Source organism: Candidatus Zixiibacteriota bacterium (assembly GCA_040752815.1).
GTDB lineage: Bacteria > Zixibacteria > MSB-5A5 > GN15 > FEB-12 > JAGGTI01.
This window is the reverse complement of sequence record JBFMGC010000004.1, coordinates 1-57,671: the sequence shown is the minus strand read 5'-3', so window position 1 is coordinate 57,671 and position 57,671 is coordinate 1. Positions and strand designations below refer to the sequence as shown.

48 protein-coding genes, 1 tRNA gene and 1 pseudogene (1 of these 50 running past the window's edge) are annotated in these 57,671 nt (G+C 58.2%); 42 read left to right on the top strand and 8 right to left on the bottom strand.

Annotation, left to right across the window (positions count from 1 at the left end; all coding sequences use genetic code 11):
- The 10 genes from AB1772_02170 to AB1772_02125 form a co-directional block, all read left to right on the top strand.
- Positions 1-415: the 3' portion of a thioredoxin family protein gene (locus AB1772_02170; GenBank protein ID MEW5795144.1), read on the top strand. 245 nt of this gene lie to the left of the window's left edge; 415 of the gene's 660 nt are visible here — the last part of the coding sequence; the start codon falls outside the window, past its left edge; the stop codon is at positions 413-415.
- Positions 416-419: 4 nt separating this feature from the next.
- Positions 420-1,331, top strand: coding sequence for a protein-disulfide reductase DsbD domain-containing protein (locus AB1772_02165; protein ID MEW5795143.1), 912 nt, complete (start codon positions 420-422; stop codon positions 1,329-1,331).
- Positions 1,332-1,550: 219 nt separating this feature from the next.
- Positions 1,551-2,600 (top strand): phosphoribosylformylglycinamidine cyclo-ligase, encoded by a 1,050-nt coding sequence (gene purM, locus AB1772_02160; protein MEW5795142.1) that lies wholly within the window; start codon positions 1,551-1,553, stop codon positions 2,598-2,600.
- A 46-nt stretch (positions 2,601-2,646) separates the two neighbouring features.
- The gene (gene apgM, locus AB1772_02155) at positions 2,647-3,870 is read left to right on the top strand and encodes a 2,3-bisphosphoglycerate-independent phosphoglycerate mutase (protein MEW5795141.1); all 1,224 of its coding nucleotides are present in this window, start codon (positions 2,647-2,649) and stop codon (positions 3,868-3,870) included.
- A 212-nt stretch (positions 3,871-4,082) separates the two neighbouring features.
- Complete coding sequence (gene lnt / locus AB1772_02150; protein ID MEW5795140.1) at positions 4,083-5,642, top strand: apolipoprotein N-acyltransferase; 1,560 nt, start codon at positions 4,083-4,085, stop codon at positions 5,640-5,642.
- The gene (locus tag AB1772_02145; GenBank protein ID MEW5795139.1) at positions 5,603-7,819 is read left to right on the top strand and encodes a hypothetical protein; all 2,217 of its coding nucleotides are present in this window, start codon (positions 5,603-5,605) and stop codon (positions 7,817-7,819) included. The genes lnt and AB1772_02145 overlap by 40 nt, the downstream gene beginning before the upstream one ends.
- 5 nt (positions 7,820-7,824) lie before the next feature.
- Positions 7,825-8,742 carry a GNAT family N-acetyltransferase gene (locus AB1772_02140; protein MEW5795138.1) on the top strand — a complete coding sequence of 306 codons (918 nt, stop codon included), beginning with the start codon at positions 7,825-7,827 and terminating at the stop codon, positions 8,740-8,742.
- The gene (locus AB1772_02135) at positions 8,721-9,815 is read left to right on the top strand and encodes a glycosyltransferase (protein MEW5795137.1); all 1,095 of its coding nucleotides are present in this window, start codon (positions 8,721-8,723) and stop codon (positions 9,813-9,815) included. The genes AB1772_02140 and AB1772_02135 overlap by 22 nt, the downstream gene beginning before the upstream one ends.
- Entirely contained in the window at positions 9,812-11,053 is a 1,242-nt protein-coding gene (locus AB1772_02130; protein ID MEW5795136.1) for a hypothetical protein, read from the top strand. Before AB1772_02135 ends, AB1772_02130 begins: the two co-directional genes overlap by 4 nt.
- The gene (locus AB1772_02125; GenBank protein MEW5795135.1) at positions 11,050-11,946 is read left to right on the top strand and encodes a glycosyltransferase family 2 protein; all 897 of its coding nucleotides are present in this window, start codon (positions 11,050-11,052) and stop codon (positions 11,944-11,946) included. Before AB1772_02130 ends, AB1772_02125 begins: the two co-directional genes overlap by 4 nt.
- On the opposite strand, the gene AB1772_02120 is transcribed toward AB1772_02125, so the two are convergent.
- Entirely contained in the window at positions 11,921-14,248 is a 2,328-nt protein-coding gene (locus AB1772_02120) for a C25 family cysteine peptidase (GenBank protein ID MEW5795134.1), read from the bottom strand. The genes AB1772_02125 and AB1772_02120 overlap by 26 nt on opposite strands.
- 404 nt (positions 14,249-14,652) lie before the next feature.
- Here AB1772_02120 and mraZ point away from each other — a divergent pair, with 404 nt between their 5' ends.
- The 14 genes and pseudogenes from mraZ (at position 14,653) to ftsZ (ending at position 30,669) form a co-directional block, all read left to right on the top strand.
- Positions 14,653-15,126: a division/cell wall cluster transcriptional repressor MraZ gene (gene mraZ / locus AB1772_02115; GenBank protein ID MEW5795133.1), complete on the top strand. Its 474-nt coding sequence runs from the start codon at positions 14,653-14,655 to the stop codon at positions 15,124-15,126.
- On the top strand, positions 15,107-16,057 hold the full coding sequence (gene rsmH, locus AB1772_02110; GenBank protein ID MEW5795132.1) for a 16S rRNA (cytosine(1402)-N(4))-methyltransferase RsmH: 951 nt from the start codon (positions 15,107-15,109) through the stop codon (positions 16,055-16,057). Before mraZ ends, rsmH begins: the two co-directional genes overlap by 20 nt.
- On the top strand, positions 16,054-16,554 hold the full coding sequence (locus AB1772_02105) for a cell division protein FtsL (protein MEW5795131.1): 501 nt from the start codon (positions 16,054-16,056) through the stop codon (positions 16,552-16,554). The genes rsmH and AB1772_02105 overlap by 4 nt, the downstream gene beginning before the upstream one ends.
- Positions 16,551-18,629: a penicillin-binding transpeptidase domain-containing protein gene (locus AB1772_02100; GenBank protein ID MEW5795130.1), complete on the top strand. Its 2,079-nt coding sequence runs from the start codon at positions 16,551-16,553 to the stop codon at positions 18,627-18,629. Before AB1772_02105 ends, AB1772_02100 begins: the two co-directional genes overlap by 4 nt.
- On the top strand, positions 18,629-20,128 hold the full coding sequence (locus tag AB1772_02095) for a UDP-N-acetylmuramoyl-L-alanyl-D-glutamate--2,6-diaminopimelate ligase (GenBank protein ID MEW5795129.1): 1,500 nt from the start codon (positions 18,629-18,631) through the stop codon (positions 20,126-20,128). Before AB1772_02100 ends, AB1772_02095 begins: the two co-directional genes overlap by 1 nt.
- 5 nt (positions 20,129-20,133) lie before the next feature.
- Entirely contained in the window at positions 20,134-21,516 is a 1,383-nt protein-coding gene (gene murF, locus AB1772_02090) for a UDP-N-acetylmuramoyl-tripeptide--D-alanyl-D-alanine ligase (GenBank protein ID MEW5795128.1), read from the top strand.
- Positions 21,516-22,604, top strand: a complete 1,089-nt coding sequence (gene mraY, locus AB1772_02085; protein ID MEW5795127.1) for a phospho-N-acetylmuramoyl-pentapeptide-transferase — start codon at positions 21,516-21,518, stop codon at positions 22,602-22,604. The genes murF and mraY overlap by 1 nt, the downstream gene beginning before the upstream one ends.
- The gene (gene murD / locus AB1772_02080; GenBank protein MEW5795126.1) at positions 22,601-23,992 is read left to right on the top strand and encodes a UDP-N-acetylmuramoyl-L-alanine--D-glutamate ligase; all 1,392 of its coding nucleotides are present in this window, start codon (positions 22,601-22,603) and stop codon (positions 23,990-23,992) included. Before mraY ends, murD begins: the two co-directional genes overlap by 4 nt.
- Positions 23,973-25,070: a putative lipid II flippase FtsW gene (ftsW, locus tag AB1772_02075; GenBank protein ID MEW5795125.1), complete on the top strand. Its 1,098-nt coding sequence runs from the start codon at positions 23,973-23,975 to the stop codon at positions 25,068-25,070. The genes murD and ftsW overlap by 20 nt, the downstream gene beginning before the upstream one ends.
- Entirely contained in the window at positions 25,067-26,218 is a 1,152-nt protein-coding gene (gene murG / locus AB1772_02070; protein ID MEW5795124.1) for an undecaprenyldiphospho-muramoylpentapeptide beta-N-acetylglucosaminyltransferase, read from the top strand. Before ftsW ends, murG begins: the two co-directional genes overlap by 4 nt.
- The gene (murC, locus tag AB1772_02065; protein MEW5795123.1) at positions 26,208-27,638 is read left to right on the top strand and encodes a UDP-N-acetylmuramate--L-alanine ligase; all 1,431 of its coding nucleotides are present in this window, start codon (positions 26,208-26,210) and stop codon (positions 27,636-27,638) included. Before murG ends, murC begins: the two co-directional genes overlap by 11 nt.
- A complete protein-coding gene (locus AB1772_02060; protein ID MEW5795122.1) occupies positions 27,635-28,414 on the top strand; it encodes a hypothetical protein in 780 nt (259 codons plus the stop codon). Before murC ends, AB1772_02060 begins: the two co-directional genes overlap by 4 nt.
- Positions 28,404-29,627, top strand: a complete 1,224-nt coding sequence (gene ftsA / locus AB1772_02055) for a cell division protein FtsA (protein ID MEW5795121.1) — start codon at positions 28,404-28,406, stop codon at positions 29,625-29,627. The genes AB1772_02060 and ftsA overlap by 11 nt, the downstream gene beginning before the upstream one ends.
- 37 nt (positions 29,628-29,664) lie before the next feature.
- Positions 29,665-30,669: pseudogene (ftsZ, locus tag AB1772_02050) on the top strand (cell division protein FtsZ).
- A gap of 513 nt (positions 30,670-31,182) precedes the next feature.
- On the opposite strand, the gene rpmB reads toward ftsZ, so the two are convergent.
- Positions 31,183-31,404 (bottom strand): 50S ribosomal protein L28, encoded by a 222-nt coding sequence (rpmB, locus tag AB1772_02045; protein ID MEW5795120.1) that lies wholly within the window; start codon positions 31,402-31,404, stop codon positions 31,183-31,185.
- Between the two features lie 208 nt (positions 31,405-31,612).
- On the opposite strand from rpmB, the gene serS reads away from it, so the two are divergent.
- From serS to AB1772_01980, 13 genes are all read left to right on the top strand, one after another.
- A complete protein-coding gene (serS, locus tag AB1772_02040) occupies positions 31,613-32,878 on the top strand; it encodes a serine--tRNA ligase (GenBank protein ID MEW5795119.1) in 1,266 nt (421 codons plus the stop codon).
- Positions 32,878-34,134 (top strand): ATP-binding protein, encoded by a 1,257-nt coding sequence (locus AB1772_02035; GenBank protein ID MEW5795118.1) that lies wholly within the window; start codon positions 32,878-32,880, stop codon positions 34,132-34,134. Before serS ends, AB1772_02035 begins: the two co-directional genes overlap by 1 nt.
- 10 nt (positions 34,135-34,144) lie before the next feature.
- Positions 34,145-35,701 carry a response regulator gene (locus tag AB1772_02030; GenBank protein MEW5795117.1) on the top strand — a complete coding sequence of 519 codons (1,557 nt, stop codon included), beginning with the start codon at positions 34,145-34,147 and terminating at the stop codon, positions 35,699-35,701.
- 4 nt (positions 35,702-35,705) lie between these two features.
- Positions 35,706-36,137, top strand: coding sequence for a tRNA (adenosine(37)-N6)-threonylcarbamoyltransferase complex ATPase subunit type 1 TsaE (tsaE, locus tag AB1772_02025; protein MEW5795116.1), 432 nt, complete (start codon positions 35,706-35,708; stop codon positions 36,135-36,137).
- A 5-nt stretch (positions 36,138-36,142) separates the two neighbouring features.
- Positions 36,143-36,820: a tRNA (adenosine(37)-N6)-threonylcarbamoyltransferase complex dimerization subunit type 1 TsaB gene (gene tsaB, locus AB1772_02020; protein MEW5795115.1), complete on the top strand. Its 678-nt coding sequence runs from the start codon at positions 36,143-36,145 to the stop codon at positions 36,818-36,820.
- The gene (rimI, locus tag AB1772_02015) at positions 36,780-37,283 is read left to right on the top strand and encodes a ribosomal protein S18-alanine N-acetyltransferase (GenBank protein ID MEW5795114.1); all 504 of its coding nucleotides are present in this window, start codon (positions 36,780-36,782) and stop codon (positions 37,281-37,283) included. The genes tsaB and rimI overlap by 41 nt, the downstream gene beginning before the upstream one ends.
- Before the next feature lie 3 nt (positions 37,284-37,286).
- On the top strand, positions 37,287-38,129 hold the full coding sequence (gene accD, locus AB1772_02010) for an acetyl-CoA carboxylase, carboxyltransferase subunit beta (GenBank protein ID MEW5795113.1): 843 nt from the start codon (positions 37,287-37,289) through the stop codon (positions 38,127-38,129).
- Positions 38,117-38,482 carry a hypothetical protein gene (locus AB1772_02005; protein MEW5795112.1) on the top strand — a complete coding sequence of 122 codons (366 nt, stop codon included), beginning with the start codon at positions 38,117-38,119 and terminating at the stop codon, positions 38,480-38,482. Before accD ends, AB1772_02005 begins: the two co-directional genes overlap by 13 nt.
- Before the next feature lie 8 nt (positions 38,483-38,490).
- The gene (locus AB1772_02000; GenBank protein ID MEW5795111.1) at positions 38,491-39,405 is read left to right on the top strand and encodes a Mur ligase family protein; all 915 of its coding nucleotides are present in this window, start codon (positions 38,491-38,493) and stop codon (positions 39,403-39,405) included.
- Complete coding sequence (locus AB1772_01995) at positions 39,405-40,781, top strand: ATP-binding protein (protein MEW5795110.1); 1,377 nt, start codon at positions 39,405-39,407, stop codon at positions 40,779-40,781. Before AB1772_02000 ends, AB1772_01995 begins: the two co-directional genes overlap by 1 nt.
- 4 nt (positions 40,782-40,785) lie before the next feature.
- Positions 40,786-42,927: a GAF domain-containing protein gene (locus AB1772_01990; GenBank protein ID MEW5795109.1), complete on the top strand. Its 2,142-nt coding sequence runs from the start codon at positions 40,786-40,788 to the stop codon at positions 42,925-42,927.
- Positions 42,928-43,026: 99 nt separating this feature from the next.
- Positions 43,027-44,457 carry a sigma-54 dependent transcriptional regulator gene (locus tag AB1772_01985; GenBank protein MEW5795108.1) on the top strand — a complete coding sequence of 477 codons (1,431 nt, stop codon included), beginning with the start codon at positions 43,027-43,029 and terminating at the stop codon, positions 44,455-44,457.
- Between the two features lie 361 nt (positions 44,458-44,818).
- Positions 44,819-45,268 carry a hypothetical protein gene (locus tag AB1772_01980; GenBank protein MEW5795107.1) on the top strand — a complete coding sequence of 150 codons (450 nt, stop codon included), beginning with the start codon at positions 44,819-44,821 and terminating at the stop codon, positions 45,266-45,268.
- 208 nt (positions 45,269-45,476) lie between these two features.
- Here AB1772_01980 and AB1772_01975 read toward each other — a convergent pair whose 3' ends face one another.
- Entirely contained in the window at positions 45,477-48,158 is a 2,682-nt protein-coding gene (locus AB1772_01975) for a valine--tRNA ligase (GenBank protein ID MEW5795106.1), read from the bottom strand.
- Between the two features lie 153 nt (positions 48,159-48,311).
- On the opposite strand from AB1772_01975, the gene mazG reads away from it, so the two are divergent.
- Both mazG and AB1772_01965 read left to right on the top strand, forming a co-directional pair.
- Positions 48,312-49,121 carry a nucleoside triphosphate pyrophosphohydrolase gene (gene mazG / locus AB1772_01970; GenBank protein ID MEW5795105.1) on the top strand — a complete coding sequence of 270 codons (810 nt, stop codon included), beginning with the start codon at positions 48,312-48,314 and terminating at the stop codon, positions 49,119-49,121.
- Positions 49,122-49,453: 332 nt separating this feature from the next.
- A complete protein-coding gene (locus AB1772_01965; protein MEW5795104.1) occupies positions 49,454-50,788 on the top strand; it encodes a hypothetical protein in 1,335 nt (444 codons plus the stop codon).
- A gap of 275 nt (positions 50,789-51,063) precedes the next feature.
- On the opposite strand, the gene AB1772_01960 is transcribed toward AB1772_01965, so the two are convergent.
- Genes AB1772_01960 through AB1772_01940 form a run of 5 tightly spaced genes read right to left on the bottom strand, consistent with a single transcriptional unit; the run spans position 51,064 to position 54,818 of the window.
- Positions 51,064-51,750 carry a type 1 glutamine amidotransferase gene (locus AB1772_01960; protein ID MEW5795103.1) on the bottom strand — a complete coding sequence of 229 codons (687 nt, stop codon included), beginning with the start codon at positions 51,748-51,750 and terminating at the stop codon, positions 51,064-51,066.
- A 3-nt stretch (positions 51,751-51,753) separates the two neighbouring features.
- Positions 51,754-52,650 (bottom strand): polyamine aminopropyltransferase, encoded by an 897-nt coding sequence (speE, locus tag AB1772_01955; protein MEW5795102.1) that lies wholly within the window; start codon positions 52,648-52,650, stop codon positions 51,754-51,756.
- Between the two features lie 9 nt (positions 52,651-52,659).
- Positions 52,660-53,829: a type III PLP-dependent enzyme gene (locus tag AB1772_01950; GenBank protein ID MEW5795101.1), complete on the bottom strand. Its 1,170-nt coding sequence runs from the start codon at positions 53,827-53,829 to the stop codon at positions 52,660-52,662.
- A gap of 13 nt (positions 53,830-53,842) precedes the next feature.
- On the bottom strand, positions 53,843-54,256 hold the full coding sequence (gene speD, locus AB1772_01945) for an adenosylmethionine decarboxylase (protein ID MEW5795100.1): 414 nt from the start codon (positions 54,254-54,256) through the stop codon (positions 53,843-53,845).
- 19 nt (positions 54,257-54,275) lie between these two features.
- Complete coding sequence (locus AB1772_01940) at positions 54,276-54,818, bottom strand: cupin domain-containing protein (GenBank protein ID MEW5795099.1); 543 nt, start codon at positions 54,816-54,818, stop codon at positions 54,276-54,278.
- A 605-nt stretch (positions 54,819-55,423) separates the two neighbouring features.
- Here AB1772_01940 and AB1772_01935 point away from each other — a divergent pair.
- From AB1772_01935 to AB1772_01925, 3 genes are all read left to right on the top strand, one after another.
- On the top strand, positions 55,424-55,981 hold the full coding sequence (locus tag AB1772_01935) for an outer membrane beta-barrel protein (GenBank protein MEW5795098.1): 558 nt from the start codon (positions 55,424-55,426) through the stop codon (positions 55,979-55,981).
- Positions 55,982-55,996: 15 nt separating this feature from the next.
- Entirely contained in the window at positions 55,997-56,557 is a 561-nt protein-coding gene (locus AB1772_01930) for a hypothetical protein (protein ID MEW5795097.1), read from the top strand.
- 605 nt (positions 56,558-57,162) lie between these two features.
- Positions 57,163-57,236 (top strand) — tRNA-Met (locus tag AB1772_01925).
- The last annotated feature ends 435 nt before the right edge of the window (positions 57,237-57,671 follow it).

Genomic DNA, 57,671 nt, shown 5'->3' with positions numbered 1-57,671 from the left:
TCCGGTTGTCATCCGCCACTTTGAAGTCAACCATACGTTCGGCAACCTGTACGCCGCCTACGACAAACGTAATGTTGCATTCATTGCCATCAACTCGACCAACCCCGACCATCCGCAGTTCGGCGGCGATGTCGAGCGCAAGTCCAAGTGGTCGATCCAGCATCCCATCCTGCTTGACCCTACCGGCGCCGTCGGCAAGATGTACGGCGCCAAGACCACGCCGCATGTCTACATTATCACTCCGGATGGCGTTCTCCGCTACGCTGGTGCTGTGGACGATGACCCGCAGAATCAGAAAGATGCCAAGGGCAAGGTCAGTTACGTTAGCCAGGCGCTCGACGACATTTTCGCGGGCAAGCCGGTGACAGTAGCCGAAACCAAACCGTACGGCTGCGGTGTCAAGTACGCCCAGTAGGTTGATGCCGAAACGCATCCGGTTTTTGACGTTATCGCTCGGCCTGGCGGCGTGTGCGTTGCTCGTCTCTGCGGGTTGCGGCGACGAAACGGCTCGCCACCCGGTCTGGGCCGAGTTGGTTGCGTCTACCGATACGGCGCGAATGGGTGAACCGTTCGAGGTTGGTGTCCTGCTCAAAATCGATCCCGAGTGGCACGTGTATTGGAAGTATTCCGGCGACGCCGGTCTGCCGACCGACATACGCTGGACGGTCCCCGATGGCTGGTCAGTAGGCGAACTCCAATGGCCGATACCGACCCGCTTTGTTGAAAACGGTCCTCTGACCACCTACGGATATGTCGATTCGGTGCTGTTGACCGCCGAGGTCAGACCACCCGATAACATCGAACCCGGCGCGGCGGTCCGGCTGGGTGCGCAAGTAAACTGGATGGTCTGCCACGACGAATGCATCCCCGGCAAGGCGACGCTCACGCTCGATCTGCCGATGGCAGGCGTTCACTCATTGTCAGTTCAAACAAGCACACACGCGTTGCGATTTCGTGCGTTGCAGGAACTACTGCCGGTCGCTTCCGATCGTGCCGGATGGTCGGCGCAAGCCGAATTATCGCCCGATTCCACCAACGACAAAGCGATGATTGTCACTCTGTATCTGTCCAGTCCCGAGGTCGCTGCAAAAGATGTGCTGGATTGGTTCCCGTCGCCGTCGCCGAGTCTGCTTGTCAAGCGAGTGAATCGACGAGTGGAAGACGGCGTGTTCGCCGTTTCGTTTTCGCTGCAGTCGATGTTCGGTTCGGCCGGGACGGGAGAGATGTTTGAGTCGCTGCTGGTTTACCGCGACAAGAGTGGCCGTGAGCGCGGGGTGCGTGTGGTGACGCCGCTGGGTGTGGAATCAGTTCCGCAGGCGGCCATCCCGTAATCCTAATGACACACATACATCCAAACTTACCCTGAGCCAGTCGGAGGGTGACACTCAACCGTTTAGCCGACCGTAGTATCCTGCCGCGCAACGGCGGAGTGATTCTGCCATTTAGTCCTTATCACTGGCGGGATTGAAGCGGTCCTGTCCTACAGGAGTCAGCATCCCCATCAGACCAAAAGGTTGACTTCCTACCCACGCTCCAATACCTTCCCGCCCATGGATAAGCCCCCTCGCAGGAAAGGTATCACCTACGCCGAGGCCGGGGTCGATATCAAGGCCGGTGACCAGGCGGTGGAGCGAATCAAGGCGCTGGCGCGCAAGACCTTCAACAGCCAGGTGCTGAGCGAAATCGGCTCATTCGGGGGCTTCTTTCGGCCGGATTTCAAAGGGCTCAAAAGCCCGGTGCTGATTGCGTCGGCCGACGGTGTCGGCACCAAGCTCAAACTCGCCTTCATGACCGGAAAGCATGACACGGTCGGCGAGGATCTGGTCAACCACTGTGTGAATGACATCCTGGTCCACGGCGCCCGGCCGCTGTTTTTTCTCGACTATATCGCTACCGGCAAGTTGAGACCGGACGTAATCGCGGACATTGTCGCTGGCTTCAGTCATGGATGTCAGAAAGTCGGGATGGCGCTTTTGGGCGGTGAGACCGCCGAAATGCCGGATTTCTACGCCCCCGGCGAATACGATCTGGCCGGGTTTATCGTGGGGGCGGTCGATGAGCATCACATCGTCAACGGTTCATCGATTCGGGTGGGTGACATATGTATCGGGCTGGCGTCGAACGGCCTTCATACCAACGGGTATTCCCTGGCGCGAAAAGTAGTTTTTGACATCGCCGGGCTCGAGCCGGGCGACCTGCTTCCCGACAGTAATATGACCATCGAGCATGCCCTCATGCAGGTGCACCGCTGCTATGCCCCCGTGATTCACCCGCTGCTGAAAGACCACCAGATCAAAGGGATGGCGCATATCACCGGCGGCGGAATACCGGGCAATTTGAACCGGATCCTGCCGGACCGGCTGTCGGCGAGAATCCGGCGACATGTCATGCCGATCCCGCCGATATTCGATTTCCTGCAGAAGGAAGGAGAAATCGACGACGAAGAGATGTATCGGGCGTTTAACATGGGGGTGGGGTATATCATTGTGGTGGCTCCCGAGGCGGTCGGCCCGGTGATCGATAGGCTGGCCGAGCAGGGCGAACGGGGGTACGAGATCGGCGAGATTATTAAAGGCGATCATAAGGTCGTCCTGGTCTGAGCGCCATCATGCGCTAACCGATTCACAGGCTTGAAAGGGAAAGCTAATGCTCAAGAAGGTTGTCATCGTGATTTGCGACGGGCTGGGCGACCGTCCGGTGCCGGAGCTGGGCGGACTGACACCGCTCGAGGCTGCCCGGACGCCTAATCTCGACCGTCTCGCGACCGAGAGCGAGTGCGGCATGATGCATACGCTCGGGCGCGGGCACACCCCCGGCAGCGACACCGCTCACCTGACTATTTTCGGCTATGACATCGCCAAATACTATTCCGGCCGCGGACCAATAGAAGTCGCCGGACTTGGTATGAAACTCAAGGGGGGCGATGTCGCCCTGCGCGGCAATATGGGGACCGTTGTGAACGGCATGATTACCGATCGTCGAGCCGGACGAATCCGTGTGGTGGCCCCGCTGTGTGAGGCTCTCGACGGCATGAAAATTGACGATGTGACGTTTATCGTTAGGCCGGGGACAGCCCACCGTGCTGGGGTGATCATGAGAGGAGCGGGACTGTCTGACGCTATCATCGACGCCGATCCGCATAAGGCAGACCTTCCGCTTCGTGACGTAACGCCCACCGTCAACACTCCCGAAGCGAAGAAGACCGCGGACGTTCTCAACCGATTTCTCGCCAAATCATACGACGTACTCAGCGAGCACTCCCTGAACAAAGAGCGGGTCTCCCGTGGGGAATTGCCTGCTAATTACCTGTTGGTGCGCGGAGCGGGGCAGTACAAAGAGGCGCCCGGCTTCCAACAGAAGTACGGCCTCAAGGCCTGCTGTATAGCCGGCGGCGGCTTGTACAAAGGCGTGGGAGCCTATCTCGGTATGGACATTCTCGATGTCCCCGGCGCGACCGCGCTACCCGACACGAATATCGAAAACAAGTTCAAGCTGGCAGTGGACAGTCTGCGGATTTACGATTTCGCGTTCGTGCACGTGAAAGCGGCCGATTCGCTGGGCGAGGATGGCAACTATAACGGTAAGCGTGACTTTATCGAGAAGATCGACCGCGCCGTGCCGATATTGTCCGGTCTCGGCGAGGATACGCTGTTGGTGTGGACCGCCGATCACAGCACGCCGTGTGAGATGAAAGCCCACTCGGCGGACCCGGTGCCGATCATGTTTCATGGCCGGGGCGTGCGGGTGGACAGCGTGAAGGCGTTTTCGGAAAGGGCCTGTACCGGCGGCGGACTTGGGTTTATGACCGGGCTCGACATCATGCCGCAGGTGCAGAATCTGCTCGGCACGCTGCACCTGGTGGGCGCGTGATTGGTCGTTGTTTCGACCGACGTGGTGGACGGGGACGTGCACCACGCACCAAGAGTGCCCGGCAGATGCCCGATATTGGGCCGTTTATGCTACCGTGCCCGGCAGATGTCCACATCTGCCGGCTTGTACGGCAAGCACCGCGCGCCAGGGATGTCTACTATACCAGACTTTGAGGTTCCATTCTGGCTGGATTTCTTAAACGACTCGGTGATTTGATCCTCCCCCGGGACGTGGAGGTCAGAAAGCGACGCCTGGAATTGACGATCTGGGCGTTTCTTCTGTCCCTGGCGTTTTATCCCGACTGGCCCGGCTTTCTCGCGTGGTTCTCGCTCGTGCGGCCGATCATGATCATATCGCGCATGCCGGGACGAGCCGCCTTCAGCTCGGCCTATCTGTTTGCGTTCTGTTTTAATGCCTTCTCGCTTTACTGGGTCGCGCAGGTATCGCCGCCGGGAGTATTCTCGGCCGTGGCAATTGTCTCGCTTTACTTTGCCGCGATCTTCAGCATCTTCAACAAGCTGTACCGGTTCAAACCGATCTACGGAATTGTCGCCCTGCCCTTTCTCTGGGTCGGGCTAGAATACTTTCGCACACTCTCCGAGTTTGCTTTCCCGTGGTCTGATCTCGGTTACACCCAGAGCTACTACCTGTACATTCTGCAGGTAGTGTCTCTGATCGGCGTCCACGGCCTGTCGTTTCTCATTCTGGTGGTCAATATCCTGCTGTGGCAGATACTGAGGCGCGAGGTAGATATCGCCCGCCGGGTCACTGCCGGCTGGGTTTCGCTGGGGATTGTCGTGCTGTTGATCGCCTGCGGCTGGGCGGTCACTCCGCCGATTCAGATACCGGGCAAGTACCCGGTCGCGATCCTGCAGGGCTCGGTGCCGGTCAATGTGAAGTGGGCCGAGGATAACGAGGAATACAGCTTCAAGCTGTATGATTCGCTGGCCCGCTCGCTGGGTGAAAGAGTCAATCTCGTGGTGTGGCCGGAAACCGCCGCCCCCAGCTACGTGTCGCACGACGAGGCCCGTCGCTCCCAACTTGCGAATCTCGCTGCTGATATGTCAACCTGTCACCTGGTCGGAGCCCTGGGGGCCATGCGCCTGGGCGAGAACTGGCGTCACTTCAACTCCGCTTACTTCTTTGATTCGACCGGCAGACAGGGCGGACGATACGACAAGGTCAAGCTGGTGCCGTTTACCGAACAGTCGCCGTACCAGGACCAACTCCCGTTTCTGCGAAAGGAATTCATCACCCGGTATCTGTCCTTCATCGAGACTTACGATGTTCCCTTCTGGTCGGATTTCTATCCGGGCGACTCGGCGATGTTGTTCGAAGCGTCCGGCTCACTGTTCGGCCCGCTGATCTGCTACGAGGTCACGTTCCCGGAGTATGTTCGGAAGCTGATTCTTGACGGCGCCGATTTCATAGTGGAGATCACCAACGATACCTGGTTCGGCCACTCGGTCGGCATCCACATGCACTCCCGGGTGTTTGTCACTCGCGCGGTAGAGAACCGCTGCTGGGGTGTGCGCGCCGCCAACAGCGGTCTCAGTTACGTGGTCGATGCCCACGGCCGCATACGCGAGCAACTGCCGCTCGACGCAGTGTCCCCACTGACGGCGAAGATCAGCCTCCTGGACGGGTTTTCGTTGTTCACTCGCACGGGTGACGTCGCCGGCAAGTTGTCGTTCTTGATCACGCTCGTTCTGGCCGTTATATTGCCCCTGGCATGGGTTCTGAAAAAGGTGAGAGCATCACGCGCAACCTAGCAATCGCGGCAGTTGTCGTACTCGGGATCTCGAGTGCGGTTGCGCGCGCGTACGAGTGGCGAAGCCTGACATCGTTTTCCGATGCCCGCCGCATGGCCGTGATTGACGACACCCTCTATGTGGTTACTTCGGGCGGTTTGCTCGCCATAACCGATGCCGCTCGACCCGGTCGCCAGTACACCAACCTGAGCGATCTCGGCACAGTTGATATCGGCGACATCATTCAGGACGCTGGTGGCTCCACCTGGGTCGCTGGGAAAGGCCGGCTGGTCAGGTGGGACGGGGCCGCCACTATGATGTATCCCGTAGTCGACAACGAGGGCGATCCGTTCCGCCTGGTGCGGGTGGTCGACGACGGCGACGCCCTGTGGGTCGGGTGTGATGTCGGCCTGATCCTCTTTTCCAAAGTTATCGGCGGCGGCCAAATACAAGATGCCTTCCAATTATTCGACGATCTCAACCCCGCGCCGCTGGTGCTTGATATCGCAGTCTCCGGCGACAGCATCTATCTGGCTACCTCGGCTGGTCTGGCGACCGCTAAACGCACCAACCATCTGGCATTGAAATCGCCGGCTAATTGGATTGGTTATCGATACACCGATTATCCCGAGCTGGGTGGGGATACAATTCGCTGTGTCGCTGTGTTCGAGGGTCGTGTCTATGTCGGTACTGATTTCGGCCTGTTTTGGTGGAATGATGCCTTGAATTCGTTCACGCAGATGCCGTTCTCCGTGGGGCGCCCGGTTTACCAGTTGACGGTCCGAAATGACTCGCTATTTACCTTCGCGCGCTTTGTGGTCGGTGTTGTAAAAAGCGGCGCCGTGTCCAGTATCGCCACGCCAGGCATGTCCGGCGGAGCCCGCTGCGGGGCGGTCTTTCAGGGTACGCGGTGGTTCGGGCGAGTTGACGGTGGGCTTTACTACCAGGTCGGCACGGACTATGCCGCATACCCGTACACGGGTCTGCCTGATAATGATGTAGTCGACGTGACCCGTTCGCCTGATAACCGCCTGATGTTTCTCTTTCGCGTCGACGGGCCGTACGAGCAGCAGGGGGACCAATGGGTGCACTGGCCGGTCAACGTCCGTAGCCGGGGACTGGCCATGCAGGCCGACCGTAACGGGAATTTCTACGTGGCGACGTTCGGCGCCGGGATGTCACGGATTGGCGATACCGTAGCGCAGTTCACGGCGTTGAATTCCACTCTGCAGGAGGCCGGCAGCGTTGGATCGAATTATGTCGTGTGCTTTGACCTCAAGATCACTGACAACTATTTCTTCGGTGTCAATTTCGAGCCGCGCGACGACACCCGCCTGGCTATCGCCGCCCTGGACGAAATGGACAGCATCAGCGGGTGGACCACGCTGGGGGTCAGTGACGGTCTCAATGGCGGCCAAATGGTCTCGGTCGATGAGTATAATCACGCCATCGCGGTCGGTTCCGGTCTGGCCGGGGTCTTTTACTATTATTACGGGGCCGACCCGTTCAACAAGGCCGATGACACTCTGAACCACTATTACGAGGCGCATCCGAACTTCCGGTATCGCATCAACTCCGACGTTGTGCGGGTGGTGCGTTTCTCGCCGAAGGGGGAGCTTTGGGTGGGCGCCAGTCTCGGTATATCGCGATTCGATCTCAGCATCGAGAGTTTTGTCGAGGTCACGCTGCCCGCCGGGTTCGGGCCGGACATCACGGCGCTTGAGTTCGACAGCCGCGGCAACGCTTGGATCGGAGCCAAGAACGGGCTGGGGCGAGTTGATTATCTGAACGGCGAAATCACGGTCTACACCGAGCGCAACAGCGGTCTGCTGGCGGATTTTGTCAACAATCTGACCTTTGACAACACTACAGGGAATTTGTACGTGGCAACTTCTTCCGGAGTCTCGGTGGTCTTGTCAACAATAGGTCCGCCGACCGATAAAGTAGCCGAAGCCTACGCTTTTCCCAATCCCTATGTGATAACCTCGGCCGAGGACCTGCTCAATTTCAATTTCTCGGGCAACGCGCGCCTTCGGATTTTCACTGTTGCCGGCGAACTTGTGGCGGAGACGGCCGAGCCGGTGTGGGACGGCCGCAACGATTCAGGCGAACCCGTGGCCTCGGGGGTATACTTGTTCGTGCTCACCGACGAACTAGGCAACGTAGGCCGCGGAAAATTCCTGCTGGTGCGCAAGTGACACACGTGCGCAGACTTCTGACCGAAGAGCTGCCGTCCCACGCGGCGGTCTGGCTGCAACGCCGGACGCTTCTTGGTTCGCCGACGTTTGTGTCACTTTGGGAGACTATGGGTGGTCTCGCCGTGTACTGGGCCTGGTTCGAGCGTGAGAAGCTGATAGCCGTTCTACCGAGCGTGCAGTTTGGGACGGGCCGCCTGGCCAGGCTGCAGGCGATGCCCGACGGGCTTTATACCAGGGCGCACTTTCTTGAGGGAGCAGCCGACAAGGCGGCGATTGTCGGACAATTCGCTGCCTCGATTGCATCGCAGACGTTTAGCAAAGTATACATCCATGACTATTACGGTCAGTTAGGCACAGTCGCCGGCTATGAGCGGATAGAGTGTGAGACCAACCAAGTGGATATTGGATCGGGCAACTGGCTGCCGCCGGACAAGAAGCTCCAGTCTGAAATCCGCAAGGCTCTCCGCGAAGAAGTACCTGTGCGGGATTTCAGCCTGAACCGACATCTCGATCCGTTCCTCGACCTCATGTCCCGTACCGAAAAACGACATGGCCGGGTACCCCGGTACTCGGGCGAGTTCTACCGGGCGTTGGGGCGTCTCGCGATGACCGACATGCGCATTCGCTGGCTCGTGTGCGAGCAGGGCGACGAACTGGCGGCGTCACATATCTACTTTGTCGAGGGCGACATGCTGCTCAACTGGCAGGTGTACTTCGACAAGCGTTTCTCGTCACTGAAGCCGAACCAGCTGATTACGTATTCGCTCGCACGCGAGCTCGCCCTGCGCGGAGTCAGGATACTCAATCTTGGTGCGACACCCGTTGACGCCGAAAGTCTGACCGCCTATAAGATGAAATGGGGTGGAGATGTCTATCGGTATCCCTGCTGGCGGCGATACTCATGGCTGGGCCGCCTGCTATGACCGAGCGGCCATTGCGGGTATTGGTGCTCGCGGACAGCCGAGCCTTCCACACCGAACGATATGCCGCCGAACTGGAGCGCCAGGGCTGCGAAGTGCTGACGGCATCGCTCGAGTCCGGCGCCATGCCGCATCATGCCCTGCGTCGGCGCGGGCCGATCAAGGCGCTACACTATGCTCTGGGAGCGTCGGAGGTACGCGCATTGTTCAGGCGTTCTCGGCCGGATATTGTCAATCCGCACTTCGCCTCCGGCTACGGATTCCTGGCGGCGCTGGCCGACCGGCGGAGTTCGTTGCCGATCGTGCTGCAACTGTGGGGCTCCGACATTTTGATCGGGCCGCACAAGTCGGTATTTCACCGCCACAAGACCAAACTGGCGCTCGAATCGGCCGACTGCGTGTTGGCCGATTCGGACTTCATTCTGGAAGAGGCGAGCAAGATCGGCAAACTGCGTGATTCGAGAACGATTGCCTGGGGGATTGAACGGAATTACTTGGTATATCGACGTGCTAATATGAGCTTGTCGCGCCCGCTGAGGATACTGGCGCCGCGCCCGCATGAAGAGGTGTACAACAACATGTTCATCATTCGTGCATTGGCCGATCTGTGCAATTCCGGCGAAGTGACCTTGACTTTTCCTAACTTCGGGGGACTCCTGATGAGGTTTAAGGATGAGGCAGCGCATCGGGTCAGCCGGGGAGTGGCTTTTTACGAGAAGCTGCCGCGGCCGGAGTATCTCGAGTTCGTCGCGGGGCACGACGTATACCTTTCGGCTGCGATTTCTGATTCATCGCCGGCGTCTCTGCTCGAAGCCATGGGGCTGGGACTGATCCCTGTGATCGGCGATATCCCCGGCGTGCGCGAATGGGTGACGAAAGACTCCGGCTTTCTCTTTGACCTCTCGGACGTACAGAGTTTGTCGTCGGTGATTTCCCGTATTCTGACAGCGGACCAGGATTTTGAGAAAATGCGTCTCCGAAATGCCGAGATGATCGAACAAAGAGGTATCTTCGAGAACAACATCGCCGAGACGATTAACGTCTTCCGCGAAGTTATAGCGAGGCGCTCCGCATGAATCGGCGCGTGCTTCTGGTCTGCTACTATTTTCCGCCGCTCGGTCTGGGTGGAGTGGGGCGGCCACTGAACCTCTTCAAGTGCCTGCCGGCGCATGGTTGGAACTGTGATATCCTCACGGTGAAGCCGGTGCTCTATCGCGCCTATGAACCGGAGCTGCTTGACGGGCTCGATTTGTCTCGCATCCGTCGTTCATGTTCATGCGATCCCCAGCGGCTGCTTTATCTGCTGGGAAAACGGCAGGTGCGGGCGTCGACAATCAGCCGGTCCCGCCCGGTCAGCGAGCGGTTCTTCCCCGATTCGAAAGTCGGCTGGGCACGGCCCGCTGTTCGGCTCGGCCACAAACTCTGCCGCGCGAATCAGTATCACGCGATCATAAGCACGTCGCCGCCGGTTTCGTCGCATTTGATCGGGATGGAGCTTGCGCAAGGCGCTGATGTTCCGTGGATCGCCGATTTCAGAGATTTCTGGACGATCTACAAGGCGGACGAGGTCTTCCGCGATACTCGTCGCCGCCGCAGAGCCGAGCGGCTACTGGCCAGTATCAAACAACGGGCTGCCGCCTTAACCGCAGTGAATCCGTCAATAATCGAGTACCTCGGAGCGGGGGAGACGATTCCGAACGGATTTGATCTCTCGCACGCCGAGCACTGGATATCGCCGCCGTCGGGAGAGCAGTTCACTATTGGACTGATGGGACACCAGCACGATACGCGCGAGGTAGAACCGCTGCTGAAACTGCTTTCGCTCGCCGGGGCGCAGCTCCCCGACCCACCTCGCCGAATTCGCCTGCTTCAGGTGGGACAGATCGATCCGGCCTGGTTCCGCGGCTTGGTCGACAAATACGGCCTGGATATCGCGCTCGACCTGCGCGGACGCCTCAGCCGCGAGGAGACTATTCGCACCCTGGCCAAGGCTCACGTTTTATTTCTCGGCATCTCTGATGCCGATGGCCCCGGTTTCTTGCCGGGGAGAACCTTCGAGTTGATAGCGTCCGGTCGACCGCTGTTTATATATGCGCGACCCGATAGCGAGGTCGCCCGGGTGACTGCGCCTGTCGAGAATGTATGTCGCTTTCATAACGACTCGTTTGACACCGCTGCCGATATGTTGGTCGCAGAAGTGCGAAATGTCGTTAACGGTAACTACTGTTATAATCCCCTGTCATCCTATGCCATGCAATTTTCCGCTGACATGCTGGCGGAACGATTTGCACAGTTGTTGAATCGCCTGATATGACCGACCAGACACCAGAAATCTCTGCTATTGTCATCGTCTTTAACGGCCGTGCTTTTCTGCCCGACCTGATGCGCACGCTCACCGACAACCTTGCCTTTACATCGTATGAGTTACTTCTCGTTGACAATGGATCTAGTGACGGCTCGGTAGAGTTCATCAGGGAGAACTATCCGGGCGCACAGCTTGTGGAAAACAGCGCCAATCTGGGCTTCGCCCGCGCGGCAAATATCGGCCTGAACCGGGCGAGAGGTGCGTTCCTGTACATCCTGAATCAGGATCTTCGCTTCCCCCCGGGAGCCACCAGGGCCCTTCTTGAACGGCTGACGAGCGAACCCGCGCTCGGCATGATCGGGCCGGGGTATGTCTACTTTGACGGCCGCCCGCACAAATCGGCTCGCGCGCTACCAACGTATCGCCACGTCATCTACCGGGCTCTCCTGCTGGATCGGCTCTTTCCGCATCACCGGGAGTTCTCGCACTGGCGTATGGGCTGGTTCGACCACAAGGGCGAAATGTATGTCGACCAGCCGATGGGCGCCGTGATGCTGCTGCCGAGGACGGTGGTCGAGGAGGTAGGTTACCTGGACGAGTCGTTTCCCATTCTCTTTAACGATGTCGACTATTGCCATCGCCTGAAACTGGCGGGGTACCGGCTGCTTTATTATCCGAAGGCGACAGTCGAACATCATGTGGGCGCGTCGACCAGCCTGCGCCCCTACCGCATGAAGATCATCTCGCACACGTCGATGTACCGTTATCTCAGGAAGTACGCCAGGTGGTACGAATTCCCGCTTCTATGGCTGTGCGGGCTTTTGCTTATGGTCGGCCTCGGGATTTCGCTGGCGGTCGGCTTTGCGCGACGTCAGCTCACCGGACGAGGATCATCTTCCTGACCGCGGTGGCTGCTCCCGCCTGCAGACGATAGAAGTAGACACCGCTGGCGACCGGCCGCCCATCTGCTTCGGTTCCATCCCAGACGACAGTATGCCGGCCTGTTTCGAAGTTGCCCTCGGCGAGTGTCTTTACTACTTGGCCGAGCACGTTGTAGACGGTCAGGTGTACCGGGTCGGCACTGGGCAACTCGAACTCGATCATTGTGCTCGGGTTGAACGGGTTTGGATAGTTCTGATGAAGTGCAAATCGGGAGGGCAACCAACCGCCAGGGTCATCATGGACTCCGGTCACTAGCGACGGAATGAAGTCCTCCTGGGTGACACAGGCGCCGCTGACCAGTGCCGTCAGCCGATAGACGCTGGTGCTTTGCATCGGATAATCGACGACGGTGCGCCCTGCCGCGTCAGTGACATATTCCGCCAACTCTTCGCCCTCTTCGGTGAGTACCAGGCGACAGCCTACGGCGGGCGAACCGGTTTCTACCGCCACACCGAGCCCGGCCGGCTCGTCGGTGAAGCTGATGGTGGGTTTCTCCGGTCGCCGCGTATAAATCTTCAGGGCGGGATCGCCGAAGAAGTTCAGGCCGTAAACCAGGTCGCGATAATAGTACATGTTCGCTTTCGATGCGTACAGCGCTTCGACTGCGGTCCGTTCCGGGTGGGCAAAGAGCGAATCGAAAAACGCCGCCTGCAGAAGGTAGCTTGACCCAATCCACCCCCAGCGCGAATAGGCGACTACACCAACCGCGCCACCGCGGTCGACAATCAGCTCCTCGGCAACGCACGGAGCCGCCTGATTCAGCGGCGGCTGGTCCAGATCGAAACCACCGTTGTTGCAGGCAAGGGAATAATAGAAAGTGGGCCTTTCATTAGCCGAGAACATCGAAAGCGCTGCATGTCCGGAACCGCCGCTGTCGGCAAGCACGTAAGTCTTCGGCCATTCGTTGTAACCGGACGATTTGAGCACAAAGCCATCGCTCCGCCCATGCGCGATTACGTTGATTATCCCCATCCCGCTGCGGATGATCGGCGCCAGTTCGTTTGGGGCGAGGTTGGTGGGATTGGCGTCATCACCGGTGACCAACTCCACCGCTGAAGCGGTATCGATGACAAACCGGTCCGGAAAGGCGCTCGCGATTTCACCGTGTTGACCGCGGTCGCCGAAGTCGCGCATCTGATCCGACGAGAAAAACAGCGCCCGCTCGAGGTACTCGCGGTCGCCCGCGCCGGGATCGGTTTCGTATTGAATCAACTTCGCGATATAATTAGCAGCATCAACAGAACTGCTGACGGGCAGCCGGCCCACCAGAAGCTCCGGCACCAGGTCGGGAGAGTCGCCGTACTTCTCGCCCCAGACACCGTCGCCGTCGGCGTCCCATTCGCCGTTGACGTCGGCAAAGTAGAGATCGCAAACCTGGAGTTGATCGAGCGGTACCGGAGAGTACGCGGTCCCATGATACGCATGGCGCACCGGCAGAACCGTTTCGTCTCCGGCCAGAAGCACATACCGTCCGCCGGTCGAATGGAAATCTATCAACCGATTGCGCAGCTGCTCCGCGGCATCCCGCCCGAAATACCGCGAGCGGATGTTCTCAATCGTCTCGAGCGCCGCCCGGTATCCGGTTTCAATGCGGTAACCGATTAGCGGCTGCATGGCATCGGCGAGCGCAGAGGAGGTGACGATCAGATAGTCCGACTCTCCGGACATAGCGCTCGATAGGCCCTGGCTTCGAACGTCCTGCATAATCGTCCGGCGCGACACCATACTGTCTGGGGCTATGATTCGAGCGCCTATAGCGATATCGATCGCCCGATGAAACCATAGCCTCCCACTTGCATCCACCGTAACCGGGAATAACAGGACCTCGGCATAGAGACCGTCGGCACTCATTACGGTACCGAGCACCTCCATCGGTCGCGTTCCGATACCGTCGGCAGCATTGTGTGCGATTTCCATGGCGGTGTACTCATTCTCGGATGATGTGGTGTAGTCAAGACGATGATGATTCGCCAGTGAGATTCCCAGATCGACCGAATCGTCTCTGTCCATTCGTATTGAGGCGAACTCCTCGTGCGTGGCGAGAGGGATAAGACAGGAATGCGCGGGAAGAATCAATCCCGAGCCAACTGAAATCGTTTCATCCAGCGGATAACTTACCACAGTGACGTCCCCCTGTGAAACGGTCACCCGGTTCACATCGAATTCCACGGAGCTGGCCGACACAGCAGCAGGCATGATTGCGCTAAGTGAGGCAGCAAGAACGCTGACTACTGTGTATGTCAAGCGGCCGAGTGGTTTCATACTGAATCCCCATTGGATATGCGCAATCCAGGTGCGACGGCGGTTTGGTTGACCCTCTATGTTCCTGAATTGCGCTAACGCATTGGTATGCAGGTCGTTACTGGGGCTGGTTCTATGTCGAACCAACTTGCCCGGTCATTCGGATCGAGCAAACTAGCCGGGAGTAACCCCATACTCGGCGGTTCCTTACCCCAGAAATCATCGAGTCGGTAGCGGAAGTGGGGAGTACTGTTATTATCTGAGTCCGTTGCGGTTGGGATCCGGAATAAAATCATCCCCCATTACTTCTTGTGTGATTTCAACTTAATGGCCGCAGATTCTTCAAAAAACTTCTTGACTCGGGTGGGTGAAAAGTGATTATTCAGGCAAGTTTTGGGCAGCTGTGGTATTAAGTGGAGGATCGCTTGACCGGGTTTTTCGGACGGTATTCAACGACGATTGATGAAAAAGGCCGATGCATTCTGCCGGCCAAGCTTCGTTCTGTCGTCGACGATTCCGGAAAGCCTCTGCTGGCTGGGGACATCTTCCTCACCAAAGGTCTCGAGGGTTGTCTGGCGGTATATCCTGCAGCGGAGTGGGACGCCATCCAGGTACGGATGTCATCGCTCGAGTTTACCGATCCTGCGTACCGCTCATTCAGTCGCCGTTTTTATTCCTTTGCGGCGCCGGTCAACGCGGATAAGAATGGCCGCATTCTGATTCCGGCGCATCTGGTGGCCGAGGCCGACCTTCAGAAGGAACTCGCGGTGCTCGGTGTCAACCGCTGGATCGAGATCTGGAATCCGCAACTGCTCAAGTATTACATGGAGAAATTCGCCGGCAGTTACGAGGACGTGGCTGCCAGACTGTTTTCCGGAAATGGCGGGTCGGAGGCTTGAAGGCGGCCACCATCAGCCGGTGATGGCTGAGCGGGTGGCCGAGCTGCTGATTACAAATGCTAAAGGCGCGTACCTCGATCTGACCGCAGGAGGCGGAGGCCATCTACTTGCCCTGGCCGCCCACCTCGATCCGTCAGCCAGACTATACGGAGCCGATGTCGACCCGGAAGCGGTAGCACGCACCGAGCGGACCCTGCATGGGATTGTACAGTTTCAGGGCGTTATCCGCACTCCGTTCGGCGATATCGACCGGGCTGTCAGGAACCTGAAAGAGGACCGTTTCGATGGCATCCTGCTCGACCTGGGTATCTCGTCGTACCAGCTCGATGACCCTTCGCGGGGCATCTCATTCCGTTTCGACGGACCGCTGGACATGCGTTTCGATCCCGGCACTGGTGCCACGGCAGCGGACCTGGTCAACAGTCTCAAGCAGAGCGAACTCAAGAAGATACTGAAGGATTTTGGAGAAGAGCGGCTGGCAGCAAGGATTGCTGGAGCTATTGTCAGGGAAAGACAAAGAGGGATGATCCTCACCACCGCACAGCTCAAGGACATCGTTACATCGGTAGTCAGCCCCCCGCACCAGACCAAAGCCCTGGCTCGGGTATTCCAGGCTTTGCGTGTTGCGGTTAATCGGGAACTGGACCAATTGAGCCGTGTCCTGCCCGCCGCTCTCTCCTTATTGAAGTCATCCAGTCGACTGGCAGTAATCTCATACCACTCTCTCGAAGACCGAATCGTCAAGAGGTTCTTCCAGGAGCAGGGCAGAGGTGTTTGCACCTGTCCACCGCAGTTGTCTCGCTGTGAATGCGGCGCCGCACCGTCGCTCAAGATCATCACGCGCCGCCCGCTAACACCGTCCGAGACTGAAGTAGCGTCCAACCCGAGGGCGCGATCGGCCCGTCTCAGAGTCGCGGAGAAACTCGCGTGAAAGCGCGCTCGCTTCGCAAGTACAAAGAGACGGTCGAAATCCGATCCCTGCTTTTCAATCGCCTTCGTACCCACCGGTACTTCCCGATCGCGGTCATGGCCCTTTTGATTACCGGCGCTGCCTGCATTCATGTCTGGCAGCGGGTGGTGGTGCTGTCACTGGTAAAGGAAGTCGCCGCCCTGGAGAAGGAAAACCGGGGCCTGGTGGACGACGCCCACAAGATTCAGACCGAGATCGCGGCGCTCTCGATGGCTACCCGCATAGAGCGGTTTGCGTCCGATACCCTCGGTCTCCAACGGCCGTCCCCGAACGGGCTGTATACGATGACGCCTGTCGATATAGAGATGGCGGAGTCGCAGGACGCTTTTGCGGCGCTGGTCTCATCGATCAGGCGGATGGCCGATTACCTCCCCGAACGAACCGAGGCCCGTGCCGCCGCCCAGGAGCTGGAGCCGATTAAGTTCGACACTGTGGCATACGAGGGGGCAGGGGAATGAACCGCACCCGCATGGAACGGATCCGGCTCGGTCTGATGCTGGTTGCCGTGATGCTGTTCCTTGGGGTCGCAATCGCGCGACTGGCGCAGTTCCAGATTGTCGATGCGGAGCAATACAAGTCGATTGTAGAGAAGCAGTCCACCGGGCGGGTACCGATCCCGGCCGAGCGGGGAATGATCTATGATCGTTATGGCCGGGTGGTGGCCAAGAATGTCAGCCGCCAGGCGCTCTACGCGCACCCGCAATCCAGGAAAGATCTGTCCGATGCAGCGGCCTATCTCGAAAAGATCTTCCGCCTTCGATCCGGAGACGCCGTTCGCAAATACAAACTCGAGGTAAACAAATTCCGGTGGATTGATCGGAGGCTCGATGAGCGGTTGGCGCAGCGAATCGAAAAGGAAGCTCCACCGGGGCTCTATCTTCGTGCGGATCTTGCCCGTCAATACCCGTACGCGCTGGTCGGACGGCAAATCCTGGGCTACACCAATATCGATAACGAGGGTCTCTCCGGATTCGAGCTGTTGCGCGATTCACTTTTGTCCGGAACCAGCGGCTACGCCGATTTCAACCGCGACGGCAGGCGTGAGACCTATACGATCCGCGAGCAAGCGCTGGTCAAACCGATCGCCGGGCAGTCGGTGGTGCTGACTGTCGACTGGCAGCTCCAGGAAATTGTCGAACAGGAGCTGGCAGCGGCGGTGGATTCGTTCCACGCCACACTGGGGATGGCCGCCTTTCTCGATTGTCGCACCGGCGAAATACTCGCCATGGCGCATTTTGACCCGGCCGAGAAAGATCCGGAGCACCCGACCAAGCTGTATCCGATTTCGGATCAGTTCGAACCGGGATCAGCGTACAAACCATTTACGGCGGCGGCGCTGCTCGATGCCGGCGTTATCAATTTCTATCAGACCACGTACTGCGAGAATGGCCTGTGGCGTGTTGGTCGGCGCACCCTCGCCGACGACAAGAAGCACGGCTGGCTGAACTTCCGCCAGATTATTGAACTTTCAAGCAATATAGGCCTGGGCAAGTCCGCGCAACTGGTTGAAGGTCCCGCGCTAATCGATACTTACCGCCGGTTCGGGTTCGGCAGTCGCACTGGCCTCAGTTTCCCCGGTGAGACGAGAGGTTCGCTGCGTCCTCCCCAGGTTTGGTCCGATTACAATGTGGCTGCTTTGGCGATGGGGCACTCTGTGGCCACCACATGCCTGCAGATGGCCAACGCCATGGCCGCAATTGCCAACGGCGGACAGTTGCTCGAACCGAAACTGGTGTTGGGATATGTCGACGACGATGGTTATGTGAGTCGTGTCGGCGAACCCAAAGTCGTAAATCATCCCCTGAACGCCGTGTCCGCGGATACTCTCCGTGCTTTCCTGCGCGGTGTTGTTGAAAACGGTACCGGCAAACCGGTCAATTCCGAGTTCGTGAACATAGCCGGCAAGACCGGCACTGCGGAGCTGCCCAATCTCGAACAGGGCGGCTATCACAAGAATCGTTTCATGGCGAGCTTCTGCGGTTTCTTCCCGGCCGAGGCGCCGATCGTGGCGGGCATTGTTGCCCTAAAGGACCCGCGCCCCATGACATACGGCGGATACACCGCAGGGAAAGCGTTTCGGCATATCGCCGAACGGTACACCGTCTCGCATCCCGATCAGTTTGCCGCCACCGAACGAGTCTGCGGCCAGCGGAAAGAACCGGTAATGCTCACGGTCGAAGTGCCGGACTTTGTCGGGCGCGATATCTATCAGGCGCGGATGCTCGCGGAACAGCGCGGGGTCAATCTTCGATCTGACAGCCTTAGCGGTGTAGTGGTCTGGCAGTACCCGGCGCCCGACCGCGCAATCCTTGTCACCGATGAGGTGGTGGTCGCGGTTGTGCCGGCCGGTAGGACGCGGCCAACCATGATCGACCTTCGGGGAGAGAGCATCCGGAGGGCATCGGCTTTTCTCGACTTTGCCGGTATCACTTATACGATAGTCGGCTCCGGCCGTGTGACCGAGCAATCGGTCCCGCCGGGCGAGCCGATCACCGACACCTTGAACTGCCGGCTCGTGTGTGAGCCAAGCTGATGTCGGAGGATGCCATCAAACTCGCGCAGCTGATAGCCGATGTCCCGGGCGCAAAACTTCTCGGCGATGAAGCGGTCGAGATCGCCCAGATCGAATACGACTCGCGGCTGATCAAGGCGGGTTCGCTCTTTTTCGCGGTCAAGGGGTTCAAGCGCGACGGCTACGATTTTGTGAAGGACGCCCAAGAGCGCGGAGCGGTTGCGGTGATGGGCGAGCGCGAAAGCTGCAGCGAAATCGCCAACCACATTCAGGTGCCGGACCTTCGCCAGGCGATGGCGACTACAGCCGCGGCTTTCTACGGATATCCCGGAATGAAGATCAAAGCGTGCGGCGTGACGGGCACCAACGGCAAGACGACAACCTGCTTCATGATATGGAACATGATGCTGGCACGCAACAAGACCGCCGGTCTCATCTGTTCGCTGGTGTACGACACCGGGAAAGATAAGTTCGTCGCCGAGCGCACCACGCCCGAATCGCTCGACATCCAGCGGCTGCTCTTCCTGATGAAGCGGAACCGCTGTGTTAATGTCGTCATGGAGGTTTCGTCGCACGCTCTCGTATTGAACCGTGTCGATCATGTCGACTTCCGAGTCGCGGTATACACCAACCTGACTCGCGATCACCTTGACTTCCACCAGACCATGGAAGCTTACACCGAGGCCAAGTATCGCCTGGTGCGCCGCCTCAGGGGAGAATTGAGCTACGCGGTGATTAATCTCGATGTGGATGAGTGGCGCCCGCTTTTCGGCGAGCTGCAATGCTCGCACATGACCTACGCGCTCCGAGACCGCAAGGCCGACATTCGCTGCGGCGATTATGAACTGAAACCGGATCAGACGATTTTCGATCTGGTTACCCCTATGGGCGCCCGAACAGTGACGCTGCAACTGCCCGGCCGGTTCAATCTTCAGAATGCGCTCGCGGCAGCCGGGGGCGGACTGGCCTCGGGCATCGACCTCGACAACGTGGTCGCCGGTCTTGAAGCCACAGTGCCGGTGCCCGGCCGTCTGAACACGGTCAACTGCGGCCAGCCGTTTGCCGTCTATGTAGATTACGCTCACACGCCGGATGCTATCAAACGGTTGTGTGAAACGGTGCGTGAGATAAACTCCGGTCGACTGTACCTGATGTTCGGCTGCGGCGGCGATCGCGACCGGGGCAAACGGCCCCTGATGGCCAGGGCGGCGGTGGAGAATGCGACTCATGTGGTGGTCACATCGGACAATCCCCGTTCTGAAGATCCGGAAGCGATAATAAAAGACATCACCGCCGGGCTGACGGAAACCAACTACGAGGTTATTGTGGATCGCCGGGCCGCTATCGAGACGATTCTAAGATTGGCCGGACCGAACGAGGCTGTTCTGCTGGCCGGCAAAGGCGCCGAGACCTATCAGGAAGTCAGGGGTGAGCGTCTCCCGTTTAGCGATACCGACGAGGCTGTCGCGGCGCTGGCCCGGATGGGCTTTGTCAAGTCAGGAGCGGTTGAGAAGAGGTGATTACGTTGGCCTTCGATAGACTCGCGACCATGACGGGCGGACGACTTCTCACCGCGGCATCTCACGATCGCAAATTCACCGGCGTATCTTCCGACAGCCGCACGATCGAGCCGGGCCAGTTGTTCTTTGCCATAAAGGGGGAAAAGCATGATGGCCATGAGCATATCGATCAGGCAGTCTCGCGCGGTGCGGCCGGCCTGATAGTGCGAAGAGGTTTCTTCGCGGACCGCGCGATGCCCGCAACCACGGCCGTTGTTGAAGTAGCTGATACACACGAGGCTATGCTGAAACTGGCCGCCGAGTATATGAAGACTCTGCCCGCCAAGCGAGTGGGCATCACCGGCTCCAACGGCAAGACCACCACCAAGGAATTCACCTATCGCCTGCTCAGCGCGGTGGAGGAGAATATCTACCGTTCGCCGGGGAATTTCAACAACCTGTACGGTATCCCGCTGGCCTTGTTTGCGATGCCAAACAATACGAGCATGGCTATCCTCGAAATGGGTATCTCGGTCCCCGGCGAGATGAACCGCCTGGCATCGCTCGTGCGGCCGCACCTGATGGCGGTCACGAATGTCGGGCCGACTCATCTGGAGTTCCTGGGTTCGGTTGAAGCGGTAGCTCGCGAGAAACTGAGGGCGGTCCACCACTGCGAACCGGGAGCGCCGCTGATTGTCAACGCCGATGATCCCGTGCTGATGGCCGAAGCGAGGCGCGTGCACAGCCGTCCCATAACTTTCGGGATTCTCAATGACGCCGATTTCCGCCCGCTTAAGATCCGCGAGACCAAATACGCGACCTATGTTGCCATAGACTATCAAGAGTTCCGCCTTCCGCTATTCGGCCAGTACCAGGTTTACAACCTGCTGTGCGCTTATGCCATTGCCCGGGTGATGGGAGCCTTTTTCGATGAAATCGATACGACAACTATTAAACTGACCACACCGTCTATGCGTGGCGAGGTAGTCGCGTCACAGGGTATCACATTTATCTCCGACTGTTACAACGCGAATCCCGAGTCGGTCAGTGCCGGGCTGAAGTCATTCCACCTGCGGCAGCACACAGGGCGCAAGGTCGTCGTCCTCGGCGACATGCTTGAGCTGGGCGAACCCACGGTAGAGTACCACCGCGACATCGGCAAGCAACTCGCCGATTACGATTTCGACCTGATCCTCGCGGTGGGGCCGATGTCGCGATACACGATCGAAAGCGCCCGGGGCTCTGGCGTTACGGCAGTGCGGCTTCGCTATTTCGATGACGCCCGCTCATGCGCGCTCGCCTCAGTGGAGCTGCTCAGACCGGGCGACCTGGTGTATCTGAAGGGCTCGCGCGGGATCGGCCTGGAAGCGGTGCTGAAGGAATTTGTCAAGAGCGAGGGGGACGCCTGATGTTCTATCTGCTTTTGTATCCACTGGCGCGGGAGATTTCCGGACTGAATTTGTTTCGGTATATCACCTTTCGCACTGCCGGCGCCACCGCGACCGCGATCTTCATCTGCCTGATCCTCGGGCCGTTCTTCATCCGGCAGTTGAAAAAATACCAGGTCGCCGAGCGCATTCGTGAGGAAGGCCCCGCCTCGCACAAGAAGAAAGAAGGCACGCCCACCATGGGCGGGCTGATCGTGCTTGCCGGTATTGTCATCCCCACTGTACTTTGGGCCGATCTCACCAACTACTACGTGCTGGCAGTTCTGTTCGTGACCGTCTGGCTGGGAGCTATCGGCTTCATGGACGACTATCTTAAAGCAATCAAACGCCAGCGGAGCGGTCTCGTCGCTCGAAAAAAGTTTGTCGGCCAGGTGATCCTCGGGCTGCTGTTTGGTCTCAGCTTGCTCTATATGGCGCCGGGGGATCCTTTCGACGGCACCACCGGTATTCCCTTTTTCAAGAACTATGTCCTCATGCTGGGTGTGTTTTATATCCCCTTTGTCATCCTGGTGATCACCGGCGCCTCGAACGCTGTGAACCTGACTGACGGACTCGACGGGTTGGCTATCGGTCTGTGTGGTCTCTGTTTCATTGCCTTTGGCGGGATTGCGTATATCACCGGCCGGCTTGATTATTCGCAGTATCTGCAGATCGACTACCTCCCCGGCACCGGCGAGCTGGCGGTGTATTGCGGAGCGGCGGTGGGTTCGGCCCTTGGATTTCTCTGGTTCAATTCGCACCCGGCCGAAGTGTTCATGGGCGATACCGGCTCACTGGCGCTCGGCGGAGCACTGGGGGCAATTGCGATACTCCTCAAGAAAGAACTACTGTTGATTATAGTCGGCGGCGTTTTTGTGGTGACCGCCCTCTCGGTCATAATTCAAATCTTGTCCTATCGCTACCGGGGCGGGAAGCGGGTCTTCAAGATGGCGCCGCTGCATCATCATTTCGAACTGATAGGCTGGCCGGAGTCAAAGGTCGTAGTGCGCTACTGGATAGTCGGCGCTCTCTGCGCCCTCCTCACTCTGGCGACATTGAAAATACGATGACGGTACAGGAACGCATACGCGGCCGCAAGGTCGGCATTGTCGGCATGGCACGCTCAGGCATGGCCGCCGCTAAATTAGTGCAGACACTCGGGGGTCGTCCCTTTGTATCCGACAGCGCTCCCCTGGAAAAAGTGAGCAGCCAGTGCGCTGAGCTCAAGAACCTGGGAATCCCGTTCGAGGTCGGCGGTCACACTGAGCGACTTCTTGCCTGTGACTATATTGTTGTCTCTCCGGGCGCGCTGCTGACAATACCGATACTCACCCAGGCGCGGGACACGGGCCTGCCGATTTTCTCTGAGCTCGAGATAGCCTCGTGGGTCTGCCCCGGCCGTATCATGGCTATCACCGGCGCCAACGGCAAGACGACTACCACCACCCTGCTGGGTGAGATTATGACTGCCGCCGGTTACGACACGCATGTATGCGGCAATATCGGTCGTCCGCTGGCCGACGTAGTCGGGCTGATGGGGCAGGATTCTATCGCGGTACTGGAAGTCTCGTCGTTCCAACTCGAGACGATTTCAGAGTTCAGGCCGAATGTGGCGGCGATCCTCAATCTCACGCCCGATCATATCGACCGCCACGGTAGCTTCGAAACCTATAAGCAGACCAAATACCGCATCACCGAGAACCAGACCGCCGACGATGTCTTGGTTCTGAACTTCGATGACGCCGAGTCGATGGCGGACAATCCTTCCAGTCAGGCGCGAAGGGCGTTGTTCTCGGCGGGCGACAACAAGTCGTGCGAATCATTCGTTGCCGACGGCTGGCTGTGTACCCGGCTGGGCGGCGAGGTCCGCCGCGTAATAGCCGCGCGGGATATCGCCATCAAGGGGCCGCACAACCTGCAGAATGCCAGCGCCTCGGTGACTATGGCGGCGCAGTTCGACGTAACTCCGGAGGTTATGGCGCGCGTGCTGGCCGGCTTCCCCGGCGTGGAGCATCGTCTCGAAAGAGCGGGCGTGGTGGCCGGGGTGACTTTCATCAACGACTCGAAAGCCACCAATGTGGACTCGGTGCGCTGGGCGCTAAGATCGGTCGAAACCCCGCTGTATCTGATCCTCGGCGGACGCGACAAAGGCGGCGAGTTCGAGTTGCTAGCAGAAACCGGGCGGGGCAAGATTCGCGGAATCGTGGCGATCGGCGAAGCCAGAGAAAAGATCTTCAACGCTCTCGGCAAGCTCGTCCCCACGCAGTTTGCGGATAATCTGGAAGAAGCTATACACAAGTGCTTCGAGATGGCCCACCCGGGGGAGACCGTGCTGCTCTCGCCCGGCTGCGCCAGTTTCGATCAGTTTGAAAATTATGAACACCGCGGTCGGGTGTTCAAGGACGTGGTATCACGGCTCAGAAATGGCAAGAGCACTAATGAAGCGGTGGCGCACTAAGGTAGCCATCGACGAACGCCTCCTGCTCGCCTACCTGCTGGTGCTGGCGACCGGGCTCATCATGGTTTACTCGGCGTCATCCATAATCGCCGAAAGCCGTTTCGGCTCGCATTGGCATTTCCTGCGCCTGCAGGTAGCGTGGGGGCTTCTGTCGATCCTGTGCATCTGGATAGTCAATAAGCTCGATCTTCAGAGAATGGCCGTCTACACCGTGCCGGCGCTATTCTTCACGATGCTGCTCCTGTGCCTGGTTTTTCTCATGCCGGCGCGCAACGGCTCGCACCGCTGGCTATTTCTTGGCCCGCTGACCCTGCAGCCATCGGAGGTGTTCAAGTTTCTCGTCATCTACTACCTGGCGTTCTCTCTGTCCAATCACAAACGAAACCTGGCCGACTGGCGGCAAGTCCTCTTTCCCTATGCACCGATAATCGGCGTCGGCATGTTGCTAATCGTCTTCGAGCCTGATCTCGGCGCGGTGGTGGTGCTGCTGCTGTCGGTGCTGGGGATGTTCTTTGTGGCCGGCGCCCGGCTCAAGCATCTCGCCCTGGCGATTCTGCCGCCCGCGGCACTCGGCAGCTTTATTGTCTTTGTCATCGGCTACAAGCGGGCGCGGGTGCTTGACTACCTTGCCGCGGTCTCCGATCCGCTTCAGGGAAGCTACCAGGTGAAGCAGGCGGTGCTTACATTTGGCAACGGCGGGTTGCTCGGCACGGGTCTGGGCGATGGCCGCCAGAAGCTCTTCTTCCTGCCGTACCCCCACACCGATTTCATTCTGGCGTCGATCGGCGAGGAACTTGGTTTCATTGGTTTGATGATTCTGCTGGGCGTGCTTTTTTACCTGCTCTGGCGCGGCTGCCGTATCGCCATGCAGCAGCCCGACCGCTTCGGCTTCCTGCTCGCTGCAGGCATGACCTGGTCATTGTTCGTGAACATCGCGATAAACATCGGTGTGGTTACATCTATACTGCCCGTCACTGGCAGGGCCTTACCGTTTCTCTCCTACGGAGGATCATCGCTCCTGGTATCCAGTGCGGCGATTGGGGTGCTGCTCAACCTGTCGCGGAGGGTCGTGAAGTGACCTCCGGACTGAAGTCAATCAGCCTCGTGTTCGCGGGTGGCGGCACCGGCGGACATTTGTTTCCGGCGTTGGCGATTGCCCAACGCGTCGGCGAGTTGGCAGGCGAAAGCTGCCAGAAGAAGATTGTCTTGGTCGGCACGGTGCGCGGAATCGAGTACCGGCTTCGCGAGTCGCTGTCACTTCCGCTCCAGTTGATAGACATACGCGGTATGGCCAGGCGGCTGGCGTTCAGCAACCTGGCGGTCCCGTTCCTGGTCGTGAAGTCATTGTGGCAGTCGCGCGCCCTGCTAAAAGCGCACCGCCCCGATCTTGTAGTTGGCACGGGAGGGTACGTCTGCTGGCCGGTTTTGCGGATGGCTGCCATGATGGGCATCACGACGGTACTGCAGGAGCAGAATTCCTATCCCGGCGTGGTCACCCGCCAGTTGGCCGGTTCGGCGGCGCGAATATATCTCGGTTTCGACGAGGCCCGCCAGTTCCTGCCCAACACAACGCCGATAGTCACTACCGGCAACCCGGTGCGAAAAAGTGTCCTGTCGGGCGATCGCCGCCAGGCGCTGGAGCACTTCAAGCTCGACCCTGCCCGCAGGACAGTTCTAGTGCTCGGTGGCTCACAGGGGGCGCGCTCAATTAACGCCGCCATATCAAAGAGCCTTTGGGCTGGTTCCCTTGAGCGGGGCTACCAATTGCTCTGGCAAACCGGCGAAAGGGAATTCAACCACGTCGCAGGCAGTCTCGGCAGCGCCGCTCAGGGCCACGTGCTCTTTCCGTTCGAGCAGCGCATGGATCTGGTATACGCGGCAGCCGATATGGTGATTGCTCGCTCCGGCGCGATCAGCCTGGCCGAAATCGAAGCGGGCGGCCTGCCTGCGCTGCTTATCCCCTATCCACATGCCGCAGGCGATCATCAGAGAATGAACGCGAAGGCAAGCGTTTCCCGGGGATTCGCCGAGGTGATCAATCCCGACGATCTCGACTCGATCGATCTTCTGGCTCAAATCGTGGCAATGGATCGCGATGGCCGCATTGAGCGAATGCGCCAGACTTTACGGCAGCACACGGTCGGCCGGAAGCCGGCGGTCGACGTGATCGCAGAGGACATTATCAGATTGGTGGTCAAAGCTCAGGAGGCGAGAGTTGATCGTTGAGCAGGGAACGCGTGAGCAAATCGTCAAATTCGTGAGTGGCAGGATGATGTTCGGCAGATTTAAGCGGCTTCACTTCGTGGGTATCGGCGGCGCCGGTATGTCCGGGATCGCAGAAATCCTGCACAACCTCGGCTATGCCGTGACCGGGTCAGACAGCACCCCAAGCGAGATCACCGAGTATCTTCAGAAGATCGGAATCGAGTGCCACGAAGGGCATCTCGAAGAGAACATCGGTAAGGCCGACGTGGTCGTAATCTCGTCCGCGATTGCCGCCGACAACCCCGAGGTGCTTGCGGCGCGACAGCAGGGAATCCCGGTCATCAAGCGCGCCGAGATGCTGGGCGAACTGATGCGCCTCAAGTTCTCGGTCGGTGTGGCCGGCACACACGGCAAGACGACGACTACTTCGATGGTCGGACGTATCCTGCAGGCCGCCGAGCTGTATCCGACTCTGGTGGTCGGGGGAGTTGTGGCTGAACTCGGCACGGGCGCATCGCTGGGCAAAGGCGACTATCTCGTGGCCGAAGTCGACGAATACGATCGCTCGATCTTTGCGATGTTCCCAAGCATGGCGGTCGTGCTCAATGTCGAGCCGGACCATCTCGACTGCTATCGCGATATGGACGATCTCCGCGACGCCTTCCTGCAGTACATCAACCGGGTACCCTTCTACGGCAGCGCCGTTGTTTCCGCGGATGACCCCAACATCCGCAGCCTCATGCCGCGTTTTACCCGGCCGTACGTGACTTTCGGATTATCCGAGGAGGCGGATTACCGGGCTGTCAATCTCAACCCTCGCAACGGGGGCACACGATTTTCGGTTTTTCGTCGGGATGAACTGCTGGGGGAAATCGTTCTGCATGTCCCCGGCAGACATAACGTCGCCAACGCGTTGGCGGCAGCCGCCGCGGCGAGCGAACTGGACGTTTCGTTCGCCACTATTGTTGAGGCCCTGGTTGGCTTTCGCGGTGTCGGGCGGCGCTTCGAGGTTATCGGCGAGGCCGGCGGCGTCCTCGTGATTGACGACTACGCCCATCATCCCACCGAACTGCGTGCCACGATCAATACCGCCCGTGAATCCTACCGGCGCCGTTTGATAGTCATCTTCCAGCCGCATCTGTATAGCCGGACTCGTGACTTTGTGAATGAATTCGCGGAGGTACTGGCCACCGCCGATCATTGCATCCTGACCGATATCTATCCGGCCCGCGAGCAGCCGATTCCCGGCGTCACGTCAGCACTCATCAAAGAACGCGCCGAAGCCAGAGGCGCTACGAACTTCAGTTATGTCGGAATCAAGGAAAACGCGCTCGACGAAATCGAGCGGCTGGCCCGTCCGGGCGATGTCGTCATGACTATAGGGGCCGGATCGATTACGCATATCAAGCGGCTCATTCTGGAAAGGCTGGCGACCCGGTGAAACCGCTTGCGAAAAGAACCCGGCTCATTCTCCTGGGCGTGATTGTCTTCGGGGCCGGGTTGAGTGCTGTCATTGAAATCAGCGGGTGGCAGACGCTCAACGCAGTGACACTTGACGGCGAACCGATCGAAAACCCACGCCGGAAACTCGGCCTGGATCCGGACGCCTCAGTCGTGAAGCAGCCGTTTAAGTCGGTCGCGAAGCTTCTCCTGTTGAACGAGCAAACCGCGCGGGTCGATATCGAAATCGACCTGCCGTCATCCATCAACATTCACACAAACCGTTTCACGCCGGTTTGTCTGGTGCTGGATCGCGCCGGCGGGCGTATGCTGGGGCTCAACTACGGCGGCCGCACCGTGCCGCTCCGAGAGGATTTTGGAGACTGGGAACATCCGATCATCACAGGTGCGAATGCGGGTAAGATATTCGAGCGGTGCGAGGACCCGCGTGTCGCCCTGATCGTACCACAGCTCAAAGAGCTTTCCGACGAAAACCGTCGGCTGTATCGGCTAATCGAAGAGGTGGATTTGAGTTCGCCCGCGCACGTGGAGATTTCCGTTTCCGGGTTGGCCTACCGCCTCAAGGTTACCGCCGAAGGATTCCTCGACCAAATAACCGGCTTCTTCGAATTCCTGGAGGGGTTCGAGTCGCCGATCGACTCCTCCCGCCTGGTCGACCTCCGCTTTGCCAATCTCATCGTGCAGACGACCCTGCCGGACACAGTGACGTCCAACGGCGATACCATGGTAGTCGCAGAGGAGCAGCATGGCCGCTGAGAGTATCGTCGCTGCCCTGGATATCGGGACCACCAAGGTCTTTTGCCTGGTGGGCGAGATGGATGCCGAAGGCGCGATCTACGTTACCGGCCATGGGGTGGCGCCCGCGGACGGTCTCAAGCGCGGTGTGGTTGTCGACATGGACAAAACGGTCAAGGCGATCGAAAAGGCCGTGGGCGATGCGCAGATGGTTTCCGGCGTCGAGATTGACCGCGTCTCGGTCGGCATCGCCGGCGAACATATTCGGTCGATTAACAGCCACGGCGTGGTGACGGTCAGTCGCTCGGACAACGAGATCACCGCCGCGGATGTGAAACGGGCGATCGATGCCGCCCGCACGGTGGCCCTGCCGGTTGACCGGGAAATAATCCACGTGGTGCCGCAGGCGTATTCTGTCGATGACCAGTCCGGTATTCAGGATCCGGTCGGCATGAACGGCGTGCGGCTCGAAGTCGAGGCGCACATCGTGACCGCCTCGGTAACCACCGCGCGCAATGTCTATCGCGCGCTGGAGCGCTGTCATCTGGGCGTCGATCATGTGGTGCTCGAAGCGCTGGCCTTGTCGCAGGTTCTGCTGAACGACACCAATCTGGAGGCCGGCTGCGTGCTGCTTGATATCGGTGGCGATATCACCAGCGTGTCGGTCTTTTTCGACGGCGCCATCCGGCATTCGTCGACCGTCTCCCTCGGCGGGCGCAATGTCGCCAACGACATAGCTATCGGCCTGCGCACGTCGGTTTCGCAGGCGGAAGAGTTGAAGATCGCCCACGGCGCAGCGCTCACGACACACGTGGACGCAACCGAAATGATTGAGGTGCCCGGTCCGGGAGGACGGGCGGCCAGGGAGATCTCCCGCAACGTGTTGGTATCGATTATCGAGCCGCGCATGGAGGAGATCTTCTCGCTGGTGGCGCGGGATCTCAGGCAGGTGGTCTCGCTCGACCGACTCGCATCGGGCATGATCCTCACCGGCGGCGGGGCAGCGCTGGCCGGTTGTACGGAATTAGCTGAGCAGATTTTCGATGTACCGGTACGGGTGGGTGAAGTCAGGGGATTTGCTCATGTGCCGGATGCTCTCAGCGGGCCGGCTTTCGCGGCTGGTTTCGGATTACTGATGTACGGATTCGCCAACGAGCCGAGCGCCGGTCGCCGCGGCAGCCGAATGCGCTCCTGGCTCAGTCGGCTGGAAGACTGGATAACGAGAAAAATGTAACGGGTAGATGGATCTTTAACTGAGTTCAGGAGGAACCATGTCAGAAAGAAGACACCAGTTCAACTTCGCCTCCGATTTTGTCGGCGTGGCGAACATCAAGGTGGTCGGAGTCGGCGGCGGCGGTGGCAACGCCATCAACCGCATGATCGCCTCCGACCTCCAGGGCGTCGAGTTCATTGCGGTCAACACCGACGCCCAGGCGCTCGAACAGAACCGGGCCGACAAGCGCATCCAGATCGGTCTGGGCGTCACCAACGGCCTCGGCGCGGGGGCCAATCCTGATATCGGACGGCTGGCCATGGAAGAAAGCCGCCGCGAGGTCGGCGACCAGATCGGCCGCCCCAACCTCGTTTTCATTACCGCCGGTATGGGCGGCGGCACCGGTACCGGCGCGGCTCCCATCGTGGCCGAAATCGCCAAGGAATCCGGCGCTCTCACGGTCGCGATCGTCACCACGCCGTTTCGCTTCGAAGGGCGCAAGCGGATTGACCGCGCCGACGAGGGCCTGGCCGAACTCAAGGCGCGAGTCGATACGCTGATTACCATCCCCAATGAACGGCTGCTGGAAATCGTCGACAAGAATACCACCCTGTCGGCCGCATTTGCCACCGCCGATGACGTCCTGCACCAGGCGACCAAAGGTATATCTGATCTGATCACGATACCGGGACTCATCAACTGCGACTTTGCCGATGTCCGCACGGTCATGCAGGAGATGGGCAATGCCCTTATGGGCACTGGCAGCGGCGAGGGCGAGGAGCGCGCTATCGACGCCGCCCAGCAGGCGATTTCATCGCCGCTGCTCGAATCAGTCTCGATCGCCGGAGCCAAAGGGGTGCTGATAAACATCACCGGCGGCGAAGACATGACCCTGCATGATGTCAACACCGCGACGTCGCTCATCTACGAGAAAGCGGGTGACAATGCCAATATCATTTTTGGCGCCGTGATCGATCCCGAGATGACCAACAAGATGCGGGTGACCGTAATAGCCACGGGTATCGGCAAGGACGAGCAGACCGCCCGGTCCCGAACCAAGGAAGAGCCGAAAGCCGTACCCATCGGATCGCAGCAGCCCAAAGTGATGTCACTGTTTCCGGAAGACGCCATACAGGCGATTCCTGTCCGCCGGGTGGTCAACGCCCGCGATGCGGTCGTGGCCGTCGGCGGAGTGCCAACGTATAACGAGGATCAACCCCGAATAGAGCCGGCAACGGCTGAGTCCTCTGATGGCGGAAACGGCAACGGTAATCGCTTCGGCCTGCGACCGCCCAGCCGGGTACCCATTTTCACCGAGGAGGATCGCACGATCCCAGCCTATATCAGGAGGCTCGAAGACAACTAGTCCCTGAGGGATAAGTCAAAGCACATACCTCCCGGCCTCGTGCCGGGAGACAAACATAGAGCGAGCAGCTCTATTGGTTCCTCCACCATGCCGCCGGTTAAACTACCCTGCCGGCGGCATTTATTTCATGGAACCCTGATCTAAAGCTGCCCGCAAAGGCAAAAAAAGCCGCCCCATAAGGGCGGCCGTAACTTATTCCATGCCACTGAATTACACGGCAGCTGGGCGGGGTTTCCGTCCCTGAACGTTCTTTACCACTTTGCCGCTTTTCAGGCACGACGCGCAGACAGTCACCCGCCGGGGCCGGCCGTTTACAATCGCACGCACCTGCTGCAAATTGGGCATGAATCGCCGCTTGGTCACGTTGTGAGCGTGAGAAACGTTATGTCCGAAGAGCGGCTTTTTCCCGCAGATTTCACAAGCCTTGGCCATGTAATCCTCAATTCGATAGTAGCTACAGCTCCCTATTTTACGTCGACTCGCAGAAAAGGCAAGGAATTTCTGGCCGCCGATTGAGAATTCTCAAAGTGCACCGGTAACGTATCGGGCCGATCCCGGACTGGTAATTTTCATTGAACTGTGCTAACTTGGCCCTTAGTTTCGGACCTTTCTAAGAGCAATGCCGACTTGAGGATCACCGATGCTGGACATGAAGTTAATCCGCGAGGCTCCCGACCTGGTTCGGACCGGTGCGGCCCACAAAAACGAGCAGTGTGATATCGACAGAATCCTCGCTCTCGACGAACGCCGACGCCAGATAATCCGTACGGTCGAGCGGCTCAAAGCCGAGCGCAACCAGGCCTCGGCCGATATCGCAATCAAGAAGAAAGCCGGGCAAAGCGCCGACGCAGCTATCGAGGCCACCCGCCGCCTGGGCGACGATATCAAAGTACAGGACGAAAACCTGCGCGAACTGGAAGCGGGCCTCCAGAAGCTCCTGCAATTGGTGCCGAACCTGCCCCACGAATCGGTACCGGTCGGCAAAGACAACGCCGCCAACAAGGTGGTGCGTGAATGGGGCGCGAAACTGGAGCCGGCTTTCAAGGTCCTGCCGCACTGGGAAGTCGGCGAGAAGCTGGGCATACTGGATTTGGCCGCAGGCGCGGCTGTTGCCGGATCGGGCTTTTATGTTCTCCGCGGAATGGGCGCTCGGCTGCAGCGGGCGTTGATCAGCTATATGCTTGACCTGCACACTGCCGCCGGGTTTGTCGAAGTCTCCACGCCGTATATCGTAAACGCCGACACCATGTACGGTACCGGACAGTTGCCCAAACTGGCCGACGACATGTACCGGATCGAGTCTGATGACCTCTGGCTGATCCCCACTGCCGAAGTACCAGTGACGAATCTGTACAAACAACGGATCATCACCGACGAAGAACTCCCGGTGTACATGGTGGCCCATTCCCCCTGTTTCCGTAGAGAAGCCGGCGCCGCCGGTAAAGATACCCGGGGGATGATCCGGGTGCACCAGTTTGACAAGGTCGAGCTGGTCAAGATCGTCCACCCGGAAAGATCGTACGACGAACTCGAATCCCTGGTGGCACAGTGTGAACAGGTTCTTCGCAGCCTGAACATCCACTACCGGGTGGTCATGCTGGCTACTGGAGACCTGTCATTTGCTTCAGCCAAGACCTACGATCTCGAGCTCTGGGCCGCCGGCGTGGAGCGGTATCTCGAGATTTCGTCGATTTCTAACTTTGAGTCGTTCCAGGCCCGACGCATGAATCTTCGCTACCGCAATGTTGACAAGAAACTTGACTTCCCCCACACGCTCAACGGCTCCGGTCTGGCCCTGGCACGGCTCATTCCCGCGATATTGGAAAATTACCAGAACCCGGACGGCAGCGTGACTATTCCCGAGGTGCTCCGAAAGTACATGGGCGGGGCGGATAGAATCGGCTGATGGCCATGATAAAAAAAACGCGTGGGGGTCTGGCCGATCTGTATATCGGGCGATCGACTTTTTTTAAGATATTTCTGGTAACCGGCGTGGTGGTTATCTCGGGCGCGTTCATCTGGTACACTTTTCAGGTTATAGAACGCCTGCAGATCGATACGCGTGACCAGGTCGATAAATATGTTCATTTATGGCAATGGGCGGTGACGTCGCCGAGTTCGGAAGACGCTCTGCCGTTCATTTTTGATGAAATCATCGTCAAGGCAAGATTTCCGGTGGTGGTACTCGACAGTAACAGAGAACCGGTGTCCTGGCGCAATATTCCGGGTATCCCTTCCGACGACACCAGCCGAAGATCGCTTGAGCGCGTAAAGGAAGAAGCGGAGGCCATGTACCGCCACAATGGTGAGTACCCGCTCAATTTCGGCGAAAACAACATCAACTACTTCCTCTATGGCGACTCCGAAATAATCAAGCAGTTGCGAGTGATGCCGTTTGTCGCTATCGGCATAGTGCTGGCTTTTGTAACCGTAGCGGTAATCGGTTTCCAGAATATCCGGCGCTCCGAAGAACGGTACATCTGGGTCGGCATGGCTAAGGAGACGGCTCATCAGTTGGGTACGCCGTTGTCGTCGCTCATGGGCTGGCTGGAAGTAATCAGCCCCGAAAACCGGCAGGACTTGGATCGCGAAGGACAAGTACAGCTCGTCGACAATACTGTCCAGAATATGCGAATGGATGTTATCCGACTCCAGCGGGTCGCCACCCGGTTCAGTCAGATTGGCTCAATACCGGAAGTGAAAGAATGTGATCTCAACTCCCTGGTAACCGACTGCGTGCAATATTATCGCGCCCGGTTGCCGTTCGAAGGACAGGGCACACAGATAGTTGTCACTCCGGGCAACATCCCGCCGGTGCGGCTAAATCCGGAGCTGTTTTCGTGGGTGCTGGAGAATCTGGTCAAGAACAGCCTGCAGGCGGTCGATCCGAAATCGGGCCGCGTGAGTATAAGCACCAGTATCAACCCTGATCGCACACAGGTTATGCTTGAAATCGCTGACAACGGCCACGGCATACCGCCGGGATCGGCCCGAAAGATATTCCGTCCCGGTTTTACCACAAAAAAGCGCGGCTGGGGCATGGGACTGACTCTGGTTAAGCGGATTGTCGAAGAGTACCACGTGGGCCGGATCACCCTGGTGCGATCTCAGCCCGGCGAAACCGTTTTCCAAGTCACGCTCCCCATATCCGGCGGACTCTGAGAAGAACCCGATGCCAACCACTACCGACAAGAAGAGAATTCTCTGGATCGATGATGAGATCGATTCGCTGCGCTCGCATTTTGTCTTCCTTGAAGGCAAGGGATTTGAATTAGTCGGGGCAATGTCCGGGGACGACGGTATCGCGGAAGTCCAGCGCCAGAACTTCGATTTGGTGCTGCTGGACGAAATGATGCCGGGCAAGGATGGCTTGACCACGCTCGAGGAAATCAAGGCGCTCAAGCCGCACCTCCCGGTGGTCATGGTGACCAAGTCGGAAGAAGAAACGCTCATGGACGAGGCGATCGGGCAGAAGATCGATGACTACCTGGTCAAGCCGGTGGTGCCGTCGCAGATTTTGATGGTGATAAAACGGCTGCTCGATTCCCGCCGAATTATCGGCTCGTCATCCATGCGGCGATATATCACCGAAATCAATCGCTTCAGTCAGCGTCTGTACGGCGCCATGTCGCCCGAGGACTGGCAGGACGCCGCCCGTATTTTGGCGGAGTGGAATCTCGAACTCGACGAAAGCACGGACTCCGGTTTGCAGGAGACCCACGATGGCACGCTGCGCGAGTGGAATACCGAGTTCACCAAGTACATCCTGAGAACCTACCCTGACTGGCTCCGAGGCAAGAGCCGCCCGATGCTCTCGCCGGACATTACCGGCAAGTATGTCGTGCCGCCGCTCAAGCAGGGCCGGCCGGTCGTCTATATCGTAGTAGACTGCATGCGCCTGGATCAGTGGATGCTGGTCGAGCCGATGGTTGCCGAGTTCTACGATATCCAGCGGCACTACTACTATGCAATACTCCCGAGTGCCACTCCGTTCGCGCGCAACGCCCTGTTCAGCGGCATGTTTCCGGACGACATCCACCGTGCCTACCCCGATACGTACGGCGAGGACGAAGGCTCGCTCAACAAGTACGAGGACCGTCTGCTCATGGAGAACCTGGCGCGCCATGGCGTTCGGCTCGAGAAATCGCTCAAGTTCATCAAGATAAATGATAACAGCCAGGGGGATGAAATCCTCCGGCGAGCATCGGATTACTTCGATAGCCGATTGGTGACCTTTGTTTTCAATTTCCTTGATATTCTCGTGCACGGGCGATCATCAAACGTGATCCTGAAGGAAATCGCCGGCTCCGAGGCCGCTTTCCGCATGTTGATGCGAACCTGGTTCACTCATTCGCCCCTGTTCGGTTTGCTTAAAGCTTTTGCCGGCCGAGGTTTTACAGTCGTCGTAACCTCTGATCACGGTTCGGTGCTGTGCCGTCGCGGTACCATGGCCCACGGGCGGCGGACTACATCGACCAATTTGCGTTACAAATACGGCGATAACCTGAAGGCCGATCCAAAAGAGGCGTTGGTTATCAAGAAGCCGCAGGAGTGGCGCCTGCCGGCTTTCACTCTCGGCACCACGTTCCTGATCGCCAGGGAAGATTTCTATTTCGTCTACCCCAACAACTATAACGAAATGGTTCGCCGCTTCCAGAATTCGTTCCAGCATGGCGGCATTTCGCTTGAAGAAATGATCGTGCCGGTAGCGGTGCTCAATCCCAGGTAGCCGCGTGAAGGTGCTCAAAGTCATCTCGCATTCCGAGGATGAAACTGTCGCCCTGGGAAGACGCCTGGCGGCGTCGTTTGACAGCGGCGATGTCATCATCCTTAGGGGAGAGCTCGGCTCAGGCAAAACAACTTTCGTGCGGGCGCTGGTTGCGGCGCGGGGCATAGATGAGCGTCTCGTCACCTCACCGTCGTACACTTTCGTCAACGAGTACCCCGGTGACCCGCCGATCTATCATCTTGATCTGTACCGGATGGGGGATGTCTCGGAGTTGACCGAGATCGGCTGGGATGACTTTCTCAGCCGCGACGGGATTGTCATAGTAGAGTGGGGCGAACGGGCCGATTATCGTCTGCCGTCGCGTTACTATCTGGCCGAGTTTTCGATCATTGACGAGGAGCAGCGGCAAATCAGCTTTTCGCTGGTGCAGTCATGAATGCGATGAGTTTCGAAAACGTTCTGGCGGTCGATACGGCCACGATGCGGCTCAACCTGGCCCTCCTCCATCACGGAGACAGGTCGGTGCAATCGAGTGAATCAGTGGCCCGCACCCACGGACAGATTATCATGAAGAAGATCGATGAGCTCTTCCAGTCGTCAGGGGTAGCCGTCGGAGAACTTCAGGGCATTGTGGTTTCGCTTGGGCCGGGATCCTTTACCGGGTTAAGAATTGGTCTTGCCGCAGCCAAGGGCATAGCAGTAGCGGGGGAGATTGCGATAGTCGGAGTCACCATGTTTGAACTAGTCGGTGCGCGCCTGCGTCACGAAGAAAGACCAACCTATGTGGTGATTCCATCGCGCAAGGATGAATTGTATCTCGGGACTTACGGACACGAGGACAACGCCGAGCCAATTGTCACGATAGTCTCCGAGGCGGAACTGTCAGCGAAGATCGGGGATTACGTTGTGTATACCGTTGGATGTGGCGCTGAGGCGTTTTTGTCGGATCACCTCCAGCAGGCTGCCCGTCGGTTCAACTACGACGCCATGGATTTGCTTCGAGTCGGTCTTAATAAACTGCAGGCGAGGCAGCACGCCGATCTGGCCGCGCTCGAACCGGTATATTATCAGAAGGCGATTGCGGAAATCAGGTTTGATCGCCGCCGCGGGGAGGTCTGAAATGGAGCTGGTCATCAGGCCAATGCACAAGGCCGATTTGAAAAGGGTCATGTCGCTGGAGAGTAACGCTTTCTCGGATCCCTGGCCGCTGGAAGCGTTCAGGGAGCACATAAACGACCCCGAGGCCGGTGCGCTGGTCGCCGAGCGCGAGGGCGAGATTGTCGCCTATGCCTGCTATCAGCTTGAGAACCATAAGCTTCACCTTACCAACCTGGCCGTGGACCCGACGCTCCGGAGAAAATCAATTGCCAAGCAGGTTCTCGCCCATATCTTAGATCTCGCCCGGGATCGGGAATGCGAGCTGGTTTACCTTGAGGTGAGAATCTCAAACGAAGCAGCTCGTTGCTTTTATGAGGCTTCTGCCTTTCGCACTGTCGATCGGTGGGTTCGTTATTACCGGAGCCCGGTCGAGGACGCCCTGATAATGATGCGCTGGATCAACGTGGCCGCCAGCGATCGGTGAAAAATGGAGTGGTTTAGAAAAGATAAATCGGGGGTGGAGGCCCAGGAAAAACGCAACATACCGGAAGGGTTGTGGCATAAGTGCGAATCCTGCGGCGAGATCATATACAGCAAGAAACTGGAGCAGGGCTTCTGGGTCTGCCCCGCCTGTAATTTTCATTTTCGCATTTCCTGCCGGCGATATATCGCGCTGCTCCTGGACGACGGCGCTCTCGATGAGTATGACAACCACCTTGAATCGGCCGACCCGCTCGAGTTTGTCGATTCCAAGCCGTATCCCGAGCGCATTAAGGCCGCCACTCATGCGGCCGGTCCGACCGAAGGACTGATCGCCGGGATCGGCAGTATCGGCGGCAAGACAGTTTCGTTCGCCATCATGGACTTTGCCTATATCGGCGGCTCGATGGGTTCGGTGATCGGCGAGAAGGTCGCCCGGGCGATTGAGCGGGCCATCGAACGGCAGCTTCCGCTGATTATCGTCTCCTGCTCCGGCGGAGCCCGCATGCAGGAGGGAGTGCTCTCGCTGATGCAGATGGCCAAAACCTCCGGGCTTCTGGCCGTGCTGGCGGACCGGCAGATTCCGTTCATCTCGGTGGTGACCAATCCGACCACCGGCGGTGTGATGGCCTCGTTCGCCGCGCTAGGTGATGTCATCATCGCCGAACCAAAAGCGCTCCTCGGATTTGCCGGCCCCCGTGTCATCAAGCAAACGATCGGCCAGGATCTGCCCGAAGGGTTTCAATCGTCCGAGTTTCAGCTGGAAAAGGGCTTTGTCGACGCGGTAGTTGACCGCAAGGACCTCCGCCCCACGATTATCAGCCTGCTGGAGTACATGTGGAGAAAGTGAGACGCCACACCTATCGGCAGGCCGAGCGGTTCATTCTCTCGCGCGAGTTCTTCGGCATGAAACTCGGGCTGGAGAATATTACGGATTACCTCGAAGAACGTGGCAACCCCCAGCGTAAGTACCTGACCGTGCATCTGGCCGGTACCAACGGCAAGGGTTCATGTTCAGCCATGCTGGCTGAGATCTTTCGCCGGGCCGGTTACCGAACCGGGCTGTTTACCTCGCCGCATCTCGTTGACTTTCGCGAGCGGATAAGGGTCGACGGAAGTCTGATTAAGAAGCAGGCGGTAGCACGCTACGTCGATAGTCATCGCACCGCGCTGGTAAAAAAAAACTCTCCTTCTTTGAACTAGTCACGGCGCTGGCGTTCGACTATTTCGCCCGCCAGGCGGTTGATGTAGCCGTCATCGAGACCGGACTTGGCGGACGACTCGATGCCACTAACGTTCTCAAACCGGCGCTGACAATCATCACCGACATCAACTACGATCACGTCGAGATCCTGGGGCCGACTCTCGAGGCGATCGCCGGCGAGAAGGCGGGTATAATCAAACCGGGCGTCCCAAATGTAATCGGCTTGCTGCCGCGGGAAGCACGGCGCGTAGTAGCAGCCGCTTGCCGTGAGCGCGGCTCGGAGCTAGTGACCCTCAGGCACGGTGACTTCTCCGCGGATATGAAGCAGCTTACGCTGAGCTTCCATTCGGATGATTCGCGGTTCGAGAATCTGACGCCCGCGCTCAGAGGTCCGCACCAGTTGCGCAACACGGCGGTTGTATTGAAAGCGGTCGAAGTTTTGAGACGGCAGGGAATATCGCTGTCGGGCCGCGCGATCAAACGTGGCGTGGAGCATACCGTTTGGGCCGGGCGGTTCCAAATCGTTCGGGAAGGCGCCCGATCGCCGGTTGTGGTGCTCGATGTCTGCCACAATCCGGGTGGGGCGGCAGCGTTTGTCGACACTTTCAAGCGGGTCTTTCCCGGCCGAAAAGCATCGATCATCGCTGGTTTCGTGAAGCGGAAAGCCCATCAGGAGATGATCGACCATCTGGCCAGGGTCGCCGACAGCTTCCGGCTCGTTCCGCTCAAAACGGGGCGAAGTGTCGACACCAGGGAACTGGTGAGCGCTCTTGACTGGCACGGAGTGCCCGTCAAGAGGTTTAGCCGCTTCGAAATGGCCTATGATCGACTCTTGGAGAATGCCGATCCAAGTGATATCATAGCCATTATAGGTTCGCATTATCTGGTAGGCGAATACCTGAGCAAATACGGAAGACAATAATGGCCCGAACCAGGGACAGCCATCTCAAGGGAAAGCGAAGCGCGTCAATCCCACGGGCAACTCGCCCCTCGCCGCTCAAAAAGCGCCCGCCCGAACCGGAGAAATCCGCAGAGGCCCGCTTGGAGGAGTTATCGCGGACCAATCGTCAGCTCAAGCGCAAGATCTTCGATCTCTACACGATATTCGAAATCAGCCGCAATTTCAACGCGGTGCTGGATTACAAAACTCTTCTCGAGTCGTTCATCTTCACCTGCCTGGGACAGGTGGGCGCGCTTCGGGCCGCCCTTTTTCTGAAAGAGAGCGCCGATTCCCGCGAGTTCCGGCTGGCCAAAGCGAAGGGGTCCGGAGCCATGCCGCCTGCCGGAAGCGGCTTCCAGGATGACACCCGGCTCATACGGTATCTCAGTCGACTGAACCGACCGACACCGGTGGTGGATCTCTCGCCTGACCTAACCACGGTGAGGGAGAGAGAGGTGCTTGGCTTCTTCAAAGGCGGTATGTTGGTCCCGCTCATTTACAAAACCCGCCTGGCCGGGCTGTTTCTGCTGGCCGACAAGATCGCCGAGAAGGCGTTTACACAGGACGAAATAGAGTTTATTTCGTCGCTGGGAAACCAGATTTCTGTCGCTATTGAAAACGCCCGCCTCTATGAAGGGGAGAAGGCAGCCAATGAACAACTCTGGGAGGCGCAGAGTCAGCTCATGCAGGCGGAGCGGCTGGCTACGCTCGGCGAGATGTCGGCCAAAATCGCCCATGAGGTCAACAACCCGCTCGGTATTATCAAGAACTACCTGTTGCTGCTGCAGCGTTCCGGCGGCGAGCCGGACAAACAGAAGCACTATGTCGAGGTAGTCAGCCAGGAGATCGATCGGATTGCCAGAATCGTCGAGGAGCTGCGGCGGTTTCACCGGCCGTCGCGGGTCGAATTCGCCGTCGTGGACCTCCGAGAGATTCTCGACGGAACCCTGGCGCTGTCCTCGCGCCAGCTTTCGATTTCCCGAATCGACATACAGAGAAAACTGTCGTCCGAGCCGCTGTTTGTGAAAGGGAGCGCCGACCACCTCCGACAAGTCTTTCTGAACCTGATCTTGAATGCGCGCGACGCCATGAAACAGGATGGACGACTCACGGTGGAACTCAACCGCCGCGGCAACGAGGCACACGTTCGCTTCGCCGACACCGGCCCCGGCATCCCACCGGAAGTCATCCCGCGCATTTTCGAGCCGTTCTTCACGACCAAGGGTGATGACGGCTCCGGCCTGGGACTGTCCATTTGTCAGAGTATCATCAAAAGCCACAAGGGGTCGATAATCTATACGAATGCAGACCACGGGGGCTGTTTCGATATACACCTTCCGTTGGTGGCCAAGCCGTAACGCCATGACCAAACCCGCTGCCCGGATATTCATAGTCGACGACGAACTCCGTTTGTGCGAGTCACTCTCGGCGCTGCTACAGGGAGACGGACGCGAAGTCCTCGCCTTTCAGCAGGCGCCCGATGCCGCCAAGGCGATCCGTGACCAGAAAGTCGATCTCGTCATCTCGGATATCAAAATGCCCGTTCTCGACGGTCTGGAGATTCTCCAGATAGTCAAGCAGGTCGATGAGGGCATCCCGGTCATCCTGCTGACCGGGTACGCGTCGATGGACAGCGCGCTGGAGGCCATCAGTCTGGGCGCTTACGATTACCTTCTCAAGCCGGTCGATTTTGATCGCCTGGAGCTGTCGGTAACCCGCGCCCTGGAGCGTCGCGAGTCCGAGCTCGCCCGCTTGCGATTGGTGGAAGAACTCCGCCTCTCCAATCTCATTCTCCAGCAGCGTGTGGGGGAACTCAACGCCCTCTACGAGGCGGGTAAGTCGATAGGTTCGCTGGCGAACCTCAATGACCTGCTGCGCCAGATCGTCATCCTGGCCTCGACTGTGACTGAGGCCAATGTCGGCTCGATTATGCTGGTGGACGAAACCGGTCAATACCTGACCATTGAGGCGGCTATCGGCCTTCACGACGACATCGTCCGCAAGACCAAGCTGCCCCTGGGGGCTTCTATCGCCGGATTCGTTGCTAAGTCCGGCGAGCCGCTTATTGTCGAGGATGTCGAGAAGGACAGTCGTTTTCAGAGGATAAACCGGGAACGGTACGGCGCGGCGTCGCTCCTCTGCGCGCCGCTGCGGATCAAGAACACCGTGCTCGGGGTCATAAACATGGCCAATAAAAACGGCGGCCAGGTGTTTACGAGTGACGATCTCCGCCTGCTGAGCAATTTCGCCTCGCAAGCTGCTGTGGCGGTAGATGACGCCTCCCAGTTTGAAAAGAACCGACGTCGGTTGGTAGAATACGAAGTGCTGCATCAGATCTCACGCGCTCTGCCCGGGATCGATTCGTGGGAAAACTTTCGCCAGGTGTTGATCGAGAAGCTCCGCCGGGCTTTCCCAGTCGACTATGCGATCTGGTTCGCCTGGGATAACGCTGCCCGGGCGCTTATACCGGCCGGCGCCCTGGGAAAGACCGATATACCGCTCACCGAAAGCGGCAAGATCGATCTCTCGAGAGTAAGTCGCGAGGCGGTCCTCATCACCGGGCTCAATCCCGATCAAGTGAATCTCGAAGATATAGCCGCGCTGAGTCAACTCGTCGGAGACCGGATCCGGGGCAACAAACATTTTCCCCAGCCGGCCCACGCCTATATGGCGGTTCCCATCTTGCGTTCAGGCGAGCTGGCATTCGTGTTCTATCTCGGTGCCGACGACGAACGCGCTTATTCACCGGAGGATTTCACGCTAGCCCAGTTGGTCATTTCACAGGCATCCGTGCTGTTCGAAAAGGAAAAAGCGCTGCTCAACGCCACCCGCCTCATGACCATGGGGAACATGATCTCTGAGATTTCGCACGATCTGCGGCGCCCTCTCACGACTATCAAAGGCGAGCTGCAGATACTCCGCCAGCGCTGGCCGGATATCACCGAGAAGTCGGATTTCTTCAAGATGGCGGAGGAAGAAATCCACCGCATGAACGACCTTGTCAAGGAACTGGTCAATTTTTCCAATCCCAATCGTTATGAAACCGCCAAGCTCGACCTGCGCCATATAGTTCAGCGAGCCTCCGAGCTTGTCGGGCCTGACCTGAGGAAGAATCGGATTGAGTACTCAACCGATTTTTCCGATGGCAACTGGGAGATCATCGCCAATAAGAACCAGGTGATGGAGGTCTTTCTCAACCTGTTCATTAACGCGGTTGACGCCATGCGCGACGGCGGCAAGTTGACTGTGACCGGACGGATCGAGCGACCCCCCCACCGCCATGAAGACTACCTCGGCATCCACGTCTCGGACACCGGCTGTGGTATCAAGAAAGAGCACTTGTCCCGAGTGTTTGATCGCTACTTCACAACTAAAGAGACTGGTACCGGCCTCGGACTGGCCGTGGTGGAGCGGGTCATCTCCGCACACAGCGGCACGCTGCATCTGAGCTCCGTCGAAGGCAAGGGGACCACGGTCTCTGTGTATTTCCCATATAAACCTTGATTCTATTGCAGGTTATTGCGACTTTTCGGCAACGGCGGTAGATTCTGACTTAAATTGCAGGATTTGTTGCCGATAAGTAACTTCGAGAGGGCGACAACTATGCCTCGCGAAAAAGCCAAGATCAAAGTGCTGGTTATCGACGACGATCCCAAGATCGCCTGGATTCTTTCCGAAGGGCTGTCTACGAGTTTCGAGTTTGTGTCGGCTACCGACGGAATCCAGGGCATTCAAATGGTCTCCACGGAGAAACCGGACCTGATTCTGCTGGATATCAAGATGCCCGGCATGACCGGCCTGGAGGTCCTGGAGAAGCTGAACAAGATGGAGAACCGGCCCGAGGTAGTTATGATCTCCGGTCATGGAGGCACCAAGTATGTGGTCGACTCCATGCGGCTTGGGGCGGCCGAGTTTATCGACAAGCCGTTCGACGTCCGTGAAGTGGAGATTCACCTGAACGGTGTGATGGAGCGGGTGAAACTTCGGGAGGAGGTTTCCGCTCTGAAGAAAGAGCTGGAAGCGCGCAGCGACTACTCAACATTTGTCGGCGATTCCGAACCGATGGCCCGCGTGAAGGGAATAATCGATCAGGTGGCCGACTCGGAGTTGACTGTGCTTATACGAGGTGAGTCCGGTACCGGTAAGGAGATCGTGGCTCGTTCTCTGCACCAGTTGTCCTCGCGTCGGGATCAGCCGTTTGTCAAAGTGAACTGTGCCGCCATTCCCCGTGACTTACTTGAGGCGGAGCTTTTCGGGTACGAGAAAGGCGCCTTTACGGGCGCGCACAAAACCAAGCAGGGTCGGTTTGAATCAGCTAACAAGGGGACCATATTCCTCGACGAAATCGGCGATATGCCGCTGGAACTGCAGTCAAAACTGCTTCAAGTACTCGAGCAGCAGGAGTTCGTGCGGGTCGGCGGAATCAACAACATCCGGGTGGATGTCCGAATCATCTGCGCCACTAACCGCAATCTTGAGCATGCCATATCCAGCCGGGAATTTCGTGACGATCTGTTTTACCGCCTCAATGAAATCACGTTGTTCCTGCCGCCCTTGCGGGATCGAAAAGAAGATATACCGCTGCTCTTGACTCACTTCCTGGCCAAGTACAACAAGCTCTACAGCAAGGAGTACCAGGCACTGACGCCCGAAACGGTCGCCCGGCTGATGGCCTTCCACTGGCCCGGCAACGTCCGCCAGCTCGAGAATATGGTCAAGCAGGTGGTGGTGCGCTCCGACGAGCAGATAATCACGGAGCTTATCGCCGCTGCCGCGCACATGGCACGCCCCGAGGATCCCCGGCCGCCCTCGGAACCGGTGATCGCGCCCATACCGGCAGAGGGTGAGGCTGAAGTCGGTTATTCTCTGAAAGGGAGAGTCGGCAGAAAGGTCGCTGCCGAAGAGAAACGACTTATTGCCGAGGTCCTGACCAAGACCAACTGGAACCGCCGCAAGGCGGCCGAACTCCTGGACATAAGCTACCGGTCCCTGCTCTACAAGATCAAAGACTATAATCTCAACTCGACATCTTAGGGCCATCTTCGGTGGCCCACGCGCTTGAGAGTGGGATGGCGCACATTCCGCCGGGCAGGGTCGCCCAGCGGCACAATCAGAAAACTCCCATACATACCATCATGTCCCCCTGTGCAAGTTTTGAGCACCCCTCTGCACATGTCGAGGTGTCATGTGGATGTCACGACCAGATCATGATGTTGTCCACAGTGTCCTCTACGTGCATGACAAGCAGTTAGTGCGGCTAAAGCGTCGGGCGAGATCTCAGGTCGGAAACGTTTTCCCGCGTATCTCCTTATTAGGTAACTGGAACGATTATTGCTCACACTAACCAGATAGGTAGGTATGCCAGACGACGGCCCCGTTTGGTGGAGCAACGATTATGGAAGCACCGAGAACCACCATCGATACGCGGTGTCCCGGGACGTTCGCGGACAAAGTGGCGGTTGAACTCAATCGCGCTGAGCGGTACCGAGTATTTGTCTCCCTTACGATTATTGACCTGGGGCCGGCCCGAGAAATCGCCGCCGATCAAGCCGCGGAGGTCCTTGAGGACGTGACCAGCCGAGTTAAGGCGGCAGTCAGGGCGTGTGATCACGTCGACCTTCTGATGGGCCATTGTTTGGCTGTGTTGCAGCCGGAAACCCCTCGCCAGGGGGCGGAAATCGCCGCCAGGCGGCTAACTGAGATCGTCAAGGGCAGTCTCAAGGCTCGCTACGGTGACCAGGCCGATCGAGCGATCCCGGTCGAAATCGCGTCGTATCCCGACACCGCCGGCGCCCGGACTATGCAAGGCTTCCTTGAAGATATGGTAAAGAAAAGTCAAAACTAACCCCTTCTCTTTTTGATATACCTCTTCTCAACGAAACCGTCCGGTTCCCCCCGGACGGTTTTCATTTCTGCGGGATGCCCTGTCTGGCGGTCGGAGCGTCGGGCAGTACCAGAAGCTAATCGTAGGGGAGAACCTGAGCGGAGCAAGCGTCAGCGAGCGACAATTGTGGTTCTGCAAAACGCGCGCTTCCACCGGCTTGTGGCCCGAATTACCACCCCAGAATCTGCTCAAGATTCTTATTGATCCGCTCGATACGCTCTTCGTAGTCGCGTTTCTTGAGCTTCTCGCGGTCGATAACCTCGGCCGGCGCGTTGGCCAGGAAATCGGGGTTCGCGAGCTTCTTGGCGACCTTGACCTGTTGGTCCTTCAAATTGGTCAGTTCCTTGCTCAAGCGTGTCTTCTCCACCTCGATATCGATCAGTCCTTCCAGCGGGATGAAGATCTCCGCTCCTGAGATAACCGCTGAGGCTGAGAGCGGAGGCTTTTTGACCGTGGTTCCACAATGCAGATTCTCGACCCGGGCGAGCGAGCGAAAGTACTGTATGTGATCCTCAAGTAGTCGAGCGAAGGATTCGTTGTTCACGCGAACATACAAATCCGACCGCTTGCCCGGCGGCACGTTCAACTCCGATCGGGTCGAGCGAACCGCCACAACCACCTCCTGAATCTGCTTCAGGCTTTCCTCGAGACGATCGTCGACATGCCTGCCGTCGGAGCTCGGCCACGGGCCGAACACTAGCGTAGCGTCGCGCTCGCTCCTGCCGGCGGAAGCCACCAATTGACCGTAAATTTCCTCAGTGACAAACGGTATAAACGGGTGCAGCAGCCGCAGAATGCGGGCCAGAACATAGGTGGCTACGTTCAGCGAGTTTTCGCGGATCGGCTCACCCGGGCGATCCGGCTTAATCAGCTCGACATACCAGGAGCAGTAGTCCTCCCAGACGAAGTTGTACAGCGTCTTGGCGGCGCTGGAGAGGCGGAATTCGTCGAAGGATCGCTCCACCGACGCAATCGTCCGCTCCAGCCGCGAGAGGATCCAGCGGTCGAAAATGACCAGGTCGGATTCATCGAGCTTGTCTAACACCGGGGACCGACCCTCGAGGCGAAGCATGACAAAACGCGATACCTGGTAGAGCTTGTTGACAAAGTTGCGACCGCCCTCGAAAGTATTGCGGCTGATCCACGGGTCCTGGCCGTCGGGCGTGGCCAGCACCAGCGATATGCGAAGAGAGTCCGCGCCGTACTTATCAATAATCTCCACCGGGTCAATTCCGTTACCGAGCGACTTCGACATCTTGATCCCGTTGGCGTCGCGCACCGTCCCGTGAATATAGACATCGCTGAACGGGCACTTGCCCATGAACTCGAAACCGGCCATGACCATCCGCGCCACCCAGAGGAAGATGATTTCCGAGGCGGTAACGAGAACGCGGGTGGGATAGAATTTTCTCAGTTCCGGTGTTTTATCGGGCCAGCCGAACGTAGAAAACGGCCAGAGCCACGACGAAAACCAGGTATCGAGAACATCTTCGTCTTGGACCAGAGTAGCCGGGTCATAGCCGGGGCATTGTTCGGCCGCGGGTCGATCCACTGAGACAAACGCGGTGCCGTCCTCGGCGTACCAGACCGGGATGCGATGCCCCCACCAGAGTTGCCGGGAGATGCACCAATCGCGAATATTCTCCATCCAGTGGAGATAAGTCTTGGCCCAGTAGTCGGGGTGGAAGCGGAGTTCGCCCTTCTTGAGTACTTCCACAGCCGGGCTGGCCAGCTCGCGCATCTTGACAAACCACTGCAGCGAGAGATACGGCTCCACCACCGAATGGCAGCGATAGCAGGTCCCGGCCGAGAGCTCGTAATCCTCAGTCTTTTCCAGCAGCCCCTTGGCTTCGAGATCGGTCACTAGCGCCTTGCGGCCTTCGTAACGGTCCAACCCTTTGTACTTGCCCGCGTTCTCGTTGAGGGTGCCGTCGGTGTTTAGGATATTGATCTCCGGCAGATCGTGTCGCTTGCCGATTTCGAAGTCGTTAGGGTCGTGAGCGGGGGTCACTTTGACTACCCCGGTGCCGAACTCTGGGTCAACATAACTGTCGCTGACAATCGGTATCTCCCGCTCGAGGATAGGGAGAATAACGGTGCGGCCGACCAGCTTTTTGTAACGGCTGTCTTTTGGTGACACTGCCAGCGCCGTATCGCCCAGCATTGTCTCCGGGCGGGTCGTAGCAACGGTCAGGTACTCGTCCGAGCCTTTGATTTTGTATCGCACGTACCAGAGGTGGCTTTTGAAGGTCTCGTGTTCGACCTCGTCGTCGGACAGCGACGTCCGGCACGACGGGCACCAGTTCACGATACGGTGGCCGCGGTAGATCAGGCCTTTGTTGTAGAGGTGGATGAAGACCTCGCTGACGGCGCGCGAAAGGTTTTCGTCGAGGGTGAACCGGGTGCGCTCCCAGTCGCAGCTGCAGCCAATCCGCCGCAACTGGCTGAGGATAATGTCCTTATTGCGATAGGCCCAAGCGCGGGTGCGCTCGACAAACTTCTCGCGCCCGATTTCGCGGCGGGTCGTACCCTCTTTGGCCAGTTGCTTTTCGACAATCACCTGGGTTGCTATACCGGCGTGGTCGGTGCCCGGCAGCCACTCGCTCTCAAACCCCTCCATCCGATGTTTGCGTATCAGGATGTCCTGAATGGTGTTGTTCAGGGCGTGGCCGAGGTGGAGGACATCGGTGACATTGGGGGGTGGAATCACAATAGAATACGGCTTCTTCTTTGACTCCGAGGAGCCGTGGAAAAAGCGCGCCTCCACCCAATGCTGATAAATCCTATTCTCGATCTCAGCCGCCGAGTAGGCGGTTGATTTCTTTTCGCCGTTGTCAGTTACTGTCTTCATTTGGTCTCAGTTTCCGCCGGGACCGGCACAGAGTGGCACTTTGCGCCCGACTAAAGCTTTCCATTTAATCTGGGCAGCCTTAAGTTGTCAAGCACCGAAACCTCGGCAACAGAAAGCCGGTCAAACATTTAGTACAGGATATTATCGACAGCTATGGCCGATCTCAAAGCACAAGTGCTCGACCCCTCGCTCACTCCCTTTGAACGCCTGGTCAGGCTGATGGCGATTCTCCGCTCGCCCGACGGTTGCAACTGGGACCGGACGCAGACCCACCAATCGCTCCTGCCATACCTGATCGAGGAAGCCTACGAGGTAGTCGAGGCGGTGGAGGCCGGCGATTCCCCGGCCCTCAAAGAGGAGTTGGGGGACCTAATGCTTCAAGTCGTCTTCCATTCCCAGTTAGCCGCCGAAGCCGGGCACTTCACCATAGACGACACGCTTGACACGATTATACAGAAACTCCTGAACCGCCACCCCCACGTCTTCGGCGAACGGCGCGACCTGCGACCGTCAGCGGTTCGGGATCAATGGGAGAAGATCAAGACCAGTTCGGGCGAGAAGGAGAGCGTTCTGGCAGGTTTGCCTAAGACTATGCCGGCGTTGACCATGGCTTTTCGAATTGGCGAAAAGGCCGCCGGAGTCGGGTTCGACTGGAAGTCCTCCAGCGATGCACTTGACAAAGTTGCGGAGGAGGTCGCTGAAGTTCGGCGTGAGGCGGCCTCGACCCGACCCGACAGGCGGGAACACCTCAAGAATGAGATCGGCGATCTGCTTTTTGCCATGTCCTCGGTGGCGCGATTGGAGGGAATCGACCCGGAGGTGGCTCTCCGCGATGCTCTTAGCAAGTTTCGCCGACGGTTCGAGGTGATGGAAAAGCGGCTCACCGAGGGTGGGCGACGGTTTGAGGAGTACACCCTGGAGCAAATGGAGGCGGTTTGGCAGGACGTGAAGAGCGAATTGTAAGCCGTTGATTATCAGCGACTTACTCTGAGTGGGCGAGGGGCGAATAGGGGCCAGATAAAATCGATTTTTTTTCTTGCATCTTGTTGGCCCCCAACACAGATTTGGCGAACTTAAAGGGCTAGACAGCTAATCAGACCTGAATATAGATGCAAAGAGTATCTGTGGACATGGAAGTTCAAGGAGTGGACGGCTTTGCCGCCACCGGGAGGTTGCCTATGGTGTGAAGTTCTTGACGGTGCTGTCACTGTCACCTCGACAGGGCCTGGCTCTGACGAGGGCTTTTCACGCAATTGTTTTGAAGAACTAACATCCCAAGAGATGAGGAATACAGTATGAAGAAAACGCTAATTGCTTTCGTGGGACTGATAGTGCTGGTCAGTGCGAGCGCTTTCGCCACCGAAACCCGCACCCTGGTTATGGGGCAGAACTCGATGATCATGGTGGATGACTTTAACATGTTCATGTATCCCGGCCGGGTGAACAATTACCCGAACTTGCTGCTGGGGGAATTCAGCCAGGGTCCGAATTTCTACCAAACCGGTATCACCTGGCAATTCAATGACGAGAACCCCTGGGTATTGGGAACTTTCGTCTCCTATTACCCGGAATTCGGTGCCCATGATTATGACGGTCGTGATCTGTCGCAGTTCGGCCAGGCCTTCAGCACTTTCCCGAATCAGTGGCTATACAACTACCCCTGGTGGTGGTGGTACGACTTTGGATACGAGGACCGTGCCCCGGCTGCGGTCAATGAGCTGAGCGACTCATATCCGCGCCGCTTGCATCTCATCTACGGCCGCAAGCTGGGTGGTCAGAACTTCGGTTTCAGCGCGCAGGCAGTGAAGGCCAGCTGGAAGGCCGAAGATGATTCGACCCAGTATGTGCCGGTCAACACCGATGCCAAGCAGTCGTTCTATCAGTACACGCTGGGTTTTGGTCTCACCGAAGCCTCCACCGGCAAGTGGGACCTCGGCCTGAGCTTCATGTTCGGCGGCTGGACCAACGAAAATCCGGAAGGTGAGAAGTTCAATGAGCCGAGCGGCTACTACGATCTAATGGCTTCGGGCCGTTATTTCTGGGTGCGTAACCCGAAGGTCACGCTCGTTCCTCATGCGTCGTTCGGTATTGGCAAGCGGGGCGCCCAGAACTTCGGCGACCTGCCCGACACTACGCCCGACGATGACTTCAAAGTAGAATGGACTTCGACTGCCTTTGATCTCGGCTGCGGCATGAACTACACCCCGGGTGCCAATATGTTGGCCGTGGCAGATCTCGGCTTTTCCTACTGGAAAGTAAAGGGTGAGAGCACCGGCGGGACCGACATCGATCCTGAGTTCCTTGGTGAACACTCCGAGAGTTACTTCATCTTCCCGTACTTGAAGCTCGGCTTCGAAGGCGAAGTGTTCAACTGGATGGATGTCCGCGCCGGCGGTTACACCTACCTCTGGTCCTCGTCGTTCAAGATCGAGTCCGATTTCATGGTCGACCAGACCTACAACGAGCCGTCATCGGACACCTACCTTGGTCTCGGTTTCCACTGGGGCAGACTGTATCTTGACACCTATATGGATCCGGAGATCGTCCTCGACGGGTTCAACTTCATCTCCGGCAGCAACGATGCTGATGACCTGAACTTCCAGGTTTCGATGCTGTACGAGATGTTCTAAACTCGTTTAGTTTCTCGTGGCCGGCAGATGTCCTCATCTGCCGCCTCACATTGAGCATAAAGCCCGGTTCGATTTTCGAGCCGGGCTTTTTCTTGTGTGTGCGTAGAGTTCCCTCGATACGACCGGCAGGCCTCCGTGCCCGCCGCAACCGTAGGTCGGGACCCTCGTGCCTGTCCGCCGCGGCGGGGTCCTGACACACGCGAAGACGTCGGGATGACGAGCATCCCGACCTACGAGTCGAAAGCGGCAGGGGCGGAGCCCTGCCCGTCAAAAGTCTACCCCAGAAAATTCCCCATCAGCCGGTAGCTGAGGGCTTTCATCTGCTCGGCCTTGGCAGTGTACTCGGAGACGATCTGCTCCTTGGTCTTGCCTTCTTCGGTCAGTTCCGATTGGTATGCGTCGCACCAGAGCGGGACCTCATCGGCGCGAGGTTCGATATGGAACTGGATCGCCACCGCCTTCCCCTTGCGAAAGGCCTGGTTCCGGCAGGTTTTACCTGTGGCCAGTAGAGTAGCTCCGAATGGGATTTGAAAGGTGTCGCCGTGCCAGTGGAAGACCTCCAATTCCGGCGGCATACCGGCGAAGAGCGGGTCCTGCCGGCCTTCCTCGGTCAGGGTCGCTTTGTAGAGGCCGATTTCGCGCACCTCGTTGCGACGAACCTCGGCGCCCAGCACCCGCGCCAGGAACTGTCCGCCAAAACAGACGCCCAGAAAGGGGAGATCGTGTTTCACGGCGGAAGCCATAAAGGCGAAGAGCCGCATGAGATACTCGTACCGCAAATAGTCGCGCACCGAGAGCGGCGTGCCGAGTACGATAGCGGCTTCGAGTGAGGCAACCTCAGGCAGCGCCTCGCCCGCATAGGTGCGGACAACGTTGTAGGGGATCTTCTGCTCGGCGAGATAGTCGGCCAGATTGCCGGCCGATTCCGCTGCCCAGTTCTGAACGATACAAACCGGCTTCACGACCTAACCCACCAATTCCCTCACAAACTGAGGCAGGCTGAATGCGGCGCGATGGATCTCGGCGTTGTAGTAGCGAGTCGAGGGCTTGGTCTTATCGTACCGGGCCTGGTCGAAATCTCTTACCGGATCAATCCCCTTGCTGCAGAACGCAAAAGACCAGAAGGCGGACGGGTAGATCGGCATGAAGCAGGTGTACATACGCACAAGGGGGAAAATCTCCCGCAAGTTTCGGTACATCGCCCGTACCGTCTCCTGATTGTAATACGGCGATTCGGACTGCGCCACCATAATGCCGTTGTTGTTCAGGCGGTCGAACACGCTCTGGTGGAAGGATTTCTGAAACAGATCGGCGGCGGGGCCGACCGGGTCGGACAGGTCGAGCAGGATCAAATCGAATTTCTCAGACGTATCTTCAATAAACTTCTTCCCATCCTGATACACCACCCGGGCGCGGCGGTCCTCCAGGCCCACGGTCAGACGCGGGAAGTGCCGTTTCGAGACCTCGACCACCATCCTGTCAATCTCGCACATCGTGCAGCGTTTGACCTCGAGATGCTTCAGCACTTCGGTCAGCGCGCCGCAGTCGCCGCCGCCGATAATCAGCACTTCGTTCGGGGACGGATGACAGAATAGCGGCACGTGGGTGATCATTTCGTTGTAGGCGTTGTTGTCCCGGTCGCAGACCATGAGCGAGCCGTAGAGGACGAGAATCTTGCCGAAATCGTTGTTTTCAAGAATTTCGATTCGCTGAAACTCGGACCGGCACGACTCCACCACCCGGTTGACCTTCAGGGTCAGACCCGACGTATGATTGTGCAACTCGGAGTACCAGACATTCCACAGGTCCTCCATGCCTTCTTCGGTGATGTACTTCTCTCCGGCGGTGGGTTTCGTGTCCATATCTCTGCCTCAGTCGATTATCGCATATTCAGGACGTTTGAGCGAATTGAAATCGGAACCGGAGACAGCGCAGTAGGCGCCCGTCAGCGGGAAGACAATCATGTCGCCGATATTGTGCTCCGGGATCAGCAGGCCGTCGTACATGACATCGAACGAGTCGCAAGTCGGCCCGGCCAGCACGGATAGACGACCCTCACCGGACCGATTCGTAATCACCGGGTACTGGCAATGGTCATAGACGATACCCGAGAAGGTGGAGTAGAGGCCGTCGTCCAGATAGTACCAAATCTTGCCGTCGCGGACCGCCTTGCCGATCACACAACAGACTAAGGTCACCGGGCTGGCGGAGATGAATCGGCCCGGCTCACAGATGACTTTGATGTCCGGGCGGATCTGGGTTTCGAGCGCTTTGTTGATCGGCCGGCAGAACTGATCAATCGGCGGCACCGGCTCGACATAGGCGACCGGAAAGCCGCCGCCGATGTCCAGAAGGCGGATGTCGAAACCGGCCCGCTCCAGCGCCTTGATAAGGTCACCCGCGGCATTGATCGCGTTCACATAGTTTTCGGCGTGTATGCACTGCGAGCCGATATGAAAACATAGGCCGTAGACGTCATGCCCCGCCTTGCGGGTTTCCTCGGCCAGCGGCAGGACCTCGTCGACCGTACACCCGTACTTGTACTGGAGATCGACCACCGCCTTGACCGCGTTGACAACCCGAAAGCGAATGAGTATCCGCAGCCGGGTGGTCCGAAAGCGCCGCAGCTTGCGCACTTCGTCGATATTGTCGACCACGAATGTCCGCACCCCCGCGCTCACCGCCGTGTCGAATTCCCTCAGCGATTTGACCGGGTGCGAGTGAACCAGCGCCGACGGCTCGGCGCCGGCGCGCACCACCACCTCGATCTCACGCCCGGAGCAGACCTCGAACCGGCTGCCGGCCCGGTGGAGCTCGTCAAGAAAAACCGGATGATTATTCGATTTGACCGCGTAGTGGATCTCGGCGCGGGGGAGCGCCTCGGCAAGAGCCCGGTAGTTGCGGCTGATCTCCGAGCGGGAGAGCAGCATGAGCGGGGATTCGAGCCGCCCCCGCTTGAAAAGTCTGCGCACCAGGCCGGTGTCCACCCCCCGCAACACCTGTGATTCGGCGATTTCCTTGAATGAAAACGAACTTGTCACCTGTGTCCTCCCTTTAGCCGGCGGCGGTCTTTGCGGCCTTGAGCGCGGCCGGCTTGTGTTGGATGATTTCGTTGGCGCTCGACGGTATCCCACGGCTGATCTCAGTCACGCAGGCATTCGGACTGCCGAGCATTTCCTTGAGGTACTCGTTGGCCAGGTACGGGTCGACCGCCTGCCCGCAGGTGAAGAAATCGACCGCGGCATAGTTGTACTCCGGCCAGGTGTGAATAGACATATGCGACTCGGCAATCACCACGACGCCGGAGACACCCTGTGGCGCATAACGGTGGAAGACCGAGTTGACAATGGTCGCCCCGGAGCGGCGGACCGCCTCGAGCAGGCAGCGTTCCAAAAACGCGGCATCATTCAGCCGGCCCGGCGTGCAATCGACATACTCGGCGATCAAGTGACGTCCCAGAATTTTCATATCCGTTTCTCCTTCGATCTTACATCTGCGGCGGGGCCGTGACCCACAGCAGACGAACCATCGAGCGGCTCTTGTTCATTATCTGACTGGGCTGGTCGGCCTCGAAATAGAAGCAGTGATTGGCCCGCACCCGATAGTCTTTCTTGCCCAGCCGCAACGTAGCCTCACCCTTGAGCACATAGCCGAACTGCTCCCCGGGGTGAGGGTCAAATGCATCCAGACGTTCCCCCGGCTTGAGTTCCACCAGGATCGGATCCATCTCATTGTTGGTGGACCCAGGCACCAGAACCTCAAAGCGGCTGGCCCCCTTTCCCTCGACCGAAACCCGATCGCCCGGCGTAAACACCACCTCCGGCTCGGCCTTGTCGCTGAAGAACTCCTGCAGGCTGACACCCAGCGCGTCGAGAATGTCGGCCAGCGAATCGACCGAGATCGAACACTGGTCATTCTCAAGCTGGGAGATAAATCCCTTGGTCAGATTGGCGCGATCGGCCAGTTCGGTCTGAGTCAGGTCCGAGGCCAGTCGCAGGGTTTTGATTTTCTGTCCGAGCTTGAGCTCCACTATCCAATCCTGAAAAAGCGAGGTTTAATAAACACTACCTTTTTGTTTAATTAACGCGGCCCATTATATGCGGTTCGGGGGGAATGTCAAGAAGTTTTTGCGCGACGGCGGAGATTTTTTCCGGCGGGCGGGTGGCTGGACGGGATTGTCGGTCGACTCGGCCGAACGGTCCCGCAGGACGCGTTTCGAACATTGACCTTTGAGGCGAAAAACCCGATAGCGTTTCTCTTCACGTAGGCGTTGTTTTGATCCTACCCAAAAGCTTGCAGGTCGAAATCTGTCCCGGTGCGCCGCAGGCGTGCGGTGCGGTTTCGACACCTTCATACTGTCTCTGGGGCCGCGGGGGTCCAAACGCCCGGCGCGGGGTGTAGGCGCCTGGCCCGCCGCGGAGGGCCCACATCTGCTTGCGAATGGCAGCACCCAACGCGACGGCGTTTCCCATCCCACCCGCAGGCGGGTGGGACGCCGGGGTCAGCGGGTGGGCCACTTTGCCCAAACGTCGCCCGCGACGGCCCCGTATATCTGTTGACACTCCTCGTAAACACAGGTATTTTGCATTCGCCACCATCAATGCATAAAAACATTCCTGAGCAGGAGGATATCGCATGAGAAAACTAGTGGCAGTGATCAGCCTCCTGATTCTGACCGGGGTGCCGTCGGCTATGGCGCAGGACGGCCCCAAACTGGGTGTGGGCGCATTCGCCGGACTCAGCTTTCCGTTGGTGCAGGACGATCAGGGTCAGGGAATCGAGTATGGATTCAAGGGCCGTCTTGGTCTTGGATCCATCATCGTAGTGGAACCGTATGTGTCGTTTGTGAAGTGGGGCGAGCCGGACCCGATTGAGGGCGTTGACCTGGGTATCGATGGCTCCAAAGTGACTGCGTTCGGCATCGATGCCTCGCTGGGCAACTCACCGGGGATCACCGGTATCTCGCCGTATTTCGTGATCGGATTCGGATCCTACAAGGTGAAAAACGACGATACCGGGTACGACCAGTCCAAACTCGGATTTTCCGGCGGCCTTGGTCTGGGTATCGGCTTGTCGCCGAGTTTGGCGCTCGACTTCCGCGGGAAGCTGATTGTGGCTCCCCAGGAGGAAGGCGGCTCGAAAAAGGCGGTCGACGTTGTCGGCGGCCTCAACTTTAGCTTCGGTGGCCAATAGAAAGGAGGCATGACCATGAAAAAGTATCTCAAGAATAGCGTGCTGGTCAGCGCGATTACTCTGGTCGGCCTCGTTGTCGCCGGCTGCCTGGTATCAGGGACGTTCGTAATCGTGGAGGATGTCGAATTCGACTTTACGGCCAATACCGGCTTTTACTGGTACCCGGTCGATCTGCGTGGGAATTCCGATTGGGAAGACCATAAAGATGACATCGACGATATCGATGCGGTGGGATTCGAATTCAAGATCAAAAACACCTCCCTCGAAACCTGTGAACTGAACGCATGGTTCGTAGCTGCGGAGGGTGAGGCCAACCAAGCTGGACCGCCGCCGTCGACTCCCGGAGCGGCGGGTCAGACTAAGGTCATCGATGGTTTGGTGGTAGCGGCAGGGGCTACTCGTACAGTCACGTATGCTGAATCCCTTGGTCACATCAGCAATCTGCCAGCGTTCAAGGCGATCGTGAAGAGCGGTCGGTTTGATTACTACGGCACAAGCTGCGGCAACACCGGCGATTCATTGTTTGTGGTGACCGACGGCAAGATCATCGTGACCGTTTCGGCCAGCGGGTCCTAAGAATCTGTATCGATAGATTGTCGAAAGCCGGCGCATCCCAGCGTCGGCTTTTCTCTGTGAGTCTGTCTGCTCCGCCCACGCACAAAAACGGGTCACGGCGCGCAGGCTGCGCGCAGATAGTGCGCCGGCTATCCCCATATCAGACAAGGGATCAATGGTTCTAAGCGCGTCGAAACAGCCGCGCCGTCGCAGTAACTGCGCGTAGCGGTCGTGTCATAGGCGGTCACAATTATGTCATGGAGTTTATATGTCAATGTTTGCCAAGCGCTTGCGGCCGTGTCCCGGGGCCTGTCGTCCCCTTGGCATGAGAATTGACTATACTCTAAGTGCAGTTAGTTACTCTTAAATATACGCAGTATGGCGGTGAAGGGTATTTAAGAGATGGGGTTGAGGAGTTCTTTGTGAGGGAGAACTCCTTTACCGACTGAGAGAGGCGGCCAGGGCAGGCCGCCTCTCTTTTTTGTCTCATTTCGCCAGGAATTTGAACGAGCGCGTCTCATCGGTGTTGTTCCGTGTTATCCGTCTGGGGACGGGCTAGGCTCGTTAGTCCTTGACTTGTGAATGCAAATCAGTAGATTTTGCGCCCTCGGAGTTTTGGTCAGAATGGCGGTGTAGCTCAGCTGGTTAGAGCAGCGGAATCATAATCCGCGTGTCCGGGGTTCGAGTCCCTGCACCGCTATGTGACATTAGGGATATGGGAGTAAGCAGCCCATTGAAGGGGCGCAAGTTCCCATTGAGTTTGAATATAACGCGATCGTTAGCCTCTTCCTGTGATACGGTTAGTTTATCCGGGAAGAAGTTCTTTATTGCCTGCCGCAGTTGTCCCGAATCGACGATCGGTTTGGTGAGCAGCCCGCGTAGGTCGGACAACATAGACGCAACCAAGTCAGTTGTAGTAACTGGCAGCCGAGTGGTTGATTGAGAGCCTCTGGAAAGACTGTCCGCAACCGTCCTCAATTCGTCTTCAAGTTCAACTATTCGGCGGCTGATTGTCCGAGAAACGTCGCCTTCCTCGACAAGGCTGACAAGATTGCTGAGCCGCCGCTCCATATCCTGTTTTCGCTCCGCTAGGTGCTGTGACCGTGTCTTATCGTCGGCCACACGGTCCTCAATC

What these genes read in the sequence shown, in the direction of transcription:
- AB1772_02165 (MEW5795143.1), top strand. Translation starts at nt 420, where the DNA reads ATGCCGAAACGCATCCGGTTTTTGACGTTATCGCTCGGCCTGGCGGCG.
- purM (MEW5795142.1), top strand. Translation starts at nt 1,551, where the DNA reads ATGGATAAGCCCCCTCGCAGGAAAGGTATCACCTACGCCGAGGCCGGG.
- apgM (MEW5795141.1), top strand. Translation starts at nt 2,647, where the DNA reads ATGCTCAAGAAGGTTGTCATCGTGATTTGCGACGGGCTGGGCGACCGT.
- AB1772_02145 (MEW5795139.1), top strand. Translation starts at nt 5,603, where the DNA reads ATGGGTTCTGAAAAAGGTGAGAGCATCACGCGCAACCTAGCAATCGCG.
- AB1772_02135 (MEW5795137.1), top strand. Translation starts at nt 8,721, where the DNA reads ATGGCTGGGCCGCCTGCTATGACCGAGCGGCCATTGCGGGTATTGGTG.
- AB1772_02130 (MEW5795136.1), top strand. Translation starts at nt 9,812, where the DNA reads ATGAATCGGCGCGTGCTTCTGGTCTGCTACTATTTTCCGCCGCTCGGT.
- AB1772_02125 (MEW5795135.1), top strand. Translation starts at nt 11,050, where the DNA reads ATGACCGACCAGACACCAGAAATCTCTGCTATTGTCATCGTCTTTAAC.
- AB1772_02120 (MEW5795134.1), bottom strand. Translation starts at nt 14,248, where the DNA reads ATGAAACCACTCGGCCGCTTGACATACACAGTAGTCAGCGTTCTTGCT.
- rsmH (MEW5795132.1), top strand. Translation starts at nt 15,107, where the DNA reads ATGGCGGGTCGGAGGCTTGAAGGCGGCCACCATCAGCCGGTGATGGCT.
- AB1772_02100 (MEW5795130.1), top strand. Translation starts at nt 16,551, where the DNA reads ATGAACCGCACCCGCATGGAACGGATCCGGCTCGGTCTGATGCTGGTT.
- AB1772_02095 (MEW5795129.1), top strand. Translation starts at nt 18,629, where the DNA reads ATGTCGGAGGATGCCATCAAACTCGCGCAGCTGATAGCCGATGTCCCG.
- mraY (MEW5795127.1), top strand. Translation starts at nt 21,516, where the DNA reads ATGTTCTATCTGCTTTTGTATCCACTGGCGCGGGAGATTTCCGGACTG.
- murD (MEW5795126.1), top strand. Translation starts at nt 22,601, where the DNA reads ATGACGGTACAGGAACGCATACGCGGCCGCAAGGTCGGCATTGTCGGC.
- ftsW (MEW5795125.1), top strand. Translation starts at nt 23,973, where the DNA reads ATGAAGCGGTGGCGCACTAAGGTAGCCATCGACGAACGCCTCCTGCTC.
- ftsA (MEW5795121.1), top strand. Translation starts at nt 28,404, where the DNA reads ATGGCCGCTGAGAGTATCGTCGCTGCCCTGGATATCGGGACCACCAAG.
- rpmB (MEW5795120.1), bottom strand. Translation starts at nt 31,404, where the DNA reads ATGGCCAAGGCTTGTGAAATCTGCGGGAAAAAGCCGCTCTTCGGACAT.
- serS (MEW5795119.1), top strand. Translation starts at nt 31,613, where the DNA reads ATGCTGGACATGAAGTTAATCCGCGAGGCTCCCGACCTGGTTCGGACC.
- AB1772_02035 (MEW5795118.1), top strand. Translation starts at nt 32,878, where the DNA reads ATGGCCATGATAAAAAAAACGCGTGGGGGTCTGGCCGATCTGTATATC.
- AB1772_02030 (MEW5795117.1), top strand. Translation starts at nt 34,145, where the DNA reads ATGCCAACCACTACCGACAAGAAGAGAATTCTCTGGATCGATGATGAG.
- tsaB (MEW5795115.1), top strand. Translation starts at nt 36,143, where the DNA reads ATGAGTTTCGAAAACGTTCTGGCGGTCGATACGGCCACGATGCGGCTC.
- accD (MEW5795113.1), top strand. Translation starts at nt 37,287, where the DNA reads ATGGAGTGGTTTAGAAAAGATAAATCGGGGGTGGAGGCCCAGGAAAAA.
- AB1772_01995 (MEW5795110.1), top strand. Translation starts at nt 39,405, where the DNA reads ATGGCCCGAACCAGGGACAGCCATCTCAAGGGAAAGCGAAGCGCGTCA.
- AB1772_01990 (MEW5795109.1), top strand. Translation starts at nt 40,786, where the DNA reads ATGACCAAACCCGCTGCCCGGATATTCATAGTCGACGACGAACTCCGT.
- AB1772_01985 (MEW5795108.1), top strand. Translation starts at nt 43,027, where the DNA reads ATGCCTCGCGAAAAAGCCAAGATCAAAGTGCTGGTTATCGACGACGAT.
- AB1772_01980 (MEW5795107.1), top strand. Translation starts at nt 44,819, where the DNA reads ATGGAAGCACCGAGAACCACCATCGATACGCGGTGTCCCGGGACGTTC.
- AB1772_01975 (MEW5795106.1), bottom strand. Translation starts at nt 48,158, where the DNA reads ATGAAGACAGTAACTGACAACGGCGAAAAGAAATCAACCGCCTACTCG.
- mazG (MEW5795105.1), top strand. Translation starts at nt 48,312, where the DNA reads ATGGCCGATCTCAAAGCACAAGTGCTCGACCCCTCGCTCACTCCCTTT.
- AB1772_01965 (MEW5795104.1), top strand. Translation starts at nt 49,454, where the DNA reads ATGAAGAAAACGCTAATTGCTTTCGTGGGACTGATAGTGCTGGTCAGT.
- speE (MEW5795102.1), bottom strand. Translation starts at nt 52,650, where the DNA reads ATGGACACGAAACCCACCGCCGGAGAGAAGTACATCACCGAAGAAGGC.
- speD (MEW5795100.1), bottom strand. Translation starts at nt 54,256, where the DNA reads ATGAAAATTCTGGGACGTCACTTGATCGCCGAGTATGTCGATTGCACG.
- AB1772_01935 (MEW5795098.1), top strand. Translation starts at nt 55,424, where the DNA reads ATGAGAAAACTAGTGGCAGTGATCAGCCTCCTGATTCTGACCGGGGTG.
- AB1772_01930 (MEW5795097.1), top strand. Translation starts at nt 55,997, where the DNA reads ATGAAAAAGTATCTCAAGAATAGCGTGCTGGTCAGCGCGATTACTCTG.